The 40,502-nt window shown below is 62.6% G+C and carries 35 protein-coding genes and 2 pseudogenes (1 of these 37 cut by a window edge); 16 read left to right on the top strand and 21 right to left on the bottom strand.

Features of this window, described 5'->3' with window-relative positions; translation table 11 throughout:
• The 3 genes and pseudogenes from AC0L3A_RS16730 to AC0L3A_RS16720 all read left to right on the top strand — a co-directional run.
• Positions 1-160: pseudogene (locus AC0L3A_RS16730) on the top strand (IS110 family transposase); the annotation flags it as partial.
• A gap of 80 nt (positions 161-240) precedes the next feature.
• Complete coding sequence (locus AC0L3A_RS16725) at positions 241-423, top strand: hypothetical protein (RefSeq protein ID WP_219684110.1); 183 nt, start codon at positions 241-243, stop codon at positions 421-423.
• Between the two features lie 165 nt (positions 424-588).
• Positions 589-984 (top strand): annotated as a pseudogene (locus tag AC0L3A_RS16720) (hypothetical protein); the annotation flags it as partial.
• 42 nt (positions 985-1,026) lie between these two features.
• Here the strand turns inward: AC0L3A_RS16720 and AC0L3A_RS16715 are convergent.
• The 21 genes from AC0L3A_RS16715 to AC0L3A_RS16615 form a co-directional block, all read right to left on the bottom strand.
• Positions 1,027-1,479 carry a hypothetical protein gene (locus AC0L3A_RS16715; RefSeq protein WP_354129020.1) on the bottom strand — a complete coding sequence of 151 codons (453 nt, stop codon included), beginning with the start codon at positions 1,477-1,479 and terminating at the stop codon, positions 1,027-1,029.
• Between the two features lie 40 nt (positions 1,480-1,519).
• Positions 1,520-3,004 (bottom strand): hypothetical protein, encoded by a 1,485-nt coding sequence (locus AC0L3A_RS16710; RefSeq protein ID WP_473254774.1) that lies wholly within the window; start codon positions 3,002-3,004, stop codon positions 1,520-1,522.
• Positions 3,001-3,180, bottom strand: coding sequence for a hypothetical protein (locus AC0L3A_RS16705; RefSeq protein ID WP_473254773.1), 180 nt, complete (start codon positions 3,178-3,180; stop codon positions 3,001-3,003). The genes AC0L3A_RS16710 and AC0L3A_RS16705 overlap by 4 nt, the downstream gene beginning before the upstream one ends.
• Positions 3,181-4,079: 899 nt before the next feature.
• A complete protein-coding gene (locus AC0L3A_RS16700; RefSeq protein ID WP_246649279.1) occupies positions 4,080-4,748 on the bottom strand; it encodes a hypothetical protein in 669 nt (222 codons plus the stop codon).
• Positions 4,749-4,759: 11 nt separating this feature from the next.
• On the bottom strand, positions 4,760-5,161 hold the full coding sequence (locus AC0L3A_RS16695; RefSeq protein WP_246649278.1) for an acyltransferase family protein: 402 nt from the start codon (positions 5,159-5,161) through the stop codon (positions 4,760-4,762).
• Between the two features lie 549 nt (positions 5,162-5,710).
• Complete coding sequence (locus tag AC0L3A_RS16690; RefSeq protein WP_219684105.1) at positions 5,711-6,745, bottom strand: Gfo/Idh/MocA family protein; 1,035 nt, start codon at positions 6,743-6,745, stop codon at positions 5,711-5,713.
• Positions 6,742-7,953 (bottom strand): class I SAM-dependent methyltransferase, encoded by a 1,212-nt coding sequence (locus tag AC0L3A_RS16685; protein ID WP_007602944.1) that lies wholly within the window; start codon positions 7,951-7,953, stop codon positions 6,742-6,744. The genes AC0L3A_RS16690 and AC0L3A_RS16685 overlap by 4 nt, the downstream gene beginning before the upstream one ends.
• A complete protein-coding gene (locus tag AC0L3A_RS16680; RefSeq protein WP_219684103.1) occupies positions 7,946-9,163 on the bottom strand; it encodes a class I SAM-dependent methyltransferase in 1,218 nt (405 codons plus the stop codon). The genes AC0L3A_RS16685 and AC0L3A_RS16680 overlap by 8 nt, the downstream gene beginning before the upstream one ends.
• Entirely contained in the window at positions 9,156-9,776 is a 621-nt protein-coding gene (locus AC0L3A_RS16675) for a WbuC family cupin fold metalloprotein (protein WP_007602946.1), read from the bottom strand. Before AC0L3A_RS16675 ends, AC0L3A_RS16680 begins: the two co-directional genes overlap by 8 nt.
• Positions 9,754-10,419 carry a class I SAM-dependent methyltransferase gene (locus tag AC0L3A_RS16670; protein WP_007602947.1) on the bottom strand — a complete coding sequence of 222 codons (666 nt, stop codon included), beginning with the start codon at positions 10,417-10,419 and terminating at the stop codon, positions 9,754-9,756. Before AC0L3A_RS16670 ends, AC0L3A_RS16675 begins: the two co-directional genes overlap by 23 nt.
• 25 nt (positions 10,420-10,444) lie before the next feature.
• Positions 10,445-10,837 carry an LIC12192 family sporadic carbohydrate cluster protein gene (locus tag AC0L3A_RS16665; protein ID WP_007602948.1) on the bottom strand — a complete coding sequence of 131 codons (393 nt, stop codon included), beginning with the start codon at positions 10,835-10,837 and terminating at the stop codon, positions 10,445-10,447.
• Positions 10,830-11,636: a sporadic carbohydrate cluster 2OG-Fe(II) oxygenase gene (locus AC0L3A_RS16660; RefSeq protein WP_007602949.1), complete on the bottom strand. Its 807-nt coding sequence runs from the start codon at positions 11,634-11,636 to the stop codon at positions 10,830-10,832. Before AC0L3A_RS16660 ends, AC0L3A_RS16665 begins: the two co-directional genes overlap by 8 nt.
• On the bottom strand, positions 11,633-12,751 hold the full coding sequence (locus AC0L3A_RS16655; protein ID WP_219684102.1) for a DegT/DnrJ/EryC1/StrS family aminotransferase: 1,119 nt from the start codon (positions 12,749-12,751) through the stop codon (positions 11,633-11,635). Before AC0L3A_RS16655 ends, AC0L3A_RS16660 begins: the two co-directional genes overlap by 4 nt.
• A complete protein-coding gene (locus AC0L3A_RS16650) occupies positions 12,741-13,847 on the bottom strand; it encodes a DegT/DnrJ/EryC1/StrS family aminotransferase (RefSeq protein WP_007602951.1) in 1,107 nt (368 codons plus the stop codon). Before AC0L3A_RS16650 ends, AC0L3A_RS16655 begins: the two co-directional genes overlap by 11 nt.
• A gap of 8 nt (positions 13,848-13,855) precedes the next feature.
• Complete coding sequence (locus AC0L3A_RS16645) at positions 13,856-14,815, bottom strand: transketolase family protein (RefSeq protein ID WP_007602952.1); 960 nt, start codon at positions 14,813-14,815, stop codon at positions 13,856-13,858.
• A gap of 10 nt (positions 14,816-14,825) precedes the next feature.
• Positions 14,826-15,674, bottom strand: a complete 849-nt coding sequence (locus AC0L3A_RS16640) for a transketolase (protein ID WP_007602953.1) — start codon at positions 15,672-15,674, stop codon at positions 14,826-14,828.
• Positions 15,671-16,699 (bottom strand): aminoglycoside phosphotransferase family protein, encoded by a 1,029-nt coding sequence (locus AC0L3A_RS16635; RefSeq protein WP_219684100.1) that lies wholly within the window; start codon positions 16,697-16,699, stop codon positions 15,671-15,673. Before AC0L3A_RS16635 ends, AC0L3A_RS16640 begins: the two co-directional genes overlap by 4 nt.
• Complete coding sequence (locus AC0L3A_RS16630) at positions 16,696-17,307, bottom strand: HAD family hydrolase (protein ID WP_245286052.1); 612 nt, start codon at positions 17,305-17,307, stop codon at positions 16,696-16,698. Before AC0L3A_RS16630 ends, AC0L3A_RS16635 begins: the two co-directional genes overlap by 4 nt.
• Before the next feature lie 5 nt (positions 17,308-17,312).
• Entirely contained in the window at positions 17,313-18,314 is a 1,002-nt protein-coding gene (locus tag AC0L3A_RS16625; RefSeq protein ID WP_007602964.1) for an NAD-dependent epimerase/dehydratase family protein, read from the bottom strand.
• 27 nt (positions 18,315-18,341) lie between these two features.
• Positions 18,342-19,913, bottom strand: coding sequence for a PfkB family carbohydrate kinase (locus AC0L3A_RS16620; protein WP_007602965.1), 1,572 nt, complete (start codon positions 19,911-19,913; stop codon positions 18,342-18,344).
• 83 nt (positions 19,914-19,996) lie between these two features.
• Positions 19,997-21,025 carry an SDR family oxidoreductase gene (locus AC0L3A_RS16615; RefSeq protein ID WP_473254772.1) on the bottom strand — a complete coding sequence of 343 codons (1,029 nt, stop codon included), beginning with the start codon at positions 21,023-21,025 and terminating at the stop codon, positions 19,997-19,999.
• A 162-nt stretch (positions 21,026-21,187) separates the two neighbouring features.
• Between AC0L3A_RS16615 and AC0L3A_RS16610 the strand changes: the two genes are divergently transcribed.
• The 13 genes from AC0L3A_RS16610 to AC0L3A_RS16550 form a co-directional block, all read left to right on the top strand.
• Positions 21,188-21,775, top strand: coding sequence for an SIS domain-containing protein (locus AC0L3A_RS16610; protein WP_354158606.1), 588 nt, complete (start codon positions 21,188-21,190; stop codon positions 21,773-21,775).
• Positions 21,776-21,827: 52 nt separating this feature from the next.
• Positions 21,828-23,120, top strand: a complete 1,293-nt coding sequence (locus AC0L3A_RS16605; protein WP_473254771.1) for a methyltransferase domain-containing protein — start codon at positions 21,828-21,830, stop codon at positions 23,118-23,120.
• Positions 23,121-23,496: 376 nt separating this feature from the next.
• Positions 23,497-23,688: a preprotein translocase subunit SecE gene (gene secE / locus AC0L3A_RS16600; protein WP_007602984.1), complete on the top strand. Its 192-nt coding sequence runs from the start codon at positions 23,497-23,499 to the stop codon at positions 23,686-23,688.
• A complete protein-coding gene (gene nusG / locus AC0L3A_RS16595; protein ID WP_007602985.1) occupies positions 23,688-24,242 on the top strand; it encodes a transcription termination/antitermination protein NusG in 555 nt (184 codons plus the stop codon). Before secE ends, nusG begins: the two co-directional genes overlap by 1 nt.
• Before the next feature lie 130 nt (positions 24,243-24,372).
• A complete protein-coding gene (rplK, locus tag AC0L3A_RS16590) occupies positions 24,373-24,801 on the top strand; it encodes a 50S ribosomal protein L11 (protein ID WP_007602986.1) in 429 nt (142 codons plus the stop codon).
• Between the two features lie 6 nt (positions 24,802-24,807).
• Complete coding sequence (gene rplA, locus AC0L3A_RS16585) at positions 24,808-25,500, top strand: 50S ribosomal protein L1 (RefSeq protein ID WP_007602988.1); 693 nt, start codon at positions 24,808-24,810, stop codon at positions 25,498-25,500.
• A 90-nt stretch (positions 25,501-25,590) separates the two neighbouring features.
• Complete coding sequence (locus AC0L3A_RS16580; RefSeq protein WP_473254770.1) at positions 25,591-26,538, top strand: 2-hydroxyacid dehydrogenase; 948 nt, start codon at positions 25,591-25,593, stop codon at positions 26,536-26,538.
• A gap of 577 nt (positions 26,539-27,115) precedes the next feature.
• Positions 27,116-27,634 (top strand): 50S ribosomal protein L10, encoded by a 519-nt coding sequence (gene rplJ, locus AC0L3A_RS16575; RefSeq protein WP_473254769.1) that lies wholly within the window; start codon positions 27,116-27,118, stop codon positions 27,632-27,634.
• Positions 27,635-27,688: 54 nt separating this feature from the next.
• On the top strand, positions 27,689-28,066 hold the full coding sequence (gene rplL, locus AC0L3A_RS16570) for a 50S ribosomal protein L7/L12 (protein WP_007602994.1): 378 nt from the start codon (positions 27,689-27,691) through the stop codon (positions 28,064-28,066).
• A gap of 482 nt (positions 28,067-28,548) precedes the next feature.
• Positions 28,549-32,664, top strand: a complete 4,116-nt coding sequence (rpoB, locus tag AC0L3A_RS16565) for a DNA-directed RNA polymerase subunit beta (protein ID WP_007602996.1) — start codon at positions 28,549-28,551, stop codon at positions 32,662-32,664.
• Between the two features lie 128 nt (positions 32,665-32,792).
• Complete coding sequence (rpoC, locus tag AC0L3A_RS16560) at positions 32,793-36,989, top strand: DNA-directed RNA polymerase subunit beta' (RefSeq protein ID WP_007602997.1); 4,197 nt, start codon at positions 32,793-32,795, stop codon at positions 36,987-36,989.
• Between the two features lie 191 nt (positions 36,990-37,180).
• Positions 37,181-39,241, top strand: a complete 2,061-nt coding sequence (locus tag AC0L3A_RS16555; protein WP_473254768.1) for an FAD-dependent oxidoreductase — start codon at positions 37,181-37,183, stop codon at positions 39,239-39,241.
• 132 nt (positions 39,242-39,373) lie between these two features.
• Positions 39,374-40,502, top strand: the 5' portion of a protein-coding gene (locus AC0L3A_RS16550; RefSeq protein WP_473254767.1) for an ABC transporter ATP-binding protein. Its footprint extends 893 nt past the window's final position; 1,129 of the gene's 2,022 nt are visible here — the first part of the coding sequence; its start codon is at positions 39,374-39,376; its stop codon lies off the right edge, out of view.

The raw sequence follows: 40,502 nt of genomic DNA, 5'->3' as shown, positions 1-40,502 counted from the left end.
TCAGATGCGCGCTTTTTGCCTGGAATATGGGATCGCTATTCACCAGGGCGCCGGCAAGTTCAAGGCTGATCTGCCGAAGGTTTTGGCCGATCAGTCGAATGATCTAACCTCGACAATGCGTCGCATTCTTGCATCTACATTTGACGAGCTGCGGCAGCTGGGGGGGGTGAGCTGGCCTTTGTCGAGTCTACGGTAAGCGAAGAAGAGAGAGGGGGACCTAAACCCTCGGTGGAGCGGCCTATGGTGCTGTTTTGTCACCAGTACTTCACCCCGCAGCGCTGCGTGAAGGGAGGCTCAGCAGGACCGGAACCAAAATCAGGCGCCGTAAAGCTGATGGGTGCTCCCGGCGAGACAGAAGCAATTGATCTGGCGCGGCATGGTAGTAAAGAGATCCGCGACGAATGGGAAAAACTCAGCAAGTAAACGCTATCTTCTTCCGTCGATCTGCTGGCGGTGCCCGGCAGGGTCACGCATGCCAATGGCACCGCCGAACGCCGGGCTGCGGAGGTCATGCTGAAGGCGAGACCCAAAGCCCGCAGGTCGTCGCATCACGGCTGGTGAGGACAAGGCGTACGATACCGCCGATCATGTCGCCAATCTTCGCGCCCTCGGCGTGACGCCTCATGTGACACAGAACCAGGCCATCAAGCGATCGACGAACGAACCACGCGGCATCCGGGATTCGGCATGTCGCAATCGCCCGGGGCGATGGTCGAGTGCATTTTCGGATGGGGCAAGCAGCATGGCACCATGCGCAAGAACAAACATTGGGGCATCGCTCGCGTCGCCGCCGACTTCCTGCTTAATCTGATCGCCTATAACCTGATCCGAATCCAAAACTGCTCGCCGCAGAGGCGCCCCATCAGCGCGGAATTTGCCTCGGGCAGTGCTTGTCCAGCCCTGGCTTTGCGCGAGGTTTTTTCTTTGGATCTGGCACAGGAGCGTTCGAAGGTCCCGCCGCGGAACGCGCAGGCACGACGCTGAGGCAATCAGCCAGCGGACAATATGCTTGGGTCACTGACCACTTCAATAGTGCAGGCAATAGGCAGACCTCTGCCGTATCTTACTCCTCTCCAGCAGAAGTCGCTCCATCGCGGCGAGTCCACCTCGTAGTTCGTCCAGCGCCTTGATCAACTTCTGCTTCGCCTCTGACTCTTGCGGCGTCAGCTCCTCGCGTCTGTGCAGCCGCTCGATTTCCCTGGTGGCTGCCACGCTGGCACTATCGAACGGCCTGAACACAGCCAGCTGCTTCATCGCCCGGTGGCCGACCTCGGCGCGGCGTCGCATGATCTCATCACGGGCGAGCTGTCTGCTTCCCTCGATCTCAGTACAGTCGCTATCAAAGGTTCGGGCGAAGTCGTGAAGCTGCTGTACGCACTCATGCAGCAGCCTCCAGACGACGCTCGTGGACGCTTCAGGCCAGCGCAGATGGGTCGGCACGATCCGTATGGCTATCTCGTTCTGGGTCAAGCGCCTCATTGCGGTCTCCTTCTCAATTTAGGACTTCGTAGTGTTGCGATTAGTTCACCTTCAGCCACCGAATTCGCTCTCGCTCAATCGGGCGCATAGTTTTAGGATCGATCTCGCAGCCGGGCCTGCTACCCACTACTGGATAGGTGAACATGCGAAGCCCCGAGCGGACGGCGAGGTTGGAGGCGAGAACGCCGGCGACAGCGTTCGCGAGGTCGTCGTGAGCCCCCGGGGGATGGTCGATTGATTCCCGACCGCTCCTGGCAGTGCGGCGCTCCAGGGCGACGAGCTGGGCGGCGAGTCGCGGGTTGTCGAGTAACTCAGCCCGGCGGCTATTCAGGAGCGGCAGCAAGTCGAGATACAGGTCGCTCTTCGACTTGTTTGAGACGTCATAACTGATGCCGTGCTTGCGAAATTGCTCTCTGGGAAACTCGCCCGCGTACCTGTCGCCCACGATCCCTGAGATTCGGTAGGACCTGCAGGTAGAGGCGAACTCCGCAATCGCGGCTTCGGGTGAGAACGGCGGCTTGATCTCGCGAATACAGTCCAGAATCAGGCTGTCGTTCTCTCGATGAGCGATGGCAAGCGTAAAGCTGTCGGACGACCCGCCACTCGGGTCAGTGAAGGCGAGGTAGCGCAAGCCTGTTCTCGGCTGGCGCTCGAACGTGCCTCTGCTGATGCACGCCTGCACGGCTTCGAGGTTGATGAAGGACTCGACGTCGGACCTGAACTCCGCACCGAACTCGGCGCTCGCGGAGGCGGGATCGCGTTCGTAAGCCTGGTCAATCAATGCCTGCGGGATCGTCGGGTTCATTACCCTCGTCGGTGCCTGCCAGACCAGGACCGGATCGGCATCGCGGCCGAAGTGCCTGCGGTGAGCGTCCCACAGCGCGCCACGCCGCGCGTAGGGGCTGGAGGCGCAGAGCAGCAGCGAATTCGGGAACTGCGCCATGCCGGGCCGCAGAGCATTGATGATCTCGAAGTCGGGCTCCGCCGCGTCGTCGGTCGGCCAGAAGGCAATCTCGTCGCAGAGTGCGGCAACGATGCTATAGCCGCGGGTACTCCGGAATGAGGCGACGTGAACCTCGATGGTGATCTGGTTGTCGAGGTCGAATGCCTCGGCCGTCTCGCGCTCGATCATTTGGGCAAGGAGCGGAACGCGCAGCAGTGCCCGGATGTATCTGAGAATGATACGGGCCTGCTGCCGGTCGCGGGCGATCACCATAATCGTGCCGCGCTCGCCGGGCGCCAGGAATTGTCGGCAGTCGCGGAAGCAGGCGATGAATACCGCCAGCATTGCCAAGACGAACGACTTACCGCCCCTTCTTCCGACGGCCAGCCAAGCCTCGGTCGCGGCTGTAGTAGGCAGCGCCTCGCGGCCCGTGCAGGCTCGATACACCGAAGCTTGCTCCTCCGTCATTTCGATTGCGAACAGGGCAGCAAGAAAGGCGAACCACGCGGCCCAGTGTTCGCGGTTCTTGAACCAAGGGGCGAAGAGGTGCCTGTCACAGGCCGCGTCGAGGATCGAGATCATGTCTCGTCCTCCTCGTCCTCATCCAACTTGCCTTTGAGATAGCTCTCCAGCGAAGGCAGGACCTCCCGCGCCCTGCGGCTGATGCCGATCCGCTGGGCGACCCGGACCATCGTCGACGTGAGCGTCGAGTGGGTGGCCACGTCGATGGGGTGGCCCAGCGCGAGTTGCGCCTCCATCTGCTCGGCGACAACAGCGCTGGCCGCGAAGCGGCGGATCAGCTGAAGCCGAGTCTCGCTAACCTGACGTCAATGGGTACCGCTTTACGATGTACCATCGCGGATTGGTGACGAGTACCGCGGTACGCATGGGCATTGAGAACCCGTCGGCTACCGGAGCCGGCGGGTTTTTCTGTTCGGAATGAGTTAGCGCCGCACTCACTTGCTACCTGTGCCGGGGCAACGCCCTTGTCTCTCGTTGGAGGCGGCCGGTTCGTTCGGATGCCTACAGGAAAGACTCGCCGATCCATTTGCTCTGGAATACGTTGCTCGAGCTACGCGCATTTCGCGTGGCGAATTTTGAACAACGTATATTGGGAGCAGCAAATGTCGATTATGAGAGCTTTTGCCCTGTTCGTAATTCTTGCATTCGGAGGCGCCGTGATCGCCGCCGGGTTCATGACATCGCCGGCATCGGCTAACAAAATGGATGGTAAGCCTGGGGGCTATGGCTCTCGTACCACAGCGAATTATGGTACCCCGAAGAGCGGCACAGCGAAACCGCCAACCGCGACGAAGAAGCCTCCGCAGTAAGCCGTACGGCCCGCCGGTTCGCTGGCGGGCCTCTCTCCCAGGGCGAACTAGTGCTATAATGTGAGGATCGATTCTTCGGCAATCGGTTGGATGAGTCAATGCGCATCCATGTCCTTATGTGGGCAGGTTCGTTGACCCTCTGCGGTCTCCTCATCTCAGCTTGCGCGCATTCAACTGATTCCAACTCGCCGTCAGCTATTCGCGCTGGGGCACCATGGGCGCGAGACCTCAACGAGCCGCCGCCAAGTAGAGAACCCGCTGGTGCGGCAATGCCGCAGATAAAGGCCGATCTAGATGCTGCGCGTGTGAAAGCTTCCACGATTAAATCAAGAAGAAGGAAAGATGCGTCGCGCTAATCTTTGACGTGTTTTAGATCGGGCACCATGCTCGGCGATGCGGGCCATAAACTGCCTTGCCAAGACAATGGACGGATCCGCTTTCGCACTCGAAGCATAGGCTGCTCGATCAATAGCGCCGAAAGTGTACCCATCAGGAGCGTGACCATGAAAGCGAAAAGGGCCCTTGCTCCAGAAGCTTAAAGGCAGGTCTGACGTTAGGTGTTGTATTGGAAGAGCATAGAGATAGACGCCATACGAGATATCGAGCTTGGGCGCAGTCCACCGGGGCAGCGGGATAGTGTTTAGTACGACACAGACCGGTGCGATCGCCACGAGTGCAAGGGTTTCTTTATGGCCACACCACAGGAGCAACACCGCGATCGACGTAAAGCAGGCAACTGCAATCGTCTTCGTTAGGCAACGTTCTAACAGAGCAACGCCGACCCCACCGGCGAAAAGAATTGCGCATGTCAGGCCCCGCTCGCCGAGCCAGATCGGCAATAGCTCGCTCCAAATGCCGGAGATTGCAAAGCCGCCAAGAACAACAAAAACGGCGCCTCCAATGGCGCGGGCATCGAACCGGCAAACTAATGCAACGATGGCCAAACAGACATAGAGCTTTGCCTCCTGGGGAAGCGTCCAGAGCGGTGTTAGCACCTCAGTTGTGCCTAGGCTCGACTCGAAAACTCCCGGAAGCTTGTAATCCAACCCGAAGAAGAGAATCGAGTCCCGCCATAAGAACAAAATGGCGTGTTTCGACCATTGAATCCCAAACCTGGCGGAGCAAAGTAATCGCTTAACGGGAGGGTTGTGACGACAGCACCCATCAGGACGCACAAAGAGACGCAAACGATCAGAGCAGGAAAAATTCGAAACGCGCGACTGACGAGGAATTGCGCCGACGAACGCGATCGGACCATGCTTAGAGAATTCAAATAACCGCTAATCGCAAAGAAGGCGAAGACTGCAAATCCACCCAGCGAGCCAACCCACGGCACGGCGGGCTCAGGGAACCCTGTAATTTGATACTGGTGCGACCAAAACACAAGGGAAGCGGCGACGAGCCGCATCAGATCGAAATTCCCGGCCCGCGGATTCATTGCCGCAACTTATTCGAACGAAAAAAGCAGCGCAATGTACTGCATTGGCCGACACTGTCTGTGTGGCCCGGGCCATGGGCGGACTCCTAGACTTGACGGCGACCACCCGTGGGATCCTGAGCCGCCGCATGGGGCGAGATCAGCGCATCATCGACAAGCTACGGGCATTCGAGCGGCTTTGCATTGAGCTGGCGGCCGACGCGACCATGCCGGAGGAGCCGGCAGGCTCGAGATGGCAGCGAACTATCGCGCCGAGGCTGGCCGCTGCTGGACCCAATCCCGGACCCAAAGGCGAAAGTACAGGACAGAACTGAACGGATAGGGTGGATCAGGGGGCGAGGAGAGCCGCTTGATTTCATTACGCAAACGAATTTGGCGGCACCGGATGATACGATGCCGCCCGTACTCCAAAACCGGGGGTCGCAGGTTCGAGCCCTGCCACTCCTGCCAGCGAAATCAAACGCTTAGCTAGGATGTGGCGATCAGCGATCGGCTGGATATTGCTAGATGGCGTGAGCCCTAGGCGATGACCTGCCGTTTCCAGATCGCCTCCGCAAGGGCGATATCGGCCACAGACTCTGCGCCGGAAGCCAGCGGCGTCCTCCGTTCCACGATATCGGCGACGAATGCATCGGCTTGACGCCGAAACGCCCAGCTCGTGTCGCGCCGCAATTGCGTGCGTTGTCCTTGCTGATCGAGGATGACCTCCGCCTCCTGCTCGGCAAAAGGCGGGGGCAATTCGATGGTCAGCGCGCCCCGCTCGAACGCGATGCTCAGCCCCTCGCGCCAGACGCCTTCGGATCCGTTCGCGAGTTGCAGCGCGCAGGCGACGCCGTCGAAGTCGAGCGTCACGGTCGCCGCGCCCGAGCTCTCGATGGTGCTTTCCGCGACTGTCGGTGACGATCCGAGCATGTAACGCGCGAGGTTGATGATATGGCTGAACACATTCAAAAAATTGTCGTAGCCGGGTAGCATCACGCCCGGCATCCAGTCTGGGCCGTCCTGCCAGAGCTCGAGCCCGTCCGGCCGCACTTCGCCGGTCATGACGAAATTGTCCTGCGACCGGCCAGTGCTGCCGCCGAAGCACCAGCCTCGCGCGCCGACAATGCGTCCAAGCGACTGATCCGTTCGCAGGCGCGCCAACTCGGCCAGCGCGCGCGCCACGCCGGCGTCGTGACGCTTCATGTAGCCGATGCTGTAGACGAGGTTGTGCCGCCGCGCCGCCTCGGCCAGCGCAACGGCCTGAGCCGCGGTGTAGGCCATCGGCTTTTCCGACAGCACATGGCGGCCGCTGTTCAACGCATCCAGCACGATCGGGCCGGTGGCGCGACGCTTCGTAACGACGACGACGGCCGACACCTCGCTATCCGCCAGCAATTCCCGGTGCGTGCCGTAGACCCGCGCGATGTCGAATTTCTGCGCCGCTGCGGCGGCGAGATCAGGCCGGAGATCCGCGATCGCGACAACGCGGCAGGCGGGGTTCGCGGCGAAATTGGCGAGGTGGCACATCTGGCCGACCATGCCCGTTCCGATGATGCCAATGCCCGGCCTCACTTGCTAGGACCCTCGAAGCGTTTCCGGAGAACGAGGAAATGCGCCGGCTGTCCCCAGGTGTTGATGAACGCCCGGTCTGACTGGGTGAGGGCGGTGACTGTGGACGCATCCCGTCGCCCGATCGCGTCAAAGATGCGATGGAAGCTGTCGAGGGTCGCGATGATGGCGTCGATGTCGGACGCATCGTCGGCAAGAATGTCCGTCGCCGGTATCGTCTCGCGCAGTGACGCGAGGTTCGCGATCACACGGGGCAGGCTGGCGCCGAAGGGATCGTCGATCATCGCATCGACATCGAGAACCAGTGTCTCGATCGAAGCCGAGATCGCCTCGACCGCTTCGGTCTTGCCGGCCAGATAGAGCTTCCGTCCGCCGAGAAAGCTCAGACGGCTGCGACCGAGGTGGCGCGTCGCGCGGCGCAGCTTCTCGTCGTCGGAGAGGACCTTCTTGTGCCAGTAGACGTCCAGGCTGTCGCGATAGACGGGCCACCCCGAACAGATATCGAACCCCTGCTCGTGCGCCGCCGTGCACAAGGCCCCCGCGTCGAGGAAGTAGCGGTGCCGGACGAAAGGGTTCTCGAGCACGTCCATCAGCCAGGATTCGAAGCTGCGCGTGTGCGGAATGCTGTTCCATTTCGCGTCGAACAGCAGCTTCGCCGTCTCGAGCCCGGGACGGCCCGTCAGTGCCTTGCCGGCCGCATGAATCGCCTTGAGCGCGAGCTCGAAGAAGCCGCCGTAGCGCTCGTAGTAGGAAACGACGGCGTAACCGTCCGGATTGAGCAGCCGGTGAAAGATGCCGAGCCAATTTTCAGTCGGCTGCACCGTGTAGATGAATCCTTCGGCATCGATAATGTCGAAACGACGATCGCTACGAAATCCTTCGACGTCGAACGACACGAGTTCGCGGAGACGTTGGGCTTGGCTGAAATGCGCGAAGTAAGCCTGGATTTTTGCGTGCGCATGCCGGTTCGGCTCGGCGAGCGTCATGTTCGCGCCCCAGCTCGCAAACACGAGCGCGTTCTCGCCGGAATCAGGGCCGAATTCGAGCATGTCGGCGTCGCGGAACAACCGCGGCGGCAGCACCAGCTTGTCCGAAAACAACTCGCGCCGCAGGCCGGCATAGGCTTCGAGTTCGGCGGCGGATTTGAAATTCCCGAACGTCGGTAGGACGTCCTGACGTTCGTAATAGTTGAAGAGCTTGTCCTCAGCCATGCCGCGACCCTGCGGCCGCCTCGAGACGATCGAGCTCGCTCCAGATGTCGGAGGGCGCGAAGATCGAAACGATGTGGAGCGGACGCTTCACGTTTTCACGCAGCCGGCTGCCGACCTTGTCTTCGTTCTCCTGGTTCACGGCCAGAAGACAGACGAGCGGCTCCGACTTGCCGGCGAGGTCCTCCGGCGGGCGGATCGGAATGCCGGTGCCGGGCAGGAACAAGCCCTGGCGCTCCTTCTGGTCGTCGACCGAGAGGTCGACAAGATCCGCAAATTCATGGGCATTGGTGAAGGTGCAGGCGCGGCAGCCGGCGCCGTAGATGGCAATCTCGGCGCCGTCGGCGCGGGCCTTGGCGAGGATCGGGCGAAGACGCGCGCCGTACTCCCTGGCGCGCCGACCGAATTTCTCGCCGACGCCGGACGGCGCGGCCGGCGTCGTCACGTCGCGCGTCGCGCGTCGCGCTGCAATCGCGAGGCTGCCGCCGCTGAAATTGTACTTCTTCACCGACACCGCCTCGAAGCCGTGGCGCGCCAGCAGCGACAGCAGCGTCGGCTCGGTGAAATAGCTGACGTGCTCCTCCCACAGGACGGAGAGGTCGCCCGCCGTCGAGCCGGGCGCGAAATCAGGCACATCGATGAACAGCAGCCCGTCGTCGCGTAGCGCGATTTTCACGCAGTCGAAAAAGTTCTCGAAATCGACGATGTGCTCCAGCACCTGGCGCGACACGACGAGGTCGAACTTGCCGGCCTCGGCAACCGCGTCGTGAGACAGCGCCGGGCTGATCATGTCGGCATAGACCTTGACGCCACGCTCGCGGGCGATCTTGCCGGACACCGGGTTGGGCTCGACGCCCACCAAAACCTTCGCGCCGCGTTCGCGAAGCCTGTCCATGAACAGGCCGTCGTTGCATCCGATCTCGAACACGGATTGGTGGCTCGAGAATTTGGCGATGGTGTCGAGTTCGTCGACCTGGTGCGGCTCCGGCTTCCAGCTGCTGAAATTGTAGTTGAACTGCCGATACAGAATGTCGGGATCGATCGGCTTCACGATCTGGGGCAGGCCGCACTCGCCGCAGGCGAACACCTCGAACGGATACCGTTCGTCCTGTTCGTCGCGGCTGTGCCGAAGCCGATGCGCAATCGGCATCTGTCCGAGGTCGATGACCGGGCGCAAATTGGTCGAATGGCAGAGGCGGCAATGATTAGTCATCGGTAGCAACCTCTGCTGGAATGGCTCGTGAAGTATGGCGATGGGCCAGATGCTTCGCGGCGAGCGCACCGGTCCTAGTGACATAGTCCTGCACTTCCGCGGCATCGCCGCCATCCGGAGCCCAGTCGGGAAACGCCGTGCGGGAGGGATCGAACGGACCGGCGGTGGTTTCGTGAAACACCAGCCACTCCGAGGTGATCAGGATCGAGTGAAGCACCTGCTCGGGCATCCGGTAGTAGCAGAGCGCGCCCCGACCGTACGGCGCCATCTCTAGCACGTCGCGAATGTGGCCGTCGTCCTCGAAGATCACGACCTGCGCGGTACCCTCGATCAAATGAAACGACTCAGGTTTGCCAAAATGCTTGTGAGGCCGCACATAGGCCTCGCGATGATGCACGATCAGCATCTCGTGCAGGCCGGACGAGGGATCGGGATGCATGCACAGCCGGCTGCGCAGACGCGGATTGCCTGCGGCGATGCGCTTCAGTTCCGCGATCGTGGCGTCGTCCGCCGTGACGATGGCGTCGTCCGAATAATACACTTCAAGATTTTGCGCTCGCAGCGAGGCCGGCCGGCGCAGGCCCGTTGCTTCATTCGAAGAAGATGAACCCATGGTCGCCCCGGTAGCCGCATTTGTCGTAGATCCAGGCCCAGGTTTTCGGACCATGGAAACTCAGGCAGGTGAGCTGCCAGTAGAGCAGGTTCGCCTTCTCGCGCTCGTCGCGGAACGATTCCACCATCAGATATTTCGAGGTGCCGCGTCCAACGCGCTCGATCTCCGACACGGCGCGGAAGACGTCCTCGAGCGGAAGATTGTGGAGCACGCCGAGCGACACCACGAGATCGAAGCTGTGGTCGGGGTAGGGGAGCTCGACGGCGCTGCCGACCTTCAATTGCGGTCGCACCTCTTCCTTGGCATTGGCGATGCCATAGTCGGAGATGTCGATGCCGGCGATGGTGAGGCCAGGGACGAGTTGGGTGAATTCGTAGAGCAAATAGCCCTTGCCGCAGCCGACATCGAGCACGCTCATCCCGGGCTTGATGCCGTAGCGGTCGATCAGGGTCTGGGCGAGCGGCCGCCACCGTCCGTCGTAGCTATAACCGCCATAGCCATAGCGGCGGTCGCCGTCCCAGTAGTCGCGTCCCCATTGCCGCGCGACAGTGGCAGATTCCGCCTTGTCGTGCTCGACGACCCGCTGAACGTAGTGCCGCTTGGTCGATGCGTGCATTGGCTGGAGCAGGTTGATCTCGGTCATTGTTTTCAACCGGTCCGCGGCATCGTCACAGGATGGTCGCGAATTTGTTGACGAGCAGGATGTCCTCGACGGCCTGAATGTTGTCGCGCGAGGACAGCGTGATCTCCTCGACGGCCGCGTGCAGGTCGCAGCCCTCGCTCAGCACGCGGTCATAGATCTTCCGCCGCCTTGCCTCGTCGGGCGGCAGCATGAAGATGCTGTAGAGAATCAAGCCGCGCAATCGAGGCAACTCGTCCAGGATGTCCTCGAGCACCATGTAGCTGCCGGGCATAGTGTGCTCGGCGGCGCTGAGCAGATAATGCAGGTTCTTCCGCCGCGCGTAGTCGCGGATCACGATGTTCTGGACGTGCTGCGGGGTGCGGCTGCCGTTCAGCGGCCGGGCGCCGATATAGCCGCGATGGCCGGCTCGCTCAGCCATGGAAGCCTCCCGGGAGCTTGTATTGCATGCCGACGCGGGTCGCCGGACGTAGCAGGATCGGTTCGAAGAATTCGCCGAATCGCTTGTCCGCATAGGGCGACATGATGCTCTTGAAGCGGCAGTTCATGCTCCAACGCGAGCCGGCTTCCTCGTTGACGCGATTGCCGTGCATCAGGGTCTGGTTGAACAGCATCACGTGACCGTAGGGAATCTCGATGAAGGTCGCGTGCGGCTTGATGGTCTGGTAGAGTTCCTCGGCGCTGCGCAGGCTGGCCATCCGGTCCTGCATGTCGCCGTTCAGGGATGGCGGCAGCAGATACATCGATTTGGTGCGGTGGACGTCGACCAGCGGTACCCACACCACGACCTCGAACGGCGAGTCGCCCGACCAGACGTCGGAATGGGTGGCGAGGAGCGACGAATCGTCTCCGGGCAGCTGGATGCTGAGATTGACGCGGCGCTGCATGCAGAGTTCGTTGCCGACGATGGTCTCGATCGTCGAGCGCGCCAGACGGAAATAGGTCGGCCGGAACCAGGGTTCTGCATTGAGGCCGTTGAAGACGTGCAGCCGCAGGCCGTTGAGATCATCGACGCTCACCCGCGTGTGGATGGTGTCGAGCATCGCGTAGGGGTCGTTGCCGTGTGGCAGCTTCAAAAAGTCCGCCGCGAGCTCGGCGGCGCGCCGCTGGATCCGGTCGAGCCCGGCGCGATCGTCGGCCGGCGTGGTGACGAAGCCGTCATCGATGAAACGTTGCGCCAATGCCTGCTCATCGGCCTCGAGGAAAGCCGTGTCCGTCATGCAAAGTACTCCCGGGCGGTCGCGCAAATATAGCTGATGTCCGAGGTCGAGAGGAACTGGTTGATGGGGAGCGTGAGGATCTGATCTGCCTGCCGCTCGGTCGCCGGGAACGCGCCGCGACCGTGGCCAAGATGCGCAGCCGCCTCCTGGAGGTGGATCGGTACCGGATAGTGGATCGCGGTCTCGATACCTTTGTCGGCAAGATATTTTTGGAAGCTATCGCGACGGTCCGTCTGCACGACGAAGGTGTGGAAGGTGTTGAACTCGATGTTGCGACAAAGCGGGATGAACAGGGGAAGGCCGGCGAGCTCGGCGCGGTATTGCGCGGCGTTGCGGCGCCGGCGTTCGATGACAGAGGGCAGGTGACGCAAGCGAATCCGGAGCACCTCGGCCTGGACCGTGTCGAGGCGTGACACGATGCCCCATTCCTGGACGTCACTGCGATTGATCAGGCCATGATTGCGCAGGCGGCGAATTCTCGCGGCAAGCTCGGCGTCGGCGGTGACGACGAAGCCGGCGTCGCCCGCGGCATTGAGGTTCTTCAGCGGGTGGGCGGAGAAGCAGCCGAACGTTCCGATGGTCCCGCTCATCCGCCCGTCATAGGTCGAGCCGACGGCCTGCGCGCTGTCCTCGATCACGGCGAGAGCGTGCTTGGCCGCGATCGCCATCAGCGGGTTCATGTCCGCCATGCGTCCGGTCAGGTGCACCGGCATGATCGCTTTGGTGCGCGAGGTGACGGCGGCCTCAACTGCGGCGGGATCGATATTCTGGTCCGGCAGCACGTCCGCAAACACGGGCTTGGCGCCGACGGCAATGATGGCCGCGGTCGATGCCACGAACGAATTGGGTGGGGTAATCACCTCGTCCCCGGGACCAATGTTGAGCGCCCTCAAGGACAGGATCAGCGCATCGGTGCCGGAATTCAGCGTCACCACATGCGGCGAGCCGATATAAGTGGTGAGCTCCTCTTCGAACTTGGCAATGGCCGCGCCGCCGATGAAATCGCCGCGCCGGAATACGCCCTCGACCGCCTGCATGATCTCAACGCGCTCTTCCTCGAATTGGGCGGGAAGATTGACGTAACCGATGCGCCGGCGGCCGGTGTCAGCGTCCATGGCAGAACGCCCGAACGATCTCGATGACGCGGTCCTGCTGCGCCCGTGTCAGATGCTGGTCGACGGGGAAGCTGATGACTTCCCGGGCATGGCGGTCGGAGACCGGGAAGGTGCCTGGCGCGTAGCCGAGGTGTTTGAGGCCTTCCTGCTGATACAGCGGGATGGGATAGTGGATCTTCGCTTCGATGCCGTTGTCCAGGCAGTGTTTGTAGAGCTCGTCGCGGCGCTCGGCGAACACCATGTAGAGATGGTAGACGTGCTTCACGTTAGGCCGGCGCGGCGGAATGCGCAGGCCGGGCAGGCACGCGAGGCCTGCATCGTAATAGGCCGCGTTCTCGATTCGACGGCGCGTGATCTCGCTGGTCTGGCCGATCAGCCAGTTGCCGACGACCGCCTGGAGGGAATCGAGCCGCGAATTGCAGCCGAGAATCGCGATTTCGTCGCGATTCTTCATGCCGTGGTTGCGGATCAGGCGAAGCCGCTCGTTCATCCCGTCGTCGTTGGTGACGACGACGCCGGCATCGCCCCAGACGTTGAGGTTCTTCAGCGGATGCAGGGAGAAGCCGGCCGCGATACCGTGGGTGCCGGACCGCTTTCCCGCGAATTCCGACAGGATGCCCTGGCAGGAATCCTCGACCACGGGGATGTTGTGACGCTGGGCGATCGCCATCAGCCTGCCCATGTCGGTGACCTCGCCGGTCAATTGAACCGGCATGATCGCCTTGGTTTTCTCCGTGATCGCGGCTTCGACGTAGTCGACGTTCATGCAGAAGGAGTCGTCGCAGTCGACCAGCACCGGGGTCGCGCCGGTCTCGGCGATGGCGCCGACGGTGGCGATGAAGGTGTTGGCGGCCGTGATGACCTCGTCCCCATGGCCGATGCCGAGCGCCTTGAGCGGCAGCTTGAGCGCATCGGTGCCCGATCCGACGCCGATGGCGTGACGCACGCCGATCAGCTCGGCAAAGCGCCGTTCGAATTCCGCGACCGGCTTGCCCAGAGTGAAGTCACCCGTCGCCACCAGTCGGCCGATCTCGGCCAGGATCGGTGCTGGGTCGGAGAATTGCTCGAGCAGATAGGAATATCGAACGTCGTGCATGGGACCCGTCAGGTGGAATGAAGTTGCGGAGAGGAGGTGTATGAGGCGGGAAGCGCGCGCGCGATCGAGGTCGCAATGGCGTCGGCGGAAAGTCCGTGCTTCTTCAGCAGCGAGTCCTGCGATCCGTAATTGTGCATGAACCGGTCCGGCAACGACAACCGCAGCATCGCGGGCAGGCCAGAGCCGAGCTTGTCGATCAGCGTCTCCGCGACCGCGCTGCCCAGGCCGCCCGAGGGCACGTGCTCCTCCAGCGTCGCCACTAGCCTGATACCCCGGATCGCTTGCAGCAGCGCCTTGGTGTCGAGCGGCTTGACCGTGTGCATGTGCAGGATGCCGGCGCGAATGCCTTGCGCGGCCAGCAGGTCGGCCGCAGCGAGTGCCCGCTGGAGCATGATGCCTGTCGTGATCATGACGACGTCGCCTGGCGGCCGCATCAGGATGGCCTTGCCGATCTCGAAGCCGTGCTCGGCCTTTGAGACTACGGCGTCGCCACCTTTGCCGAGCCGGATGTAGATCGGCCCGGTCCAGTCGAGCGTTTGCCCCATCAGCCGCGCCGCTTCGTCGGCGTCGCACGGGCAGACCACCGTCATGTTCGGCAGCGCCCGCATGATGGCGATATCCTCGATCGCCTGGTGGGTGGGGCCGAGCGGGGCGTAGACGAGCCCGCCGCCATTGGCGATCAACCGCACCGGCAGATTGTGCAGGCACAGATCGACCGCGACCTGCTCGTAGCAGCGGCGGGTCAGAAACGTGGCGATGGTGTTGACGTAGGGCACGAAGCCTTCCATCGCGAGACCTGCCGACATGCCGATGATGTGCGCTTCCGAAATGCCTTCGATCAGGTGGCGCTTGGGAAACTCCTTGCTCATCGCGCGCAAGGTACCTGCGCCGGGATCGGAGCCGATGTAGAGCACACGCTCGTCGCGCGCGGCGAGCTTGTGGACCATGTTCATCGCGGTGTTGCGCATGAGAAGCCGATCAAAAATCCCCGACGGCGACGCGGATGGCGTCGAGCTCGCTGTCGGTGAGCTTGTTCTTGTGATGCCAATCCGCGTTGGATTCCGCGGCCGGCAGACCCTTGCCCTTGACGGTATGGCAGATGATCGCTGTGGGTTTTCCCGGAACGGCCGGGACCTGCTTCAGGACAGTGCGCAGGGCGCCGACGTCGTGGCCGTTGAGCTCCTGCACGGCAAAGCCGAAGCTGCGCCATTTGTCCGCGAGCGGCTCCAGCGGCAGGACGTAATCGGTGGGCCCGTAGCTCTGCAGCTTGTTGTAGTCGATCAGCGCGACAAGATTGTCGAGCCCGTGCTTGGCCGCGCCCATGGCAGCTTCCCACACCGATCCCTCGTTGATCTCGCCGTCGCCGAGAAGGACGAAGGTACGGTAGGTCCGCTCGCGCATGCGCGCGGCGAGCGCCAGGCCGACACCGATCGACAGTCCGTGTCCGAGCGCGCCGGTCGAGGCCTCGACCCCCGGCACCATTCCGTATTCGGGATGTCCGCCCAAAATGCTGTCGGGGCCGCAGAAACCGTCCAGCTCCGACAGCGGAAAGAATCCGCGATCGGCCAAGAGCGCATAGAGTGCCAGACACCCGTGTCCCTTGCTGAGGATCGCGCGGTCGCGGGTCGGATCGCGCGGATTGCTCGGATCGATCCGCAGCACGTCGTCGTAGAGCACGCGGACCATCTCGATCAGCGACAATGCCGGACCGACATGTCCGCGTCCCGCAGAGCGGACAGAACCGAGCACCAGGCGGCGCAGATAGAGGCTGCGCTCATCCAGCGTGCAGGCGAGGGCGGTTTCAGCGTGGGGTGAGATCCGGGTCACTTCGGTAAATCGGTTGGGCGAATCGTCTGGTGAAGTCGGCGGGCTTTGTCGAGCTGACCGGCGAGGCGGATCCTAACATCGCCACCTTGCGCAGGCATTGCGCGCCGGGAGCGGCTGTCCGGCAAATACGCGTTCAGGACAATCAGGCACCAGATTCCCTTGAACACAGGATATAGTACGTCAAGGCGGATCGCAAACGCGTCATCGCTCGCCTCGAAGGCGCGCGACAGCCGTTCGATCAAGCGATTCGCGCTCGCTTCCGGCAGGTCGCTGCCGGGGTGAATGGCGGTGTCGGACACGAGCTTGACCGGATCGTCCCAGCCAAAATATTCGAGGTCGATGAATCGCAAGCGCCCGTCTTCGGCGCGCAGCGCGTTGTGCAGTCCGAAGTCGGACGGACTCAGCGCGCGATGGGTGGGCGCAAGGTCCACCGAGGGACCCCGGCCCAGTTCCGCGTAGCGCCGGCGGAGCTGCCGAATCGCGACGGCAGTGCTGGGAACGAGGCTGCCTTCGATAAACGTGCGCAGGTCCGGATGATCATCCAATGCCCGCCTCAATGCGTCCAGGCGCTGCTCGTACTGGGCGATGGCCGCTTCTGGCGAAAAGATGCTGGCTGAGGCGTTGCGCAAATGCTGCGCGCCTTCGGCGTCGCGCAGCTTCTGCAGCCCGATGAGGAAATCGGCGAGTTGATCGGCATCGTCGCCCTGGGGGCGCAGCACCGCAGGTTCGCCGTCGAACCATTGGTACAGCGCGCAGAACGCATCCGCGTCCTTCGCGACCGGCCGTGGTGTCGACGTGATGCCGTGGCGCGCCAGGAACGAGAGTGCATCATACTCCTGTCCCAGGCGATCGCGTCCGTCGGACCGATAATGCTTGAGGGCGAGGGGCGGTCCCTCCGCCATCTCCAGCCGAAAAACCCTGTTGTTGCCGCCGGACCGTGCCGGCTGGGCGTCTGCGACACGCGCACCGGCCAGGCGGCTGCCGATTGCCATCGCATCCGGCGCGGTGATGTCGCTCTCGCTCATGCTGCAAACACCTCGCGGCGGATATCGGCCCATGTCGCGATCGGCTTGCAGTGTTCGGGGTGAGGAGGCTCCGACCGCGTGAACAGGATCGATCGCGTGGTTTTCGGAAAATGCGGTTGCTCGAAGACGTCGACCAGATCGTCGATGAAGACGTCCAGCTTCAGGCTCGCGAGCCTCTCGACCTTGGCGGCCAGTGTGTGCTCGAAATAGACGTCGTCGACGGCCAGCGCCGCATCCGCAGCGTCGATCAGGCCGGCTCCCCGCAGCCAGCCGCGCGCCGCGTCGCGCAGGTCGGTGCGGTCGGGGTCCTGATGACCGAATCGGGTCTTGTGGCTGACGATGCAGACCTTCGAGCCGGCCCGCTTGCACGCCACCAGGAATTCCCGCACGCCCGGATAGATTTCGGCGCCGCCAATTCCCTTGCCGTAGACGAAGCCTTGCAGTCCTTGCCAGGCGAGCTCGCCGCCCGCGCTGGACCGGAGATGATCCCGTAGGTCGGTCTTCAGCCCCTCCCACCCTTCCGGCACCAGCCCACGCTGAAGTGCGACGGCGGCAAAGACCTTGTCGTAGCAGATGATCGTGTTGTCGAAATCGATGCCGATCCGCACGCCGCTCACTTCAGGCTGATGTTCTGCATCATCTTGATGTTGAAGTACCGGGGGTCGTTAAGCGAGTTCGGCAGGTGGCCCGCCTTGAAAGCGTCAACGAGGCCGGACACGGCCTGCTCGATCGTATGGGACGGCGCAAAGCCGAGCTCGCGCCGGATCTTCTCCGAAGAAACGTGGTAGGAGCGGAGATCGTCGGTCGGCTCGACGACGACATCGACATTGCTGCCGACCACCGACTTGACGATGTCGGCGATCTTCATCAGCGAGTGGTTCTCGTAGCCGATATTGTACGTCTTGCCGTCGATCTTTGCGTCATCCAGCTGGAGCAGGAACAGATAAGCGGCTGACATGTCCTGGATGTGCAAATTGGGCCGGCGCTGCGTTCCGCCGAACACGCGGATGCGGCCGGTGTTAACCGCGAGATTAGTCAGGATGTTGACGACGACGTCGAGCCGCTGTCGCGGTGCGTAGCCGCAGACGGTGGCGGGGCGAACCGTGCAGGCGACGAACCCGGACGCGGCCTCGTCGGCTAGGTCGGTCTCGCACATCGCCTTGAACTTCGAGTAGTCCGTGAGCGGCTCGCAGGACAGGTCCTCGGTCACCTCGGCTTCGTCCTTGATTCCGTAGACGCTGGACGAGGAGGCATAGATGAAGCGCTTGATGCCAGCCTTCTTGGCGGCGCGCACCATCGGCCGGAAGCAGTCGTAGTTGATGGACTTGCCGAGCCCCGGGTCCAGCTCGAACGACGGGTCGTTGGAGATGCAGGCGAGGTGGATTACGGCGTTGTTGCCGCGCAGGGCCTCGTTGATCGCGGCTTCGTCACGGATGTCACCCTTGATCAGGCGCAAATTGGGATTGTCGCGGACGGCATCGAACACGTCCTCGCCATACATGAACAGGTCGAGCACGGTGACCTTGTGGCCCGCAGCGAGCAACTGGGGAACCAGCACGCTACCGACATAGCCGGCACCACCGGTGACCATCACATTCCATTTTCGACCAATCACTGTCGTTCTCCAGTATCTGCCGTCGCGCTACTTCAACAGCGCGGTGACGAACTTGACCAGCGGCACCTTTTCGACCGAGCTGCGGTGGCCGACGATCCCGACCTTGATCGCGCCGGCTGCGTTCCCGATGAAGGCGACGTCCTCGATATTGCCGCCGGCGGCAACCAGCGGCGCGGTGATCGTTAGGAAGGCGTCGCCCGCGCCGACGGTATCGACGACGGTCTTGGTGAAGGCGGGGACGCGCGTGACGCCGGTTTTCGACGAGAAGGGGTAGCAGCCGAAGGAGCCGTGCGTGATGATCATGTTGTCGCAGTCGATCTTGCCGTGCAAGCCGGCCTCGATCACGGACGCGATGTCGCTGAACTTGTCGCTTGCAGCCAGACGCGCCTCCGGCGCGTCGATGCAGATGTAGTCGGCCCGCGGATACCTCGTGATCAGGTTGTAGCCGTGATTGCCGCTGTTGCTCTGGGCATTGACCGCCAGGAATCTGGAGTTGGCGATCAGGGTGTCGATCGTGCTCGACGCGATCATGCCGTGACCGAAATCGGTGGCGATCACCACGTCCGCGCCACGGACGCGCTCCGTCGTGATACGGTCGATCTCCTTCCGATCGGCCTCGTCGAGCGGCGTGTCGTCCATGGTGTAGACTTCGAAGAGCTTGTGCAGATATCCGAGCTCGACGTACCGCGATTTGCGGGTCGTCGGACGGCCCTGAAGGCGGATCGGCGTCAACGTGACGTTCGGGCGGACATGCGCCCGAATGAACTCCTCAGGGTAGTCGTTGCCACCAAGCGTCGTGACGACCTCCACCGACTTGCAGAAGCTCGCGACATGGTTCGCCGCGGCAATGACGCCGCCCGCAAATTGCTCGCCGCTCTTGAACAGCGTGGCGACGATGTTTTCCTTCGAGGCCTTTCCGAGCGCCGTGACGTACTGGTATTCGTCGATGATGGTGTCGCCGACCAGCACGACGTGCATGTCCTGCACCTTGTCGATCAGCTTCAGCAGGCGATCGGCGCCGCCACCTTCACGGACTTTTTGCAGGTAGTCGCGGAGGGGAGGATCGTAGATGTCGAAATACCGGTTCACCAGCGACGAGGAGCTGAATGTCACGTCGCGCGTGAACACGATGCGCCCGCCGTGACGCTCGACGGCGTCGCGCTCGGTCCGGATCTTGCCGGTTACGTCGTCTTCGGGGTTTTCATAGTCAGACCCCTTCACATAGATGTCCGGCCGCACCGTATCCAGGATCGGCTCGGCGCTGGAAGTGTGATTGATGCCGACCCAATCGACGGTCGCGAGCGAGGCCAGCATCTCGGCCCGCATGTTTTCGGGGAAGATCGGCCGACCGGGTCCCTTGTTGACGTAACGGTCGGCGGTGATCGTGACCATGACGACGTCGCCGTCGTTGCGCGCCGCCTGGATGTGTCTGATATGGCCGAGATGCACGAGGTCGAAGACGCCATGGCAGAGTGCAACCTTCCGGCCCCGCGCTTGCGCGGAGCGCGCGATCTCGCCCAGTTCCTCGATTGTCCTGATCTTTTCGTGCTCCGCCAGTTGGTCGTTCAACGCGGGATTGTCGGTCGGAATATAGCCCATGTGAATTACCTAAAGCGCCGGCCGGCCTCAGCCGGGCGGCCCGGAATTGATCGATTCGCGGCAACGATACCCGGCGAACCTGTTCACTGGCTTGCCTTCTGCGGCGCGCCGGATGGCGCGTCGTTGTTGTCTGCGAGATATTTGAACCAGTCCTTCGTGGCGTCCGCGATCTTGTCCACTGTCCACAGGGGAGCGTCCTTGTACTGATCCATCGAATTCAGCATCGTCGCGACCCCGTCCTCAAATCTTACCTTCGGCGTCCATTTCAGGATCCGCTTGATCTTGGTGATGTCGGCATAGGTGCAATCGGGCTCGCCGGGACGCTTGGGAATGTGGACCTTGTCGCCGCCGAGAAGCTCAACCAGCCGGTTGACACTGTAGGTGTTGTCGGAGCCGACGTTGAAAATCTCGTTCGAGACCTCGGAGCGCGCGGCGGTCACGAAAGCATCGGCGACATCGCTGACGAAGGTGAAGTCGCGGGTCTGTTCGCCGTCGCCGACCACCGTGAAGGGCTTGCCGGCGAGCTTCTGCGCCATGAACACGCCGAACACGGCGCCGTAGGTGCCCGTGGTGCGATGGCGCGGCCCGTACACGTTGAACAGGCGCAGCGCGACCGCGGGCAGCTTGTAGACCTGGCACCAGTGCATGACGCACTGCTCGCCGAGATTCTTGGTGAGGGCATAAGGATACATCGGTCGGATCTCAGCGCTCTCCGGCGTCGGATAGACATCGGGAATTCCGTAGCAGGAGGACGACGCAGCATAAACGAAGCGGCTGACGCCGGCCTGCCGTGCAGCCTCGAGAACGTTGACCGTGCCGTCGACATTGGCGCGGTGATACGGGATCGGGGACTCGATCGAGGGGACGATGTCGGCCAGCGCGGCGAGATGAAACACCCAGTCGATGCCGTCGAAATGCGGCTTGATCGATTCGAGTTCGGTGACGTCGGCCCGCACGATCTTCAGTCGACCAGAATCGACACGCGAGGCCAGATTTTCGGGGCGTCCGATCACGAAATTGTCGAGCGCGACGACCTCATGGTCGTCGTCGAGGAGGCGGTCGACGAGGTGACTGCCGATGAAGCCCGCGCCACCGGTAACGATGCATTTCATAGGAACATCCGTGATGCGAATGCCCAGCGAAACAGGCCCGCCAATGTTGAGTGAAGGTGGAAACCGAATCGGCTGTTGGTCGACTTCGATGGTAATATAGCTTTGCAATCGCTGGTGATAGCCGGTATCAGGGGCGCCATGTTGCCGTCGAGCTGCCAACCCATGCCTGTGGAGCCCATCAATCCCGATCACAAGGCCTTCCTCGACGATTATGTGGGGCGCCTCCATCGCGCGACGGCGGTTGACGACGGGGTTTTCGCCAGGATTTCCGCCACCCGCACGGCTTGGTTGCGCGCGCGCGAGCAGGGCGGCCGAGTCATCTTCATCGGCAATGGAGGCTCGGCCGGCATCGCCTCCCATCTCGCGATCGATCTGGCGAAGAACGCATCGGTGCCCGCACTCTGCTTCAGCGATGCCAGCATGATGTCGTGTCTTGCCAATGATTACGGTTTCGAGGACTGGCTTGCGCATGCTGTGCGGCTGAGCGCCCGCGCCGGCGATTGCCTCGTCGCGATCAGCTCGTCGGGACGCTCGAAGAATATTCTCAATGCGGTCGCGCAGGCGCGGGCGATGAAGCTCGATGTGATCACGCTGTCGGGCATGAACGCCGAGAATCCGCTGCGCAATCTCGGCGACGTCAATTATTACGTCGACAGCCGCAGCTACAACATCGTCGAGACCACGCATCAGTTCTGGATGATGGCCGCGATCGACCTCATCATCGGTGGCGCGGAATATCCGGCGTCCTGAGGCGGTGCCGTCGATCTGATCACCACGGGGTGAGATTGCCTCACCCGCTCGCATGTCTCCGTTTTACGGTCCTACGATGAACAACCTGTTTTACGTGCGCCATACCTGCCGCCTCTGTCATTCGGACAAGCAAGAGCTTGTCGTCCCGATGGCGGGCATGCCCATCGGCACCCCGAACTTCCAGGTGCCGGATGCAAGCGCCGACGATTTTGTCTTTCGCGCCGCGGTGCCGATGGCGCTGCACCTGTGCGCAGACTGCGGCCACCTGCAGATTCTCCACGTCGGCAATCCGGAGATCCAGTACCGCAACTACGTCTATACCACCTCGCTCTCGCTTGGCCTGCGGGAGCACTTCGCAGGCTATGCCAACGACGTCGTCAGCCGGTTCGCCGTCGCGCCGGGCTCGCTGGTCGTCGAGCTCGGCAGCAACGACGGATCGCTGCTCGGTTTCTTCAGGGAGCGCGGCATGCGGGTGCTGGGTGTCGATCCCGCCGTCGACATCGCGCGGCGTGCGACGGAAGCGGGAATCGAGACCATCGGCGATTTCTTCACCGATGCCATTGGTCGCCGCATCCTGCAAAGCCACGGCGCGGCCAGCGTCGTGATCGCCAACAACATGATCGCAAATGTCGACAATCTCGACCCGCTGGTGATCGGGGTTCGCGACGTGCTTGCGCCGGACGGGCTGTTCGTTTTCGAAACGCAGTATGGCCTCGACGTCACTGAGAAGAACCTTCTCGACACCGTCTATCACGAGCATCTGTCGTATTTTAACATCAAGCCGCTGACGCGCTTCTTCGCGCGGCTCGGCATGGAAGTGATCGACGTCCAGCACATCGAGACCAAGGGCGGCTCGATCCGGGTGACGGTGCAGCGTGCCGGCGGCGCGAAGAAGCCGTCCGCTGAGGTCGCGCGCTTCATCGCCGAGGAAGATCGGCTCGGCGTCGACCAGCCGGGCTACTATGTGCCCTACGCGAAGAGGATCGCCGCCATCCGCGACGAGTTGGTCGCGATGGCCGATGCCGCCCATGCGCGCGGTCAACTCGTGGCCGGCTACGGCGTCTCGGTCGGGACCACGACCCTGCTGCCGCAGTTCGGCCTGGAGAACAAGATCGACTTCCTGGTGGACGACGATCCCAAGAAGGCGAACGTGATGGCCGGCCCGGGATACGACATCCCGATCCTGCCGCCCGCCGCCCTTTACGAGCGCAAGCCAGCGTTCGTCGTCGTCTTCGCCTGGCGCTACGTGGACCCGATCCGGGCCAAGCATGCCGGCTATTTCGCCGAGGGCGGAAAGTTCGTTGTGCCGTTGCCGGGCATTTCGACGATCGACCGGGCCGACTGACCTTGAGGAGGCGCTAAAGGGGCGGCAGATGACGGGCCCGGTGGTCTCGTCCTGCCAGGAACCGGCTGCGCCCCTTGGGACGGCGGATTGCAGGCGGCAGATAAGCCCTTGATCGGCCTGATCTCTGGTCGGTCGCCTGTGGAGGTCGTTTTGCTCGCGCCAGCCCTCCCTATCTTGACCTTTGGCCCCATCCGCAGTAGATACCGCGCACTCGCAGCCGGCCCGTTAGACGCGGATCTCCGGCGCGGCTTTGAAATCCCCGAACAATCGAGCCCGGATTCCGGCTCATCCTTCGAGACAGAGGGCTGGGCCAACGGCGGCTGTTCGGATCCCTGAAATTCATTCGCGTCTGTCGACGGACGTTGGACATCAAACGATGGCAGTCAGCCCGTTCAAGTTCTTGCAGGAAGTGCGCTCGGAGACCGCCAAGGTCACCTGGCCGACCCGCCGCGAGACCACGATCACCACCATCATGGTGTTCGTCATGGTCGCCGTGGCCTCGATCTTCTTCTTCGCCGCCGACCAGATCATCCGCGTCCTCATCACCTTCCTTCTGGGCATTCACTGATGGCAACAGCAACGGCTCAATTGTCTGACAAGCGCTGGTACATCGTCCACGCCTATTCGAACTTCGAGAAGAAGGTCGCCGAATCGATCCGCGAGCAGGCCAAGCAGCGCGGGCTCGAGGAGCTGTTCGAGCTGGTGCTGGTTCCGACCGAGAAGGTCACGGAAGTGCGCCGCGGCCGCAAGATCGACGCCGAGCGCAAGTTCTTCCCGGGCTACGTGCTGGTGAAGATGAAGCTGACCGACGAGGCGTTTCATCTGATCAAGAATACGCCGAAGGTGACCGGCTTCCTCGGCGCGGAAAACAAGCCGATGCCGATCTCGGAAGCCGAGGCCATGCGCATCCTGCACCAGGTGCAGGAGGGCGTGGAACGGCCGAAGGCGTCGGTGTCGTTCGAAATCGGCGAGAACGTGCGTGTGGCCGATGGCCCGTTCGCCTCGTTCTCGGGTGTGGTCGAGGAAATCGACGAGGCGCGCTCGCGCGTGAAGGTCGCCGTGTCGATCTTCGGCCGCGCCACGCCGGTCGAACTGGAATTCGGTCAGGTCGAGAAGGTCTGATCGGGTAGGCGCGAGACTTCGGTCTCGCGCAACAAGAGGCCGTGGGAGGGAGAGGGTGGTTGCCAGCCGCATCTGACCCAGACCACGAACCTGAAACCGCCGGCCCAGGCCGGCCCAACAGGAGTGATACATGGCAAAGAAAGTGACCGGATACCTGAAGCTTCAGGTCCCGGCCGGTGCGGCGAATCCTTCGCCCCCGATCGGTCCCGCGCTCGGTCAGCGCGGTCTCAACATCATGGAGTTCTGCAAGGCGTTCAACGCCCAGACCCAGAAGGAAGAGAAGAATACTCCGATTCCCGTCGTGATCACGATCTACGCCGATCGTTCGTTCACGTTCGAGATGAAGACGCCGCCGATGTCCTTCTTCCTCAAACAGGCTGCCAAGATCCAGTCCGGCTCGAAGGCGCCGGGCCGTGACAAGGCCGGCGCGGTGACTAAGGCGCAGGTGCGCGAGATCGCCGAGAAAAAGATGAAGGATCTCAATTGCGACTCGATCGAGTCGGCCATGAAGATGGTCGAGGGCTCTGCCCGCTCGATGGGTCTGGAAGTGGCGGGGTAAGGGCTCATGGCAATCGGAAAACGTTTGAACAAAGCCCGCGAAGGTATTGATCGCGAAAAGCTTTACCCGCTCGCGGACGCCATCAAGATGGTCAAGGAACGCGCGAAAGCGAAGTTCGACGAGACCATCGAGGTCGCGATCAATCTCGGAGTCGATCCGCGTCACGCCGACCAGATGGTCCGCGGTGTCGTGACCCTGCCGAACGGCACCGGCCGTACGCTCCGCGTCGGCGTGTTCGCCCGCGGCGCCAAGGCTGACGAGGCCAAGGCTGCCGGAGCCGACGTCGTCGGCGCCGAGGACCTGGTCGAGAAGGTGCAGAACGGCACGATCGATTTCGACCGCTGTATCGCAACCCCCGACATGATGCCGCTGGTCGGCCGCCTTGGTAAGGTGCTCGGCCCGCGCGGCCTGATGCCGAACCCGAAGATCGGCACCGTGACCATGGACGTCACCGGCGCTGTGAAGGGCGCCAAGGGCGGCTCGGTCGAGTTCCGCGTCGAGAAGGCCGGCATCCTGCAGGCTGGCGTCGGCAAGGCCTCGTTCACCGAGGAAAAACTGGTCGAGAACATCAAGGCTCTGGCTGACGCTGTCTCCAAGGCCAAGCCGGCCGGTTCCAAGGGCACCTACATCCAGCGCGTTGCGGTGTCCTCATCGATGGGCCCCGGCGTGAAGGTCGAGCCGGGCACCATTCTCGGCTAAGGTTCGGAAACGACATGAGGCGAGGGGCGGAATTGGGCAACCGATTCCGCCCCTCGTCGTTTGTGACGGCGTTCACCGGAAACAAGAACAATGACTGACAAGGTCCTGATCTACTCGCGCTTTCCCAAGACGATGATGGCGCGCTTCGCCGAGCGGTTCGAGCTGCTCGACACCGGCGGCAAGCCTGCGCGCGAGGTGTTTTCCGCCGACGAGCTCGGCGGCATCCGCGCGGTGCTCACCGCGGGTGGCACGCCACTGGGTGCGGAGGCGATGGACCTGTTTCCGAAGCTCGGCGCCATCGTCTGCTACGGCACTGGCTATGACGGTGTTGACCTGAGGGCCGCTGTTGCCCGCAACATTGCGGTCGGACATAGCCCGGGCGCCAATGCGGCCTCGGTCGCCGACATCGCGATGACCCTGATGCTCGCGACGACGCGGCGAATCCTGGTTGCCGACCAGTACGTCCGCAGCGGCGATTGGGCCGCGTCAAAGCCCTCGCCGATGATGCGCCCGCAGGCCGGGATGCCGGGCCGCCGCATCGGCGTCTACGGCATGGGTGAGATCGGCCGCAAGATCGCAGCGCGCTGCGCATCCTTCGAGAGCGAAATCGGCTATTTCAGCCGCAGGAGGTACGATCTGCCCTATCAATATTTCCCGACGCTGGAGGCGCTCGCCGACTGGTGCAGCGTGCTGATGATCGCGGTCCGGGCAGGGGCCGAGACCCAGCATGCCGTCAGCGCCGATATCCTCAAGCGCCTCGGGGCGGACGGCTATGTCGTCAACATCTCCCGCGGCTCGGTGATCGACGAGAAAGCCCTGGTGGTGGCGCTCACCGAAAAGACCATCGCCGGCGCCGGTCTCGACGTCTACGACCAGGAACCGCACGCCCCGGACGCGCTGACGGCGCTCCCAAATGTCGTGTTCGCCCCCCATATCGGCGGCCACACCCTCGAATCGCACGTAGCCATGCAGAACTGCGTGCTGGCGAACCTGACCGCGTTTTTCGAAGGCAGGCCGCTGCCTTATGAGGTCAAATGAGCGGAAGCCGGCCCTTGTCGGCCATGGTTAAGCGCGAGCGGCAACGGATTGGAACTGGTGTGAATTTTGCTCTTGGCAAGCAGGCCCCGAGCGGTTAAAGAACCGCTTCCGGACGTGCCGGCCTCGGCTGGCGCGTTCGTGCACGCATTCCGAAAACAAGCGATGGAGATCATTCCTTTTCAGGACGTCCGTGAGGATTGGCTGGAAAAGGAGGGAAATTCGTCGGGTGTGGGATGCGGGCAGAGGTCAGGCGGTTCGCCGGCTGACCTTGTCCTGTCCAAGACTGCAGGCGCTCGCGGGGAATTTCGATTTCTCAACGGCTTAATCGCATGGCCTGCATAGACGGGTGAAGACCGGATTTCACTTCGTGGCCACCTTAGGGTCGGTTGCGGAATGGGTTTGGTTCGGACCTCGACACGCCGTGGGCCCTAACGGGCTCCCGGAGGGCAGGCTTTGAATTGTCGTCTTGCCCGGCGTGTCCGATGGGTTTGGCCCTGAGGTTCAGGTTTGGGCGGGACGATGGGTGCAACCCGGCGGTCCCGCTTTCGCGATGACCGCCAACCGGAAAGAGCTTGCTGTGGAACGAGCGGCAAAAAAGGAAGCGGTCGAACAGCTCAATGGGGTCTTCAAGACCACGAGCGTCGCGGTCGTTGCCCAATATTCCGGCCTGACCGTTGCCCAGATGCAGAAGCTGCGCATGCAGATGAAGCAGGCTGGCGCCTCGGTGAAGGTCTCGAAGAACCGTCTCGCCAAAATTGCTCTTGAAGGCACTGACGTCGTTGCCATCGGCCCCATGCTGAAGGGGCCGACCGTGATCGCCACCTCGGACGATCCGGTAGCGGCGCCAAAGGTCGCCGTCGAATTCGCCAAGGCGAACGAAAAGTTCGTCATCATTGGCGGCTCGATGGGAAAGACCGTCCTGAATGTCGACGGCGTGAAGGCACTTGCCTCGCTGCCGTCGCTTGACGAACTGCGCGCCAAGATCGTCGGCCTGCTTTTGGCCCCGGCGACCAAGATCGCTCAGCTCGCCAACGCGCCCGCGGGCAAGCTCGCGCGCGTCATCCAGGCTTATGCCTCAAAGGGCGAAGCGGCCTGACGCCCTTCGCAAAACTCAAACCCGAACCAGACTTACATTCAAGGAAACTGAACAATGGCTGACCTGCAGAAGATCGTTGACGACCTCTCGAGCCTCACCGTGCTCGAAGCTGCCGAACTCGCGAAGCTCCTCGAAGAGAAGTGGGGCGTTTCGGCTGCCGCGGCTGTCGCCGTGGCCGGCCCGGCTGGTGGTGGCGCTGCCGCCGCTCCGGCCGAAGAGAAGACCGAGTTCACGGTCGTTCTTGCCGCCGCCGGCGACAAGAAGATCGAGGTCATCAAGGAAGTCCGCGCCATCACCGGCCTGGGCCTGAAGGAAGCAAAGGACCTCGTCGAGGGCGCGCCGAAGCCTGTCAAGGAAGGCGTGAACAAGGACGAAGCCGAGAAGCTCAAGGCCCAGCTCGAGAAGGCTGGCGCGAAGGTCGAGCTCAAGTAAGCAACGCTTACTGGCACGAGATCCCGGTGCGCATCATCGCAACCGGGGTCTCGGTCCACTCCCCGAAAGGGTGGGCTGGATGCAAAAGGCGTGCGACGGAACGACCCGACGCAGGCCGAACACGAAAAAGTGTGGGGATTTGAGGGTTTGTCCCTCGAATCTGCACTAATGTCGCCCCATATCGGGTCGGCAGCACGAAAGCGCGGTGGGCAGGGATGCCGCATTCCCTGTAAGCCGTTGGGAGAGCAAGCTATTTCGGGCTTTTGCAGTCCGTGAAGAGGATGGTTGTGACGGGCGGGCGCGCTCCTGCGCCCCGCGCGTCGTTTTGCGTTTTGAAGGTCTGAAGAACAGATTCAGGACATTCCTGCCTGAAACTGAGTCTCCGGCCCCCAAGACGGGTTCGAAAAATTCAACCCGGGGAGCGGCGGTCGCCGCGTTCCGGAGGGCGCGCCCAAATCGGGCGACGAAAATGAGAGGCCACGATGGCGCAGCAGACATTCACCGGTCGCAAACGCGTTCGCAAGTTCTTCGGACACATCAAGGAAGTGGCCGAGATGCCGAACCTCATCGAGGTTCAGAAGGCGTCCTATGACCAGTTCCTGATGGTCGACGAGCCCCAGGGCGGACGGTCGGACGAGGGCTTGCAGGCGGTGTTCCGCTCGGTGTTCCCGATCTCCGACTTCTCGGGCACCTCGATGCTGGAATTCGTCCGCTACGAGTTCGAGCCGCCGAAATACGACGTCGACGAGTGCCGCCAGCGCGGCATGACCTTCGCGGCTCCCCTCAAGGTGACGCTGCGCCTCATCGTGTTCGATATCGACGAGGAAACCGGCGCGAAGTCGGTCAAGGACATCAAGGAGCAGGACGTCTACATGGGCGATATCCCGCTCATGACGATGAACGGCACCTTCATCGTCAACGGCACCGAGCGCGTCATCGTCTCGCAGATGCACCGTTCGCCGGGCGTGTTCTTCGACCACGACAAGGGCAAGACCCATTCGTCGGGCAAGCTGCTGTTCGCCGCCCGCGTGATCCCGTATCGCGGCTCCTGGCTCGACATCGAGTTCGACGCCAAGGACATCGTCTATGCGCGTATCGACCGTCGCCGCAAGCTTCCGGTGACGTCGCTGATGTTCGCGCTCGGTCTCGACGGCGAGGCGATCCTCAGCACCTTCTACAAGAAGATCCAGTACAAGCGGATCAAGGAAGGCTGGCGCGTTCCGTTCGACGCCAATCGTTTCCGCGGCTACTCGACCATCAACGACCTGATCGACGCCGATACCGGCAAGGTCGTGCTCGAAGCCGGCAAGAAGCTCACCGTGCGCGGTGCGCGTCAGATGCAGGAGAAGGGTCTGAAGGCGCTGCGCCTGTCGGATGCGGAGCTCGTCGGCAACTACATCGCCGAGGACCTCGTCAATCCCAAGACCGGCGAGATCCACGCGGAAGCCGGTGAAGAGATCACCGACAAGTCGATGAAGGCTCTCAACGAGCAGGGTTACAAGGAGTTGCCGCTGCTTGACATCGACCACGTCAATGTCGGCGCCTATATCCGCAACACGCTCTCGGCCGACAAGAACATGACGCGTGAGGACGCGCTGTTCGACATCTACCGCGTCATGCGTCCCGGCGAGCCGCCGACGCTGGATTCGGCGCAGGCGATGTTCCAGTCGCTGTTCTTCGACGCCGAGCGCTACGACCTCTCGGCGGTCGGCCGCGTCAAGATGAACATGCGCCTCGACCTCGATGCGCCCGACACCCAGCGCACGCTGCGCAAGGAAGACATCCTCTCCGTCATCAAGACGCTGGTGGATTTGCGCGACGGCAAGGGCGAGATCGACGACATCGACCATCTCGGCAACCGCCGTGTGCGCTCGGTCGGCGAGCTCATGGAGAACCAGTACCGCATCGGCTTGCTCCGCATGGAGCGCGCGATCAAGGAGCGCATGTCTTCGGTCGACATCGACACGGTCATGCCGCAGGACCTGATCAACGCGAAGCCGGCGGCCGCCGCCGTGCGCGAGTTCTTCGGCTCTTCGCAGCTCTCGCAGTTCATGGACCAGACCAACCCGCTGTCGGAGATCACCCACAAGCGCCGCCTGTCGGCGCTTGGACCGGGCGGTCTGACCCGCGAGCGCGCCGGCTTCGAGGTGCGCGACGTGCATCCGACGCATTACGGCCGCATCTGCCCGATCGAGACGCCGGAAGGTCCGAACATCGGCCTGATCAACTCGCTCGCGACCTTCGCGCGCGTGAACAAGTACGGCTTCGTTGAGACCCCGTATCGCAAGGTCAAGGACGGCCGCGTCACCGACGAGGTCGTGTACCTCTCGGCAATGGAAGAGGGCCGCTACACGGTCGCGCAGGCCAACGTGCCGCTCGATCCGAAGGGCCGCTTCACCGAAGACCTCGTGGTCTGCCGTCACGCCGGCGAAGTCTTGCCGGTGACCCCGGACAAGGTCGACTACATGGACGTGTCGCCGAAGCAGCTCGTTTCGGTCGCAGCCGCGCTGATCCCGTTCCTCGAGAACGACGACGCCAACCGCGCGCTGATGGGCTCGAACATGCAGCGCCAGGCGGTGCCGCTGGTTCGCGCCGAGGCGCCGTTCGTCGGCACCGGCATGGAAGGCGTGGTTGCGCGTGACTCGGGTGCTGCGATCGCGGCGCGCCGTTCGGGCGTGATCGACCAGATCGACGCGACCCGCGTCGTCATCCGCGCCACCGAAGATCTCGATCCGACCAAGTCGGGCGTCGATATCTACCGGCTGATGAAGTACCAGCGCTCCAACCAGTCGACCTGCATCAACCAGCGTCCGCTGGTGAAGGTCGGCGACATCGTCAAGAAGGGCGACATCATCGCCGACGGTCCGTCGACCGATCTCGGCGAGCTCGCGCTCGGCCGGAACGTGCTCGTCGCGTTCATGCCGTGGAACGGCTACAACTTCGAAGACTCGATCCTGCTCTCCGAGCGGATCGTGAAGGAAGACGTGTTTACCTCAATTCATATCGAAGAATTCGAGGTGATGGCCCGCGACACCAAGCTCGGACCCGAGGAAATCACCCGCGACATTCCGAACGTCTCGGAAGAAGCGCTGAAGAACCTCGACGAAGCCGGCATCGTGTACATCGGCGCGGAAGTGCGCGCCGGCGACATCCTGGTCGGCAAGATCACGCCGAAGGGCGAAAGCCCGATGACGCCGGAGGAAAAGCTCCTGCGCGCCATCTTCGGCGAAAAGGCTTCCGACGTCCGCGACACCTCGCTGCGCGTTCCTCCGGGCGTGCAGGGCACCATCGTCGAAGTGCGCGTGTTCAACCGGCACGGCGTCGACAAGGACGAGCGTGCGCTGGCGATCGAGCGGGAAGAGATCGAGCGTCTGGCCAAGGACCGCGACGACGAGCAGGCGATCCTGGACCGCAACGTCTACAACCGCCTTGCTGAGCTGCTCGAAGGACGGCAGGGCATCGCCGGTCCGAAGGGCTTCAAGAAGGACACCAAGATCACCCGTGCGGTGCTCGAGGAGTACCCGAAGTCGCAGTGGTGGCTGTTCGCTTCGCCGAACGACAAGCTGATGGCCGAGATCGAGGCCATGCGGAAGCAGTACGACGAGTCGAAGAAGGGGCTTGAACAGCGCTTCCTCGACAAGGTCGAAAAGCTTCAGCGCGGTGACGAATTGCCGCCCGGTGTGATGAAGATGGTCAAGGTCTTCGTCGCGGTGAAGCGCAAGATCCAGCCCGGCGACAAGATGGCCGGCCGCCACGGCAACAAGGGCGTGGTGTCGAAGATCGTGCCGATCGAGGACATGCCGTTCCTCGAAGACGGTACGCATGCCGACATCGTGCTCAATCCGCTCGGCGTGCCCTCGCGCATGAACGTCGGACAGATCCTCGAGACCCATCTCGGCTGGGCATGTGCCGGCCTCGGCAAGCGTATCGGCCAGACGGTCGATGCCTATTTGTCGAAGCAGGACATCAGGCCGCTGAAGGAAACCTTGAAGAAGGTCTACGGCGAGGACGAGACGATCAAGTCGCTCAACGACAACGAGTTGATCGAGCTCGGCCACAATCTGAGCCGCGGCGTTCCGATCGCGACGCCGGTGTTCGACGGCGCCAAGGAAGCCGACATCGAGGAGATGCTGAAGCTTGCCGGTCTCGACGCTTCGGGCCAGTCGACCGTCTATGACGGCCGCACCGGCGATGCCTTCGACCGCAAGGTGACGGTGGGCTACATCTACATGCTCAAGCTGCACCATCTCGTCGACGACAAGATCCACGCGCGTTCGATCGGTCCGTACTCGCTCGTTACCCAGCAGCCGCTGGGCGGCAAGGCGCAGTTCGGCGGCCAGCGCTTCGGCGAAATGGAAGTGTGGGCGCTCGAGGCTTACGGCGCGGCGTACACGCTCCAGGAGATGCTGACCGTGAAGTCGGACGACGTCGCCGGCCGTACCAAGGTGTACGAGGCGATCGTGCGTGGCGACGACACCTTCGAGGCCGGTATTCCGGAATCGTTCAACGTGCTGGTCAAGGAAATGCGCTCGCTCGGCCTCAACGTCGACCTGCACAATTCCAAGGTCGGACCGGGGACGGCGGAAGCGGCCGAGTAAGACGACCCTCATGCCCGGCCTGAACGGCCGGGCATCGGTGCCCAGTCCTGGAGTCGCGAGGGCAGGGCGCCCCGCATAGTGATTTTCGAATTTGCTGCCGGAGGCGACCGGCACGCGAGGAGAAGACGATGAACCAAGAAATTATGAATCTCTTTAATCCGACGACGCCGGCTCAGGTCTTCGACCAGATCCGGATCTCGATCGCGAGCCCCGAGAAGATTCTGTCCTGGTCGTACGGCGAGATCAAGAAGCCGGAAACCATCAACTACCGTACCTTCAAGCCCGAGCGCGACGGCCTGTTCTGCGCCCGCATCTTCGGGCCGATCAAGGATTACGAGTGCTTGTGCGGCAAGTACAAGCGCATGAAGTACAAGGGCATCATCTGCGAGAAGTGCTCGGTCGAGGTCACGCTGTCGCGCGTCCGGCGCGAGCGCATGGGCCATATCGAGCTCGCAGCCCCCGTCGCCCACATCTGGTTCCTGAAGTCGCTGCCCTCGCGCATCGGCCTCCTGCTCGACATGACGTTGAAGGATCTCGAGCGGATCCTCTATTTCGAATATTACGTCGTGCTCGAGCCGGGCCTCACCGCGCTGAAGGACCGTCAGCTCTTGTCGGAAGACGAGTATCTGAAGGCGCAGGACGAATACGGCCAGGATTCCTTCACCGCCATGATCGGCGCGGAAGCGATCCGCGAGCTGCTCAAGGGCATGGATCTCGAGAAGCTCGAGCTGACCTTGCGCGCAGAGATGCAGGAGACCGACTCCGACATCAAGCACAAGAAGCTCGCCAAGCGCCTGAAGATCGTGGAAGCGTTCCGCCACTCCGGCAACAAGCCGGAATGGATGATCATGACCGTGGTCCCGGTGATTCCGCCGGACCTGCGTCCGCTGGTGCCGCTGGACGGCGGCCGCTTCGCGACCTCGGACCTCAACGACCTGTACCGCCGCGTCATCAACCGCAACAACCGCTTGAAGCGGCTGATGGAGCTGCGCGCGCCGGACATCATCATCCGCAACGAGAAGCGCATGCTTCAGGAGGCCGTCGACGCGCTGTTCGACAACGGCCGCCGCGGCCGCGTCATCACCGGCGCCAACAAGCGTCCGCTGAAGTCGCTCGCCGACATGCTCAAGGGCAAGCAGGGCCGGTTCCGTCAGAACCTGCTCGGCAAGCGCGTCGACTATTCGGGCCGTTCGGTGATCGTGGTCGGTCCCGAGCTGCGCCTGCATCAGTGCGGCCTGCCGAAGAAGATGGCGCTCGAGCTGTTCAAGCCGTTCATCTACTCGCGGCTTGACGCCAAGGGCCTGTCCACCACCGTGAAGCAGGCCAAGAAGCTGGTCGAGAAGGAGCGGCCCGAGGTCTGGGACATCCTGGACGAGGTCATCCGCGAGCATCCCGTGCTGCTCAACCGCGCACCGACGCTGCATCGCCTCGGCATCCAGGCGTTCGAGCCCGTGCTGATCGAGGGCAAGGCGATCCAGCTCCACCCGCTGGTCTGCGCCGCGTTCAACGCCGACTTCGACGGCGACCAGATGGCCGTGCACGTCCCGCTGTCGCTCGAAGCGCAGCTGGAAGCGCGCGTCCTGATGATGTCGACCAACAACATCCTGCATCCGGCGAACGGCCAGCCGATCATCGTGCCGTCGCAGGACATCGTGCTCGGTCTCTACTACGTCTCCATCATGCGCGAAGGCCTGCCCGGCGAGGGCAAGATCTTCGGCGAGATGGCGGAGCTCGAGCACGCGCTGCACGCGAAGGTCATCCACCTCCACACCAAGATCAAGTACCGGTGGGAAGGTATCGACGAGACCGGCAAGATCTCCAAGCGCTGGATCGAGACCACCGCTGGCCGCGTCATGCTGGGCAATTTGCTGCCGAAGAACCCGCGCGTTCCGTACGAGATCATCAACAAGCTGATGACCAAGCGCGAGATCTCCGGCGTCATCGACCAGGTCTACCGCCACTGCGGTCAGAAGGAGACGGTGATCTTCTGCGACCGCATCATGGCGCTCGGCTTCTACAACGCGTTCAAGGCCGGCATCTCGTTCGGCAAGGACGACATGGTCGTGCCGCACTCCAAGTGGAAGATCGTCGACACCACACGTACGCTGGCGAAGGATTTCGAGCAGCAGTACAACGACGGTCTGATCACCCATGGCGAGAAGTACAACAAGGTCGTCGACGCCTGGTCGAAGGCCACGGAAGAAATCGCCAAGGCGATGATGAAGGAGATTTCCTCGACCAAGAAGACGGCGAGCGGGGCGGATGCCGACATCAACTCGATCTACATGATGGCTCACTCCGGTGCCCGCGGTTCGCCGGCCCAGATGCGCCAGCTCGCCGGCATGCGCGGCCTGATGGCCAAGCCGTCTGGCGAGATCATCGAGACGCCGATCATCTCGAACTTCAAGGAAGGCCTCTCGGTGCTCGAGTACTTCAACTCGACCCACGGCGCCCGCAAGGGCCTCGCGGACACCGCGTTGAAGACTGCGAACTCCGGCTACCTGACCCGTCGTCTCGTCGACGTCGCGCAGGATTGCATCATCACGCAGGACGATTGCGGCACCAAGCTCGGCATCAAGATGCGCGCCATCGTCGATGCCGGCACCGTGGTCGCTTCGCTCGGCTCGCGCATCCTCGGACGCACGGCCTGCGAAGACGTGCGTGACAGCACGGGCAAGGTGATCTTCAAGCGCGGTACGCTGATGGAAGAGAGCCATCTGGATGCCATTCATCAGGGCGGCGTCCAGGAGGTGAAGATCCGCTCGGCGCTGACCTGCGAGCTCGTCAACGGCATCTGCGGCAAGTGCTACGGCCGCGATCTCGCTCGCGGCACGCCGGTCAACCACGGCGAAGCGGTCGGGGTCATCGCGGCCCAGTCGATCGGCGAGCCGGGCACCCAGCTCACCATGCGTACCTTCCACATCGGCGGTGCGGCGCAGCTGAACGAGCAATCTTTCGTCGAATCCAACTTCGACGGCAAGATCGTGATCAGGAATAAGGCCATCGCCCGCAACAGCGACGGCCACCTGGTTGCGATGGTTCGCAACATGGTGATCGCGATCGTCGATGCCGACGGCACCGAGCGTGCGACGCACCGTATTCAGTACGGTTCGCGCCTGCACGTCGACGAGGGCGACATGGTCAAGCGCGGCCAGCGTATCGTCGAATGGGATCCCTACACCCGTCCGCTCCTCACCGAGGTCGAAGGCACCATCGGCTTCGAGGATCTGGTCGAGGGACAGTCGATCTCGGAAACGCTCGACGAGGCCACCGGTATTGCCAAGCGCGTGGTCATCGACTGGCGCTCGATGCGCGGCGGCGGGGACCTGCGTCCCGCCATCGTGATCAAGGGCAAGGACGGCAAGGTGCTCAAGCTCGCCCGTGGCGGCGATGCTCGCTACATGCTGTCGGTCGACGGCATTCTGTCGGTCGATGTCGGAGCCAAGGTCCAGGCGGGCGACATTCTCGCCCGTGTCTCGACCGAAAGCGCCAAGACGCGCGACATCACCGGCGGTCTGCCGCGGGTGGCGGAACTGTTCGAGGCTCGGCGTCCGAAGGATGCGGCGATCATCGCCGAAATCGCGGGCACCATCCGGTTTGGGCGCGACTACAAGAACAAGCGTCGCATCTCGATCGAGCCGATGGACAAGACCGACGAGGCGCGCGAGTACCTGATCCCGAAGGGCAAGCACATCCACCTTCAGGACGGCGACGTCGTCGAAAAGGGCGACTTCATCGTGGAAGGCAACCCGGCGCCGCACGACATTCTGGCGGTCAAGGGCATCGAGGAACTCGCGGCCTATCTGGTCAACGAGATCCAGGAGGTCTACCGGCTCCAGGGCGTGCTCATCAACGACAAGCACATCGAGGTGATCGTCCGGCAGATGCTCCAGAAGGTGGAAGTCACCGACCAGGGCGACACGGACATGATCTCGGGCGAGCAGATCGACAAGATCGAGTTCGACCAGATCAACGCGAAGGCCAAGGAAGAGGGCAAGAAGATCGCCACGGGAACGCCGGTTCTGCTCGGCATCACCAAGGCGAGCCTTCAGACCCGCTCCTTCTTCTCGGCGGCCTCGTTCCAGGAGACCACCCGCGTCCTCACGGAAGCGGCGGTCAACGGCAAGGTCGATCCGCTCGAAGGCCTCAAGGAGAACGTCATTGTCGGTCGGCTGATTCCGGCAGGCACCGGCGCCTCCATGGCGAAGATCCGCGAAGTCGCGGTGAAGCGCGACAAGATGATCCTCGACGAGCGCGAGAAGCAGGCGGCCGTCGTGCCGCCGGCGCCGGAAGTGGAGCCGATGGCGCTGCCACCTGCGGAATGATCATTCATCCGTAGGAATACCGAGGACACTGAAAAGGCCGGCGCAAGCCGGCCTTTTTGCTGCTTTGTTTCCCTGTTGCGGTGCAGGATCAACCTTTGTTCATCTTTCCTTCAGGCGCAAAAGCGCTTCTGCTAGGAGAGCTTAGACCGGTGGTCCCGTGAAGGGGGCGGGCCGGAGACCACGGAATTCTCATGCTTGATCTCGCAATCGTAGGCGGCGGCCCCGGCGGGCTGATGAGCGCTTGGTATCTGAAGCGCAAGCTCGGCGACCTCTGCCGCGTCACCATCTACGAGGCATCCGACCGGCTCGGCGGCAAGATCGTCACGCGCAAATTCGATTCCGCGCCCGCGATGTACGAGGCCGGCGTTGCCGAGATCTACGACTACTCGATGACCGGGCCGGATCCGTTGCGCGAGTTGATCCAGCATTTCGGCCTGCAGACCATTCCGATGGATGCCGAGCAGGTCCAGTTCGGCGGCGAACTCCTCAACGACGTCGCGGGCATGCGCCGCAAATATGGTGCCAAGACCGCGGCTGCGATCGAGGCGTTCCGTAAGCGCTGCGCCGAGGCGATGACGCCGATCGAGTATTACGAGGGCGTCGGCGCGCACGACAACGAGAATCCCTGGGCCTACAAGACCGCCGAACAGGTGCTCGACGAGGAGGTCGAGGACGAGACCGCAAAGCGATTCTTCAAGGTGATGGCGCGCTCGGACCTCGCGACCGAGAGCCACAACACCAACGGGCTCAACGCGCTCAAGAACTACCTGATGGATGTCGACGGCTATATCGGCCTCTATTCCATCCAGAACGGTAACGAGCAGCTCATCGAGTGCCTCCAGTCGGAGGTCAATGCCGACATCCAGCTCAATCACCGAATCCTCACGGTCGGCAAGGCGCCGACCGGTCGCTATCAACTCAAGATGATGAACGGCAAGGGGCCAGAGACGCGCGACTTCGACCTTGTGCTGGTCTGTCTGCCGCATTCCTGGCTCGGAACCGTCGGCTGGGAGGGCGAACAGCTCCGCAAGTCGATGGTCAAGCACGTCTCGTACTTCGACCGTCCTGCGCACTATTTGCGGGTCTCGATTCTGTTCGACAAGCCGTTCTGGGGCGACAAGATCGCCGGCGCCTGGTTCATGTCGGAGGCCTTTGGCGGTTGCTGCGTCTATAACGAGGGCGCGCGCCATGATGTGGGCAAGCACGGCGTGCTGAACTGGCTGATTCCGGGCTCCGACGCGCTGGCGTTCGCGAATCTCTCCGACCAGGAGCTGATCGATGCCGCGCTGAAATCGCTGCCGGCATTGCTCGGCGATGCACGCGCGCATTTCATGGAAGGCAAGATCCACCGCTGGTTGTCGTCGGTGAATGCGATTCCGGGCGGCTTGCCCGTGCGCGACGTCATGACCAATCACCGCCCCGAGCCGAAGGAACATCCCGGAATCGTGGTGGTCGGCGACTATCTGTTCGACTCGACGCTGAACGGCCTGCTCGATTCCTCGGACGCGGCGACCGACATCATCTTGACCGAGATGATGCGCCTGCGCCGCGAGCGTTCGCAGGACGACAAGCCGCTCTCGGACAAGATCGATCGCGATTATTTTGACAATTATCGCGGCCAGGGTCCTTACAGCGAAGTGTGGCAACACTTCACCGATCCCGACTATCTCACAAAACTGATCGGCATCGTCTGGGGCAAAACCAAAGGCACGAAGCTATTGATCGCGGGCTCGGCCAGCGGCGAGGTTGTCGGCGCGCTGCGCGACCGCGGTATCGATGCCTTCGGCATCGAGAACAACCGCACCATTCACGCCAGAACGCCGAAGGCGCTGAAGAAGTACAACAAGCTCGGTTCGATCACCGCCATGCCGTTCAAAGACGGTGCGTTCGACTTCGTGTTCGAGACCAGCCTCTGCCATGTTTCCCCGAAGCAGGTGGTCCGTGCGATCAGGGAGCTGAACCGTGTGGTCAAGACCGGGCTCGTGTTCGGCTCGATCACCTCGGACATGGCGCCGGCACTGATCGACCGCTACGACCTTCTGCGCGGCGTCAAGAAGCTCGGCACCTGGTGGGAATGGTCCGAACTGTTCTTCGGCAACGGCTTCGAGTTGTCGATGCACCGCAAGGACTGCACCGACGCGCTCTGGGAGACGACGCTCGCCGCCAACAAGGGCCCGGGCCAGTGGTACGCCGACGCCGATTCGTTGCGCTATTCCTTTTTCGACAAGGTCGAGGACGAGGAAGACGACTAGCCGCCTGAAGCGGACGCCTTCGCCAATTGTTTTGCCGAATTCATCCTGATCGCATAGAATCGATGCAATAGCGGTTTCCGCTATTTCCTTCTTTCTCTGCGGTCATGCCGGCCGTCAGCATCGGTTGGTTTCATGGCGTCCAAGCCCCTCCCGCCCGACAAACAGAAGCTCGCCACGGAAGAGGCGGCCGAGCTCGACGACAAGCTTGTCCCTACCGTCAAGCCGGACCTCGAAGACGACGAGGACGATGAAGACGAGGAGGATGACGGGCTGGAGCTCGATGACGACGATGAGGACGAGGACCTCGTCGTCTTTACCGCGCGCGAGGCCGCCGGCGCGCTCGCGACCATCCTGGGCTTCGTCAAACCCTTCCTGGTCAATTACAAGCAGATGCTGTCCTTCGTGGCGTTTGGCGTCTTCGTCGAGACGCTATTCAACGTCATCATGCCGCTCAGCCTGAAGTACCTGATCGACGACGCGCTCGGCGAGGAGGATTTCCAGGCGCTGTACAAGATCCTCGGCGTGCTCGCGGTCGCGGGCATCTTCACCTCGATCGTCGCGGTCTGGTACGAGCGCTGGGATGCGCGGCTCGCGGCGTGCATCATCTCCGACGTCCGCAAACGGCTGTTCGAGCACGTCCAGGACCTGCCGGCGGCCTATTTCGGCCGCACCAAGCGCGGCGAGATCCTGTCGCGCTTCTCCGTTGACCTCGCGGCCTTCGAGGGCTCGGTCAAGACCTTCGCCAACAGCGCGGCATTGCCGTTCCTGGAGTTGATCGCGGGCATCATCCTGATGGTGTTCCTGAACTGGCAGCTCGCGGCGGTTGCGCTGCTGGTGTTTCCGATCACGCTGATCGGTCCCCGCATGCTGACGCCGAAGGCCGTTCAGGCGAACTACGAGCAGAAGCTCAATGAGTCCGCGCTGCTTGGCATGGTGCAGGAGAACGTGGCGGCGCAGGCCGTGATCAAGGCGTTCAGCCTGCAACGCCGGATGTTCGGCTTCTTCACCTTTCGCAACGACGAGACGCGAAACAGGATGGCCTCGGCGGCGTTCCTGTCGACCATGGTAGAGCGGACGGTCACCATCTCGGTGCTGCTCTTGCATCTCGTCGTGCTCGCGATCGGCGCATATCTGGCGACGAAGGGTCAGATCACCATCGGCACCTTCGTCACCTTCGAGAGCGCGTTCTGGGAGGTGTCCTACAACATCGCCCATGTGATGCATTTCATCCCCGTGTCGATCTCCTCGGCAGCCGCGATTC

It is taken from the genome of Bradyrhizobium sp. MI1.3 (assembly GCF_055811695.1).
Note: the sequence above shows the minus strand (reverse complement) of the source record. Positions and strands in the feature narration are given on the sequence as shown.

Excerpts from the sequence above, each read along its gene's own strand:
- AC0L3A_RS16645 (WP_007602952.1), bottom strand. The coding sequence starts at position 14,815 with ATGCGCAACACCGCGATGAACATGGTCCACAAGCTCGCCGCGCGCGAC.
- AC0L3A_RS16715 (WP_354129020.1), bottom strand. The coding sequence starts at position 1,479 with ATGAGGCGCTTGACCCAGAACGAGATAGCCATACGGATCGTGCCGACC.
- AC0L3A_RS16710 (WP_473254774.1), bottom strand. The coding sequence starts at position 3,004 with ATGATCTCGATCCTCGACGCGGCCTGTGACAGGCACCTCTTCGCCCCT.
- nusG (WP_007602985.1), top strand. The coding sequence starts at position 23,688 with ATGGCAACAGCAACGGCTCAATTGTCTGACAAGCGCTGGTACATCGTC.
- rplA (WP_007602988.1), top strand. The coding sequence starts at position 24,808 with ATGGCAATCGGAAAACGTTTGAACAAAGCCCGCGAAGGTATTGATCGC.
- AC0L3A_RS16650 (WP_007602951.1), bottom strand. The coding sequence starts at position 13,847 with ATGCACGACGTTCGATATTCCTATCTGCTCGAGCAATTCTCCGACCCA.
- AC0L3A_RS16620 (WP_007602965.1), bottom strand. The coding sequence starts at position 19,913 with ATGGGCTATATTCCGACCGACAATCCCGCGTTGAACGACCAACTGGCG.
- AC0L3A_RS16555 (WP_473254768.1), top strand. The coding sequence starts at position 37,181 with ATGCTTGATCTCGCAATCGTAGGCGGCGGCCCCGGCGGGCTGATGAGC.
- AC0L3A_RS16580 (WP_473254770.1), top strand. The coding sequence starts at position 25,591 with ATGACTGACAAGGTCCTGATCTACTCGCGCTTTCCCAAGACGATGATG.
- AC0L3A_RS16670 (WP_007602947.1), bottom strand. The coding sequence starts at position 10,419 with ATGACCGAGATCAACCTGCTCCAGCCAATGCACGCATCGACCAAGCGG.
- AC0L3A_RS16655 (WP_219684102.1), bottom strand. The coding sequence starts at position 12,751 with ATGGACGCTGACACCGGCCGCCGGCGCATCGGTTACGTCAATCTTCCC.
- AC0L3A_RS16680 (WP_219684103.1), bottom strand. The coding sequence starts at position 9,163 with ATGACTAATCATTGCCGCCTCTGCCATTCGACCAATTTGCGCCCGGTC.
- AC0L3A_RS16675 (WP_007602946.1), bottom strand. The coding sequence starts at position 9,776 with ATGGGTTCATCTTCTTCGAATGAAGCAACGGGCCTGCGCCGGCCGGCC.
- AC0L3A_RS16605 (WP_473254771.1), top strand. The coding sequence starts at position 21,828 with ATGTCTCCGTTTTACGGTCCTACGATGAACAACCTGTTTTACGTGCGC.
- secE (WP_007602984.1), top strand. The coding sequence starts at position 23,497 with ATGGCAGTCAGCCCGTTCAAGTTCTTGCAGGAAGTGCGCTCGGAGACC.
- AC0L3A_RS16615 (WP_473254772.1), bottom strand. The coding sequence starts at position 21,025 with ATGAAATGCATCGTTACCGGTGGCGCGGGCTTCATCGGCAGTCACCTC.
- AC0L3A_RS16695 (WP_246649278.1), bottom strand. The coding sequence starts at position 5,161 with ATGCGGCTCGTCGCCGCTTCCCTTGTGTTTTGGTCGCACCAGTATCAA.
- AC0L3A_RS16610 (WP_354158606.1), top strand. The coding sequence starts at position 21,188 with ATGCCTGTGGAGCCCATCAATCCCGATCACAAGGCCTTCCTCGACGAT.
- rpoC (WP_007602997.1), top strand. The coding sequence starts at position 32,793 with ATGAACCAAGAAATTATGAATCTCTTTAATCCGACGACGCCGGCTCAG.
- rplL (WP_007602994.1), top strand. The coding sequence starts at position 27,689 with ATGGCTGACCTGCAGAAGATCGTTGACGACCTCTCGAGCCTCACCGTG.
- rpoB (WP_007602996.1), top strand. The coding sequence starts at position 28,549 with ATGGCGCAGCAGACATTCACCGGTCGCAAACGCGTTCGCAAGTTCTTC.
- AC0L3A_RS16705 (WP_473254773.1), bottom strand. The coding sequence starts at position 3,180 with ATGGAGGCGCAACTCGCGCTGGGCCACCCCATCGACGTGGCCACCCAC.
- AC0L3A_RS16685 (WP_007602944.1), bottom strand. The coding sequence starts at position 7,953 with ATGGCTGAGGACAAGCTCTTCAACTATTACGAACGTCAGGACGTCCTA.
- rplK (WP_007602986.1), top strand. The coding sequence starts at position 24,373 with ATGGCAAAGAAAGTGACCGGATACCTGAAGCTTCAGGTCCCGGCCGGT.
- AC0L3A_RS16725 (WP_219684110.1), top strand. The coding sequence starts at position 241 with ATGGTGCTGTTTTGTCACCAGTACTTCACCCCGCAGCGCTGCGTGAAG.
- AC0L3A_RS16635 (WP_219684100.1), bottom strand. The coding sequence starts at position 16,699 with ATGAGCGAGAGCGACATCACCGCGCCGGATGCGATGGCAATCGGCAGC.
- AC0L3A_RS16665 (WP_007602948.1), bottom strand. The coding sequence starts at position 10,837 with ATGGCTGAGCGAGCCGGCCATCGCGGCTATATCGGCGCCCGGCCGCTG.
- AC0L3A_RS16660 (WP_007602949.1), bottom strand. The coding sequence starts at position 11,636 with ATGACGGACACGGCTTTCCTCGAGGCCGATGAGCAGGCATTGGCGCAA.